Source organism: Ferdinandcohnia sp. SAFN-114 (assembly GCF_059415045.1).
Map to the genome: position 1 here is coordinate 1 of NZ_JBPFDQ010000006.1, position 57,671 is coordinate 57,671.

Here is a 57,671-nt window from a genome sequence, read left to right on the forward strand (position 1 = left end):
TGTCACAATACTTATCTCAAGTATTGCCATTTTGGAGGTGTTTTATATTGTCTCACTATTTTAGGTTAGTCCATCTCCTGTTTCTTCTGCCATGCTTTTTTCAGTTTCTGTATCCTTTTTAGGCTTTTCACCGTAATAGTGATTAACTTCTCTAGCAAGTTCACCCAATTCTTCTGTCAATCTTGCTAGTAATGCAAGAGGGCTGAAATATCCTTCTTTAAATTGGCTTATGTACTCATCTACTTCTTCTTGTAGCTGTTTCATTGTTTTATCTGCCATCTCTATCACCTCATGAAGTTTCTCTTCCTATGTTAGCTTAAAATATAGAGTTTTGACAAACTTTTCTTTTATATAACATGATTTGTCAGATATTTACCCATACTTTATAATAAAGTGGCAAATTATTACTATCTCGGGGGTAAATCATATTGAAGTTAACGATCAAAAGTATCTTTTTTATATTATTAGGCTCTGCCATCTTTTCGTTTGGAATTGTACATTTCAATATGCAAAATAATCTTGCAGAAGGTGGATTTACTGGAATCACTCTTTTGCTCTATTTTCTATTTGAATTCGATCCATCTTATACGAACCTAATCTTAAATATTCCACTATTTATAATCGGGTGGAAGCTACTAGGCCGTGTTGCATTTTACTATACAATGATCGGTACTATTAGTGTTTCAATATTTTTGTGGTTATTTCAACGCTATCAGTTTGATATTCCACTTGATGGGGATTTAATGCTTGCAGCTCTATTTGCGGGTGTTTTCATTGGGGTTGGACTAGGGATTATATTCCGCTATGGAGGAACCACTGGAGGGGTAGACATTATAGCCAGGCTAGTTCGCAAATACGTGGGTTGGCCAATGGGAAGGACAATGTTTTTATTTGATGCTGTTGTTATCACGATTTCGCTTATTTTTTATCTATCTCATCGAGAGGCAATGTATACGTTACTGGCTGTGTTTATTGGGGCAAGAGTGATAGATTTTATGCAGGAAGGTGCGTATGCTGCTAAAGGTGCGATGATTATTTCAGAGCAGAACGATAAAATTGCAGAAAAGATTCTAAATGAAATGGAACGTGGTGTAACGATATTGAAGGGGATGGGGTCGTATACGAAACAAGAGAAGCATATCTTATATTGTGTTGTGGGTAGTAGAGAGGTTGGTCGCTTAAAACAGGTAATCATCTCTGTTGATCCACATGCCTTTGTTTCAGTTAGTGATGTCCATGATGTACTCGGTGAAGGTTTTACGCTAGATGAGAATAAAAAGCCAATAGAGCGATGAATTTAAAAAACCAGTTATCAAATTGATAACTGGCTTTTTATTATTCTTCTGATCGAGTCATTCCTGTATACATTAGGATTAATCTCAATAGTTCTAATACCGCTACTGCAGCTGCTGCAACGTATGTTAATGCCGCTGCATTCAAAACCTTTTTAGTTTCACGCTCTTCATCGTTTCGGATAACTCCTGCTGATACAATTTCATTCATTGCTCTCGATGAAGCATTGAATTCAACTGGTAGAGTTACAAGCTGGAATAATACTGCTGCAGCCATAAAGATAATTCCGTATAGCATTAAGCTTGGTATAGTAAAAATCATACCTGCTATAATTAAAATCCATGAAAAGTTTGAGCCAATGTTCGCTACCGGTACTAGTGCATGGCGGAAGCGAAGGAAAGCGTAGTTTTGTTGATCTTGAATTGCGTGTCCAACCTCATGGGCTGCAACTGCCGCACCCGCAATTGAATTCCCATAGTAATTGTTTGTTGATAGTCGAACGACTTTGGATCTTGGGTCATAATGGTCTGATAGTACACCAGGTGTTTCTTCGATTCTCACATCATATAGTCCATTTTGATCGAGTATTCTTCTTGCTACGTCTGCACCTGTCATTCCAGATGACGATGGGATTTGTGAATACTTCTTATATGCGCTTTTTACTTTTATTTGCGCATAAATTGGAATGATAATGATTAAAGCAAAATAAACAAAAATCATTTTTTTTCCTCCATACTTATAGTATAGTTTAATTTTAATTTGAGTAGGACCCAAAGTCAATTGACTTGCTTACAAAATTTAATCTCCTAAAAAACAAACAGCGGGTTATCTCCCACTGTTATCGCTGATCATAATCTCTTTGTTTTTGTCGCTTTTGTTTATCACCTTTATATTTTTTCCAACCAACATAAATTAATGTGAGAATAATGGCACCACCTGTTGATATCATTACCCAGATAAGTGATGGATCGGCTTCGTCCTCTTTCATGCGTTCAAATAAATTCTTCAGATCCATTTCCATTTGTTCAAGTTGCTGGATTCTTGTAGACGACTTAAGTTCTTCATTTCGGTACGTATCTAAAAATGCGATATGAGAATCAATTTTTTGAACATCCTCTGGCGTAATATCAACCGTAATACTCGGATGGATCATATCATATTTTGATAGAAAAATTGTTAGTTGATGATTAAAGTTTTCAGTATCTCCTTCTTCAACAGTTTCCTTCATTTGCCCAAAGGTCGTCATAATGGAATCTTCCATTTCAGTCCACATCGGCTGATGCTCTGATCTCATTGCATCAATTACCAAGCGGAATTGTGTAACAAGATTAATCCTTTCCTCAAAACTGAGTGAAGTTGAATTTACAGCTTCAAATGCTGAATTATGGGTCATTGTAATAATTCGAAGGTCATCCATTGAAAATGATTGTTCACGCTGATTCATTCGTAAAAATTCATTTGAAAAATGTGTTAATAATTGCTTGGCATCCTTGTATCTTTCTTGCTTCACCATTTGCAGTGCCTGATCTGAGATTTGATCGAGCTTATCCCAATTTTCTTCGTTGGAGGTGGCGTTTATGGATATAGGATTAATCATAACTATAAAGCAAATAATACATATAATTCGAAAAATTTTCATACTTGTCCCTCCTCAAACATCTAGTAAAATGTATGATAGATTGGACAAGAGTAGACCACTAATTTTACTTTATTCATCAATAGTTACGAACTTCTGGTGAATAAAGTAAAAAGCCTCCGGCAAAATACACCAAGGTGTATTTGATTAGTTTAACTCTAATTGATAACGCTCTTTTTTTATACAAAGCATATAGGTAATTAAAATTGACACCATACTTAACCAAAATGTGAAGTAGCCGATTTGAGGGATATATTGATCCAACACACTATACCTTGGCATCATGAAGAAAACATAATCAATTACATCATTATGTAAGGTCCATATAGCTGCAATTACTAAATGAACCGGCTTTATTCGATAATACGGAGCATATAATAGCCCTTGAATTGCCATTCCTAGGTGAGAAAAAATAAGCATATACCCATATATATTTAGGCCGTCCACAAAATAAGTAAGAATATTCATGACTACTGCCCAGATTCCATATTTAAAAAGGGTAACAATTGCTAACGCTTCAATAAGCGGCCAATTCTTCCTCAGTAAAAACGCGATTAACACAAAACAAAAAAACAAACTTGCTGTAGGGCTATCTGGAACAAAAATTAAAAATTTTGGAGGTGTGATGTCTAGTTGACTCTCATACCAGATATACCCATAAATCGTACCGGGTATGTTTATAAGTAAAAGAATCCAAAGCACCCAGCGCTGCCCCATTAAATATGTAATCCACTTCATCTTTGTACCAACTTTCCTATTTACTTATCTCAAGATTCTCTTAAAAACAGTCTCTTTGTCAAGTTAAAAAAGGTTATTTTAGCATAAAAAAAAGCTGACTGTAAAAGTCAGCTTTTTTTATTATTTAGAAGTTACACCTGAAATAAATTCAGCTAGCTTCTGTAATTCTTCATCAGTTCCTTCAAAGATACCTGCAGGCATTGCACCTTGACCATTTTTCGCGATGTCTGCGATTTCTTCAGGAGATAATCCGTTATCAACTAACGCCTTACCTGCTGGTCCACCTTCAAGGTTACCACCGTGACATCCGATACAACCTTTGTCTTGGTATAGTAAGTACCCTTCAGATTCCTTATCTATCTCAGCCTCTGCTACAATTTTAGCAGATTCTGCTCTTGCCTCCCAGTCTACTTGAGAAGCTGATTCCCATGTTAAGTAAGCAGTTGCAGCAAATGCTAAAAGCATCATACCTGTAGCAATTGGGCGTTTAGATGGTCTACGTTCTGGACCACGATCTAAGAATGGAGCTAGTAAAAGTGCTCCAAACGCAAGTCCCGGAATAACGAGTGTACCAATAATGTTATAATCACCTGATGCATACGTGTACTTAATCAATTGATACATGAATAAGAAATACCAGTCTGGTAATGGAATATACCCTGCCGCAGTCGGGTCAGCGACTTTTTCCAATGGTGACGGGTGTGCTGCTGTTAAGCAAAGAAAAGCTACTAAGAAAACAGAACCAACTAACCATTCTTTTAATAGGAAGTTTGGCCAGAACGCTTCTGTTTTTCCTGGATACTCAGAGTAATCCTTAGGAATATGCTTTTTATTACTAACAGGAACACGTGAGTCCCCAACAAATTTCATTCCTTTTCCGCGATGCATAATCAGTCCCCCTCCTTTTTAGAGAATTTACATTACATTCAAAAGAGTTTGTCTTGTTTTCATAATACAATCGAGCAAGCTCGAAAAATTATTAGTTCATATCAATCCATTTTCATACTACACACTTTACACTTCAAGTATGAAGTTAAATTCAATCCTACAATGGACCAGAAATACCTTGACGACGAATCATGATAAAGTGAGCAGCTAATAAACCGAATAATGCTGCTGGTAAGAAGAATACATGAATAGCAAAGAAACGTGTCAAAGTCTGTGCCCCAACAATTTCAGGGTGTCCCGCAATTAGAGTCTTTAAGTAAGGCCCTATGAGTGGAACTGATTCAACAATTTGGATTGTAACTTTTGTTGCAAATAACGCTTTCATATCCCAAGGTAATAGGTAACCTGTTAAACCAAGTGCTAACATGACAAAGAAAATTAATACTCCCACGATCCAGTTAAGCTCACGAGGTTTTTTATAAGCACCTTGGAAAAATACACGAAGGGTATGTAGGAACATCATGACGATAACCAAACTAGCTCCCCAGTGATGCATTCCGCGAACGATCTGTCCAAATGCTACTTCGTTTTGTAAGTAATAAACAGAATTCCATGCATTAATGATATCTGGTACATAGTACATCGTTAAAAACATACCAGATAATACTTGGATGACGACGATAAAGAATGTTAGTCCTCCAAAGCAATAAACAAACGCACTAAAGTGATGCGCTGGGTTTACGTGCTCAGGAACTTCATGGTCTGCAATATCTGCCCATAGAGGAGTAATATCAAGTCGTTCGTCAACCCAATCAAAAATCTTATTTAACATTGATTACTTGCCTCCTCCAGGATTTGGTTTTGCTTTTCCTAAATATAGATAACCATCTTTTACTTCACTGTCAAATACATCTAATGGGCCCATTGGTGGTGTACCTGGCACGTTGATACCATCCTTTTCATATAAACCATAATGACAAGGACAGAAGAAACGGTCTGGGTTAGCTGGATCTTCACCCCAAGAAACCGCACACCCCAAGTGCTTACATACCGGTGACAATGCAATAATGTCGCCGTTATCTTTCTTATAAACCCATGCTGAATTTGGAACCTCTGATTCATACCATCCATCAACTTGATTAATTTTAAAATCAAATTTTTGAGGTTCAGTTGTAATCTTATCAACACTTACCACTTGTACCATGTCGTGTTCAGCTTCCGGCTGAAGTAATGGGTCAATTGCAAAGCGAACCATTGGCATTAACATCCCAGCTGCCATGAATCCACCTACACCTGTTAGAGTATAGTTTAGAAATTGACGTCTTGAAACCCGTTGTTTATTCTCGCTCATTTTTTTCCCCCCTCTATGCTAAGCTAAGTCCACTCCGGACATAATTGTACACATTTAAAACTAGGACATTCTCATGATATATCAATATTTGGTACAGGTCAATAATAGGATTTACCGAAACAATGGCAACTATGTGACTTTCTTAGGAAAAGTAAGGAATTTTTCAATATTATTGCTAAATAATGTTGAATTATTTTTGCCAGATGTTTGTAAATAATGTGACCAGTTGTTTCATTTGATCTTGAAGCATTGTTTGCTTATATTTTTCTTCAACATATTCAAGTGGTAAAGTAGGAAGCCAAATTAGGGATCCATTTAAATCGGATTCTACCTGTTTCCAGCTGCTATCAGACGTGATAAATATCGTATGCTTCATACCACTACTATTTAGATCGCTTGTCCATTGATTTAATCGAGCCTTTGCCATTTCAAGTTCTTCACCATTTGAATACGTGAACGCAGGAAATAAGATAATTCTTCCTTTAAATTGACGTTCCACTTCATTTGAAAGAATGGTAATAAACTCCCCCATTGAAACAGTGTTCTTTAAGTTTCCTTCAAGCGAGACAGGAATGAGTGGAATGACAGCTGTATCAACATATTCCTTTGCTTGAATATAGACATCCATATCCTTGGTTACCCATTTCATTATGTATGCTTCCTTTCTCAATTACGTTATGAAGTAATGGTAAACTCCTAAACTACCATACCATATTCTGGACAAATAAAAAAGACTGACACACTTTGTCAGCCCAAATGTTACACAACCCTCTATAATTGTTTTAGTTGTTCAGTTAGCCTTTTAAACTCTGTCTTATCCTGTTTGTCAAGTGCCTCATCAATCCTCTTTAACAGATGTTCTTTTTGAAACATATGAATGGATTCCTCAAGAAATTTTTTCGCCAGTTCTTTATCCTGTTCGTTCACTTGAAGATGTTTCGGCATATATGGATTCTCTTCAAGTACAGCCACATAATTCGGAGAATGGAAGGAGGATCTGAAATTTAATTGAATATAAATTTCTTCTTCCCTATTTAGTCGAATATCATGAAATGACTTTTCAGCATCCGTGGTCATGACATTTTCCTTATAAAAACGGAAGGGTACATCATCAACACAATGAGTCGACATAATGATTCCTCGAGGGCAGTATTGGGCTTGCTCGACAAAGTGGACATTTTTCATGAGTTGGTCATGGCTCATTAAATAATTTAAAATCCAAACACACTCTCTTCTCTTTAGCTGATAATTATTCAGAAACCAGCGAATGAAGTCTTTTTTCTCGTTGACAGATACAGGGGTAGTCATCGCATGCTTCCCTCCTCTGCTAGTATGGAGTAATTTTAATGTTATACTTCAACATTGACATCAAAATATCCTTCAAAAGGATGGTAAAAACAATAGAACTTTAAGCTTATTCCAGTTCGGATATTAATTCTTCAACCTCGTACTTCATTGGGTCAAGCTTAAGAAGTTCCTTAAATACTTCGATTGCCTCTTCCCGTTTTCCGTCCTCCAATAAAAAATATCCAAACTCTTCTAAAAACTCTGGAGTTTCTTTAAAAGAAGTATATGCATGACGGTAATGGTTTAATGCATCCGAATATTGTTCTAGTTTATTTTTTGCAAACCCGAGGTCCCACTCAAATTGTTCATCATATTCGCCATAACTCATGACATTATCGAGGCATTCCACAACATCCTCGAATCTTTCTTCGCGCAAGAGGAACTTTGAAAGTTGTAAAGTTGCTTCCACATATCCTGGATCAATTCCAACTGCAGCACGTAGGTACTTCTCTGTATTTTCTTTATCGCCAAGCAGCATAGATATTTTTCCTGCATAAAATGTAAGTTCTTTATTTAATGACTCCACTTCAAGGCCCTCTATGAGAATCTGAAAGCTTTCCGTGAAGCTCCCTTCTTCTTCATATGCTTTAGCAAGGTATAAATAAAGTGAACCATAGTCCGGGTCTAGCTCTTTTAGTCTAGAAAGAATCTGGATAGCCTTTTTATAGTATTTTGCCTGAAAAGCAGTAACGCCGAAACCAAATAAAGTATTACTGTCTTCTTGCTTTTTTATTGCTTCTTCATAATACGGAAGAGCTTCTTCAAACTTGCCTGTTGTACTATAGCTTTCCGCGATTCTTGCGTTAACATTTACACCAGCAATTTCGTCATTATTCTGTAAAACCTTCACATAATAAGGAATACTTTTGTTGTATTCGCCGTGAGTTAAATACAATTCAGCTAATGCAAAATCAATGATAGGCTCATCGTCTGATTTTTCCTTAGCTAACAATAGCTTTTGCTCACTCACTTCGTGTAAACCCTGCATTTGAAACAAGTCAGCCTGCAAAACAAGGGATTCCAAGTATACTGGATCATCTTCTGAAATTTGCTCGAGAATTTCAATTGATTCCTCTTCCATATCTAAATCAATCATGATTTCCGCTAAAAATACAAAGAGCTCACCTTCATCAGGATATCTTGCGATTAGTTCCTCAACGATTTCTTTGGCTTCTTCAACAAAACCCCATTTATAGTAACTTTGTGCAATAGTGTATTTATCATCATCATTTGAGTACTCTCTTAGCTTCTTTAAAGCTTTGAGGCCTTCTTCAACATTACCATCTTCAACTAACTGAATTGCATTCTCTAATTTATTCATGAAATCATTAACTCCTCTTACCTATCTCTCTTTCACCAATACATCTGTATCATACGAAGATGCAAAGAAGCCAGGTTTTTTTACTATACATTCATTACCATAGCCGGAACGAAAGTATACATTTGCATCTACTTTTGTAAAATTACCTTTATGCATGGTGAGTGTGGGTATAAGATTATGATAATCGAGAGTTGGCTTTTCATCAACTGAATAGCCTATTGAATCATGCTCATATAAATTATAATCAAGTTCTCCACCTACACGTATATCCCCTTTATCTGGGTAAATTCCAACTTTTTTTAACATATCAAAGGACAATGGTTCATTCTCAGTCGGACAATCCGGAATTGTTGGAATTCGATTTTCTTCAGTAATAACCCTCCAGATCTCTTCCTTTCGATTACTATTAAAAATCGTCTTCTCTTTCAAATTCCATTCAGGGATGATTGGAATTTGAAAGGAGTGGTACGATTCCCTAATCCATCCCCATGGTACCTTGTATAGATCGTCCGCTTTTTCAATAGTGACAATGATGACTGGAATTTTTTTTCGCCTGCAGGCTACAATGATAGATGGCGTTAAAGCTTCAAGGGGAATACGAATCCCTAAATAATAATCAATTGGACTATTCAACAGGAAATGCCTAGTATTCTTTAGAGAATTGGCCAGTTCGCGCTCGCTCTTTACGTCACTTATGACTAGTAATGTTGTACAACCTTTTCTTAAGTATTTTTCTGTCACTTCCATTTTAAAGGATTGAAATGAAAGCCCTTTCGAAAAGGAGTAGTTAATCATAACATGACCGGGTGTTAATAAGTATTGTGATAAATTTGTCTTCATGAAAGAGAGTCTTTTGAGGTTTTCATTCATATAATCAACGCGTTGATTTTTTATAAGAATTGAGCATGTTATAACCCTATTGTCTTTTAAAACATTCGCTTTTTCTAATATATATGGCATCAAACCTCCCCCTTCGCAAAACTTAGTCTTAAGACAAGCTATGCAAAAAGTGATGGATGTATGTTAATTTTAGTTCTTAATAAAACAGAAAACCCATGGAAATTTAGTTTTCCACGGGTTTTCATGCTTAACCTTCCTTTATTAATAAATCAAGATGTTCAAAAAAGCTTGGATACGAAACTTTAATGGAAGCATAATCTTCAAGAGTCACATCATCGCCCGCAATACATGCTGCAACAGCTAACATCATGCCAATTCTGTGGTCTCCATGACTATGAACTTGTCCACCCGTTAATTGTTTCTTCTCACCTGAAATAATCATTCCATCGTCTGTTGGTTCAATTGAAGCTCCAAGTTTGGAAAGTTCGCCGACAACTGTATCAATTCGGTTGGTTTCCTTTACCTTAAGCTCCTCGGCATCTTTAATAATTGTATTACCTTCAGCCTGTGTTGCCAAAAGCGCAATGACTGGTATCTCATCAATTAATCGTGGAATCAGGTCACCAGCTATTTCAATCCCTCTTAATTCAGATGTTTGAATTGTTAAATCAGCAATAGGTTCGTTATTTTCCACTCTCTCATTCTCGATTTCTAGACGCGCTCCCATTTTAATAAGCACATCTATTATTCCTGTCCTGGTTGGATTCATTCCAACATTTTTCAATGTAATTCGACTGTTAGGTACAATTGCCCCTGCAACCAGGAAAAATGCTGCAGACGAAATATCCCCAGGAACCTGAATAATTGTCCCTTTAAGCTTCTGTCCGCCTTTTACTTTAACAGTCAGACCTTCTTCTTCAACTTCGCAGCCATAGGCACGCAGCATACGTTCAGTATGGTCTCTTGATTTATGCGGCTCTGTAACAGATGTAGTCCCTTTTGCATTTAAACCCGCTAGAAGGATTGAGGATTTTACTTGTGCACTTGCAACAGGAGAAACATACTCAATTCCCTGTAATTCGCCACCTCGAATTGAGAGTGGAGTAAAATTCCCATCTTCTCTTCCATCAATTTTTGCTCCCATTTGCCTTAATGGTGCTGTTACCCGTTTCATTGGCCTTTTTGCAATTGACTCGTCCCCAATCACACATGTATGAATTGGTATACCGGAAAGAAGTCCGACCATTAGTCTTGTAGTTGTTCCAGAATTTCCTGTATCTAGTACTACATCTGGTTCACGTAACCCTTCAAAACCTACTCCTTCAATTTCTACATGGTCCTTATCCTGAGTAATTTTCACACCAAGTTTTTGAAAACAACTAATAGTACTTAAGCAGTCTTCCCCAAGTAAAAAATTATCCACAATTGTTTTCCCTTCTGCAATTGCCCCAAGCATAATAGAGCGATGGGAGATGGATTTATCACCGGGAATATTAATTGAACCATTAAGACCTTTAATATTTGTACGCAGTTTTATTGAATCCATATTACCACTCCTAATCAAATACCCCTCTGTATATTTTAAAAGCTATCCATTAAATGTTTCATAACTTGTCTTGCTTTCGATACATAACTTAGCTTTGGCACGATCCTCGTCACTTTGGAAGCTGATACGTAAAACACCGTAGATTTCTTCTCTTGTCTCAATAATTCTGATATTCGTGATACTAATTCTTTCTTGGGCAAGAAGACCTGTGATTTCCGAAACGACACCAGGATAATCCGGAATATCAACATATAAATCATAGAATGAAGGTATTGCACCTTTTGTACGAGTAGGAAGTCCATCGCGAAAGTTTTTGGCATCCATAAAATAATTATAAATATCATCGCCATTTCCACTTGCCACAAACTTTCGGATTTGTTCCATCTCATCAATCCAATTTTCAAACAAATCTAGTAATACATTTCGATTATGTAATAAAATATCACGCCACATGGACGGATTACTAGATGCGATTCTAGTAATATCTCGAAAACCCCCTGCTGCTAATGGTCGAACCAGTTCATTTTTCTGATCATATTTTAGAGCTTGATGTACAAGGCTGGCTGCAACAATATGTGGAAAATGACTGATTACACCCGCAACGCGGTCATGCTCCTCAGGACTCATAATAACAAAATTCGCTTTTGTTCCCTTTAATAATGCTTGAAGTTGCTCTACCCCAAGTTTACTAGAAGGCGATTCGTTGTGTGGTGTAAAAATATAAAAAGCATTCTCGAACAAATGTTCCTTCGCAGCAACCACACCACTTTTATGAGAACCAGCCATTGGATGGCCGCCGATAAAAGTTACACCAATTTCCCCAAATATGGAATCTGCTGTCTGAACAATTTCCTGTTTTGTACTCCCCACATCAGAAACGATCACTTCTTCTTTTAGCTCATATGAGCTGAGCTCATGAATAATGTCAATCGTCTGTTTTACTGGAACCGAAATAAAAATATAATCACATGTGTGTACAACATCCTCTAAATTAAATACAACTTCATCAATCACTTGTAACGTTTTTGCTAACAGTGATGATTCTGTATTGCTATCAAAACCATAAATTGTAGCATAAGGATGTTCCTTCTTTATTGCAAGAGCAATAGAACCCCCAATTAAACCAAGTCCAATTACTAATATATTTTTTCCCATCTCATCACCACCGATTATAGAAACACTAATGGGGGTTACATTGAACCCCCACAGTTTTACTTCTCTTGATTTGCTAGCATCTCTGAAAGTATCGCTATAAGTTCACTGTTTTGTTCCTCAGTGCCAACAGTAATTCGAAGGCTAGTTGGAAAGCCCAAAGCATTTCCTGAGCGAACAATGAAGCCTCGCTCCAATAAATAGCGAAACACATCATCACCAGGTTGCTTAAAATCAATCAAAATAAAATTACCAAACGATGGATAATAAGATAATTGATTTTCCTCACAGAAACTATAATACTGTTGCAAGCCTTGCTTATTTTTCTCAACATAGGAAGCGATGAAGTCTTGATCCTCTATTGCAGCGGCCGCTGCTATTTGAGCTACTCGGTTTGAATTGAACGGCTGACGGACAGGCTCAATTTTATTGATGAAATCACTATTTCCAATTGCATAGCCAACGCGTAGTCCACCAAGGCCATAAGCCTTTGAAAAAGTCCTTAAAACAAGTAGATTGGGATAATCATTTAGAAGCGCAACTGTATTTGGATAATCTATTTCATTTGCTGCAAATTCATAATAAGCTTCATCCATTACAATTAGGACATCCTTTGGAACTTCCTTCAAGAAATGATGAAGTTTTTCTGAGTTCACATACACTCCTGATGGGTTGTTTGGAGAGCAAACCCAGACAATTTCAGTATTCGCGTCGATTTGCTTGAGCATTCCATTAAGATCATGATGACCATCAATTAACTCAACCTCACGTACTTCTGCCCCTTCAATAATGGCATTATGCTTGTACTGCGAAAAGGACGGATTGGCCATAACTGTATTTTTGCCAGGTGCAAGCAATGCAGCTGAAATAATGTGAATGACATCGTCAGACCCATTTCCAAAAAGAAGTTGTGAACCATCAACACCTAAGTGCTTTGCAAGCTTTTCCCTTAGCTCCGTTGCATAGCCATCAGGGTAAATCGCAAATGAGTCCAAACTGTTTTTAACTGCTTCTTTTACTTTTGCTGAGCATCCATAAGGATTTTCATTTGAAGCTAATTTCACAATCTTTTCTAAACCGTATTCTCTTTTTACCTCTTCAATTGGTTTTCCTGGTTGATATGGTTTTAAATCTAATAACTGTTCCTTGATATTCATCTGAAGCTACACCTCTTATCATATTCAAATGCGCTCTTGGCGTATTTTGCGCCAGATTTTTAGGCCCACAGGAAGTGGGTCATGAAGACGTTGCCACAGGATGTGGCGTTCTTAGTCTTTGATCTAGGATCGAAAAATTTCCTTTGAAAAATCGTGGCATCCGCCGGAGGCTTTAACTTTATTCAGTCTTCTGCTGAATAAAGTTAATGGGATGCAATACATCATCTACAAAAATTTTAAAATGGGATAAGGCGGTAGCTCTTGTTTCTTCATTCACTAATTCTGGTAGATACTCTTCAATCTTTTGGATAAGGGCACTTCCCATGATCACCCCATCACAATGATCTTTAAGTGCTTCTACTTGAGAAGAATTAGAAATACCAAACCCAACTGCTACAGGAATATTGCTATAGCGTTTTACCTCTTGTAAAAATGAGTATACCTCATTATTAAGCGAATTTCGAACACCTGTTACACCAAGGGATGAAACACAATATAAAAATCCTTGTGCATTTGTAGCGATCTTTTCAATTCGACTTGAAGAAGTTGGCGCAACTAAAGAGATAAATTTTAACCCTTCACTTTCACATTTTCTTCTGAGGTCTTCACTTTCTTCAAAAGGAAGGTCGGGAACAAGTAGTCCGTCAATACCATTTTGTTGCGCTAAAGCAAAAAAGCTTTCTTCTCCTAATTGTAGCACAGGATTGTAATAGGTAAAGATAATTACTGGAATTTTTAGACCTTTTTTTCTCATAACCGAAACAAGTTTCATTGAGTTTTCTAATGTAACACCATTTTTAAGTGCACGCCCAGATGCTCTTTGAATAACAGGACCATCTGCTAATGGATCTGAATATGGTATCCCTAATTCTATGATTGAAGCACCAGACTCCTGTAATGTAAGTGCAATTTCAACTGTCACATCGGGATGAGGATCCCCTGCCACGATAAATGGGATAAATAATTTTTCAGCCTTGGGTAACCGGTTCGTAAAGGTTGTGTTCATTTTTAGCTCCCCTTTCTTCTAAATATGTCATTAGTGAGTGAACATCTTTGTCTCCTCGTCCGGATAAACAAACTAAGATCGATTCTTCTGGTGACATTTCTTTTGCCAACTGGATTGCTTTGGCCATTGCATGTGCGGATTCAATAGCTGGGATAATTCCTTCAACACGAGTAAGTAATTGCAATGCATCGAGAGCTTCTTGATCGGTTACACTTTCATATTTCACTCTTCCACTGCTTGCAAGATATGCATGTTCAGGGCCAACACCAGGGTAATCCAACCCAGCAGATATAGAATATGGTTCTGTAATTTGACCGTTCTCGTCTTGAAGAAGGTACGTTAGCGACCCGTGAATGATACCTTTTGTTCCTTTCGTAATTGTGGCTGCATGTAACATTGTATCGACACCTTTTCCAGCTGCTTCAGCACCGACCAAACGCACATCATCATTTAGAAACGGATAGAACATCCCGATCGCATTACTTCCGCCACCTACACAGGCAACGACTGTTGAAGGCAATTGATTTTCGCGTTTTAAAAACTGTTCTCTTGCTTCGTCACCGATAATTCGTTGGAAATCACGGACCATTTTTGGATAAGGATGTGGACCTACTACTGAGCCAATCATATAGTAGTGATCATCACAATTTTGTACCCAATAACGGATTGCTTCATTCGTTGCATCCTTTAATGTTTGATTCCCACTTGTGGCTGGAATGACCTCAGCACCTAAAAGTCTCATTCGAAACACATTTAGCTTTTGCCTTTCAATATCCTCTACACCCATAAAAACCTTACATTCTAATCCAAATTTAGCGGCTACTGTAGCAGCTGCTACACCATGTTGGCCAGCTCCTGTTTCAGCTATTATTTTTTTCTTCCCCATTCTTTTTGCTAATAGCGCTTGACCAATCGCATTGTTGATTTTGTGTGCGCCAGTATGATTTAAATCCTCACGCTTTAAATAGATTTTCGCCCCACCTAGTTCTTTCGTTAACTGATCAGCATATGTAAGTGCTGTAGGTCGACCTGAATATTCTTTTAAAATACGAATATATTCGTTACGAAATTCTTCATCTTGAAATGCCTCGTCTAATGCCCTTTCGATTTCTTCTAATGGCATCATTAATGTTTCAGGTACAAATTTTCCACCAAAGTCTCCGAATCTACCATTTTCATTTGGTACGTTCTTCAAATTTATCCACCCATTTCTCAATAGTTTGTATGATAGTTTGATCTTTCTTACCTGCATATTCAATCCCGCTCGAGATATCAAACCCGTCGATCTTATAGGTTAGTAGGCTTTCAATATTTTCAGGGCCTATTCCACCTGCGATGAAACAAGGAACCCTTTGTCGACTTGCTTCTTGTTGATAGATAGGAATTGACTGCCAATCAAATGAGATACCAGAGCCACCCCAAACATTTGCAATCTTTGTATCAACAACATAACCATCGGCTACATCAGCAAACTCCTCCATCGTTCTAAGAGCTTGTTCATCATGATGGATTACCTTCCATACATTAATCCCTGTCTTCTTTTTTAGTTGTTTAATAAAATCAACTGACTCTGAACCATGACATTGGATAACGGATAAAGGTACATTTTCCAATACAGTCTCTATCTCTTCCAAGTCTGCATTAACAAAGATCCCAACGGTTTGTTTATCCTGCAGATCAATTTCTTGTAACCATTGTTCCACTTCAATAGGATTTACTTTTCGCTTACTGGATGCGAAAATAAAGCCGATAAAATCGGCATTGCTTTTAGCAACCACTTGTAAGTCCTCAAATGATTTATTTCCACAATATTTAATAAGCGGACGTTGCATGAGGGACCTCTCCAAACATTTGCTTAATCCCAATTCCTGGGGACTCTGCTCGCATAAATGCTTCTCCGATAAGTGCTGCCTTTGCTCCATATTTCATAATGGACTTAATATCCTGTGGAGTGTGGATTCCACTTTCACTGACAATAAGACTATCTACTGGAGCATCTTTTGCGATTTCCTCTGTGTGTGTAATCGAAGTTTCAAATACTTTCAAATTCCGATTATTAATACCAAGGATTTTAGGTGTAAAAATGCTACAAACCTGCTCTAGCGTTTCCCTAGAATGGACTTCAACAAGACACTCTAAGCCTTTTTCATATGCCTCACAATAGTATTCATGTAATTGATTGGGCTCCAGTGCTTCGCCAATTAATAAAATAGCATCTGCACCGATTTTTTCACTTTGTTTTATCTGCTTTGCATCAACGATAAAATCCTTTCGAAGAACAGGAATATTTACATTTTTCTTAATATCCATTAAATATTCAATTGAACCCTGAAAAAATGGTTCATCTGTTAATACTGAAATAGCATCCGCTTTTGCTGCTTCATATTCTGTTCCAATCTTGACTGGATGAAAATCTTCTCGGATCACGCCCTTTGAAGGTGATGCTTTTTTCACCTCAGCAATGATACCAAGGGATCGATTAGGATTAGAGAGTGCTTCATATAGAGAAATTCGTTTAACAGCACTGTCAATCTCAGGATATTTAATGTTTTTAACTTCTATTTTTTTCTGTTCAAGAATTTTGTTTAGCAAAATACTCCACCTCACGATTTCTTAGCTGTTCAAATTGGTTCCTTGCTATTCCCATTACAAGAGCCTCTCTTGCCATTTCAACACCTTCACGAATACTGTTCGCTTTTCCTGAGATGTAAATAGCTGCACCAGCATTTAATAAAACAATATTCGTTGCACTTTGATTGGCTCTTCCATACAAAACATCCCGCAGAAGGTTTGCGCTCTCAACCACGGAAGATACTTGAATGTCCTTCATATTTCCACGGGGAAGGTCGACATCTTCAGGTGAGAGAACAAATCTTGTAATCTCTCCGTCTTTAAGTTCCACAATATCTGTTTCAGTTGTAATACTGCATTCATCAAGTCCATCACGTCCTGAAACAAATAAAATATGCTCAGAACCGAGTTTCTGAAGGGCATATGCCATTTTTTCAGCGTACTCTGTTGAGTACACACCTAGCACTTGCCTTTTACATCTGGCTGGGTTTGCCATCGGCCCTAATAGGTTAAAAATTGTTCGAAATCCAATTTCCTGTCTTGGAGTGACGGCATGCTTCATCGCAGCATGATAGATAGGTGCAAATAAAAAGCTCATATTTCGTTTATTTAATGCATCTTTCGCTTCTTCTTTGGTTGATTGAATCTCAACACCTAAATATTCTAAAACATCCGCACTACCACTTTTTGATGACACTGCTCGATTTCCGTGCTTTGCAACTTTTATTCCTATGGAAGATACAATAATTGCAGCTGCAGTTGAAATATTAAATGTAGAAGCACCATCCCCACCTGTCCCACAAGTGTCTATTACTTGATCACTTTCATAATCGAGCTGCATCATATGCTCCCTCATCGCTCTTGCAAAGCCAGTAATTTCATCGACTGTTTCGCCACGAAAACGAAGGATTGAAAGTAAACTCGCAATTTGGCTTGCAGTTGCATCACCAGACATAATCACGTCCATCACTCGATAGCTTTCTTCTTCTGTTAATACCTCGCCAGTAATACATTTATTTAAAAGTTGTTTAAACATGAATATCCTCCTTATCGAATGCTTCTTCTGCTAATTGGATTGTTTGAATTAAGGCACTTGCTTTATTTACAGTTTCCATCCATTCGTGTTCTGGAACTGAATCGGCAACGATTCCTGCTCCCGCCTGAACGTAAGCAATACCATCTTTTATAATCGCCGTCCGAATTGTAATACAGGAATCTATATTTCCATCAAAGCCTATATAAGCAATTGTGCCAGCATATAAGTTTCGAGCCATAGGTTCCAGCTCTGAGATAATTTGCATTGCTCGAATTTTAGGTGCTCCAGATACAGTACCTGCTGGGAAAGCTGCTTGTAACGCATCTAATGGATCAATTTTCTCATCTAATTCACCTGTGACCTTTGAGATAATGTGCATCACATGTGAAAATCGACCAATTTCCATTAATACAGGAGTTTTAACAGAACCAAATGTAGATACCCTGCCAATATCATTACGTGCTAAATCGACTAGCATATAATGCTCTGCCATCTCTTTTTCATCCTGAAGCAATTCCGATGCAAGTGCTTCATCTTCTTCTTTCGTCTTCCCTCTACGTCTTGTACCTGCAATTGGATGAATCTCAAGATGTTTATTATGAACTTTGATTAAACGCTCTGGTGAGCTTCCTACGATTTCAATATCATTAATCTTGATATAAAACAAATATGGTGAGGGGTTTACCATTCGTAAGATTCGGTATAGCTGAAATCCACTTACTGAGACCGGAATTTCAAAGCGTTGTGATAAAACCGCCTGAAAAATATCTCCATCCGTGATATAGTCCTTTATTTTAACAACAGCATCTAGAAAATCCTGTTTTTCGAAGTTCGTTTTTATATCTCTTACATTCGGTATTTCATGTAATTTTGGTAGTAATAACATTTCACTTTGTTCTTTGTTTTGAACAATACGGGACAAATACATGTTGATTTTTGAGCGAGCATGTTCGAAAACAGCTTTTTGAATCCGCTCATCTTCACCACCATTTAATCGAACAAAATGAACGACAATTAACTCGCGTGAATGATGGTCTAACGCTAAAATCGTTTCACAAAAGAAAAATTGATAGCGTTCCATGTTTAAATCATTGTTTGAGTGCTCATCTACCTTTTCAAAAGTAGAAATTGCATCATACCCAATATACCCAACTGCCCCTCCATAAAAGGGGATTTCGATATCCAGCGGCTTTAAGGCAAGGTAATCCTTAATCCAGTTGAATGCATCCTTCATCGTTGGTTTCTTCACTAAGCTTTGCTGGTTTTCATTTTTCACGTAATAGTGACCTTTATTTTCATCCATAAACAGGAATGGCTTTAAGCCAATAAATGAATACCTAGACCACTCGGATTCGTGATCCTTACTTTCAAGCAGAAAAGATGCTTCATTTTCTAGGTTTTGAAAAATTTGAATGGGTGTCAACGTATCCACTAAGAAACGTTTGACAATCGGAATTGTCCGATATTGTTTTGCATCGGACGCAAACGAGGAAAAATCATACGTATTCATTCAGCTCACTCCTCCATAAAATATGGAGAATGAGGATTTAGGAGGTATTTGAAGATTGGAATCGCTTTTTTATAAAAAAAACGATAAAAATAAACAACCCAAAGACACATTGGTATCTTTGGGTAGAAGTAACATAACTAAACTCTGCTAACCTCGGCTAAACTCTCTCATTCTCATCTACCCTAAACTCAACTCTAAACTTCTCAGAAAACTTACTAAACTCTAACTTTATCAAATATTGTAACTAAACTTATCATATACATCTTCAATTTGTCAATGTATAGTTTTATTTACCTTGTACGGTTGAAAGGTCTGGTCTTAAGACAATCGCTCCATTTTGGTATACATGATTGATTTCTTCTTGTTTTGCAGTTGTATTCACAGTCATTAATATGCGTATACACAATGGCAATGAACCCGGTACAGGGATTTCTCTCATACTCATTACTGGAACAAATGTCCATCCATCAATTTGTCTTGCCGCTGCAGCAGGAAAAGCTGCATCAATATCATCGGTGACTGAAAATACAATTTGTGCCACATCTGCAGCTTCAATGTGGTTTTCAATGATCATGTCACGCAGTAGCTGTTCAGTAGCTGTTAATATTTCTTGTCTATTATTTTCTTTTATAGTGGTGGCGCCACGTATTCCCCTTATCATTTACACTCCTCCTTTTTGCATAAGACATCTTATCTTAAATAAAATCCTTTAAGAAACGGAGTAGATGCTCATCTTCTATATCTTGAATAACAGTTTCCCCAATATTTTTTAACAAGACCATTTTTACTTTTCCTGAGGTAGCTTTTTTATCATGCTTCATTCGTTCAAGTAATTTATCAACTTCTAAATGTTCAGGAATGCTGGTTGGGAACCCAAATAAGCTAAACCATTCCTTTATTTTTTCAGATGATAGATTACTATTAAAGATTTTTTCGCTTACCTTTAATGCAAAAATCATCCCAATTGCAACGCCATCTCCATGGGTAATCTTTCCATAACCAGATTCAGCTTCAATAGCATGACCTAAGGTATGCCCAAAGTTTAAGATGGCACGCAGTCCTTTTTCTTGTTCGTCCTCCGAAACAACTTTTGCCTTTACGGCTACACCTTTTAATACAGCGTATTGAAGCTTTTCACCCTTTAAATCGTCTAAAGATGTAATGTTTTCAGTTAACCACTCATAAAACTCCGGATCCCAAATTAATCCATGCTTAATGACCTCTGCAAAGCCTGAACGAAGCTCGATTTTTGGCAATGTTTTCATTAAATCAATATCATATAATACCGCATTCGGTTGATGAAAAGCACCAATCATATTTTTTCCTAGTTCATGATTAATGGCAACCTTCCCTCCAACTGCACTGTCATGTGCAAGCAATGTAGTTGGAATTTGGATAAATGGGATGCCACGCATGAATGTTGCCGCGACAAAACCTGCTAAATCGCCAACGACACCTCCTCCTAATGCAAGAATTACCGATGAACGGTCTAACCCATTTTCCAACGCAAAAGTCTGACATTGATAATACATTTCAAATGATTTTGCACTTTCGCCAGCGGGAATAACAAACGATAACGGCTCGTCGAATTGGGCATGAAGGATATCTTTTACTTCCTCTAAATATAGTGAAGCAACCGATTCATCACTTATAACAAGTACCTTTGATACCGATTTACAGGTATCCTTTATAACTTGTGGCAAAAGATTGATAATATCAGTTCCAATGTACATTGGATAGGATTTCGATTTTGTTGCTATGGTTAACTGGTCCATTAGAATTCCCTCGAATACTCACGCATTTTCGCTACATTTTCTTGAATTAAATCGATTCTATCTTGTCCGAATTGTTCAACAATTGCGTTTGCAACTTCCCACGCCACAACTGCCTCAGCGACTACGGATGCGGCAGGTACTGCACAGCTATCAGACCGTTCAATACTTGCTTCAAATACTTCTTTTGTTTCAATATCAACGCTTTTTAATGGCTTATAAAGAGTTGGAATTGGCTTCATTACACCTCGTACTACAATAGGCATACCGTTTGTCATACCGCCTTCAAAGCCGCCCAAATTATTGGTTCTTCGCTTATATCCAGCTTCTTTATCCCAAATGATCTCATCATGAACCTGACTTCCAGGAATTCTAGCTGCCTCAAATCCAATACCAAACTCAACACCTTTAAAGGCATTGATACTTACCATTGCTGCCGCAATTTTCGAATCCAGTTTACGGTCATAATGAACATAGCTTCCTACGCCTGCAGGTACACCTTCAACGATGACTTCAACAATCCCACCGATGGAGTCACCATTTTTCTTTGCTTCATCAATGGCATTCATCATTTGAACGCCCGCTTCCTCATCCATACATCTAACTGAAGATTCTTCGGTCTTTGTTTTCAATTCTTCTAGGGTTGAATAGGTAATATTCTTCGCACGTACTCCCCCAATTTCTAATACATGGCCAGCAACCTGAATCCCTAGAGATGCCAAGAATTTTTTAGCTACTGCTCCAGCTGCAACTCGTACTGTCGTTTCACGAGCTGAAGATCTTTCAAGAACATTTCTCATATCGCGATGTCCGTATTTGATTGCTCCATTGAGGTCTGCATGTCCAGGGCGTGGACGTGTAATTTTACGCTTAATATCTTCTGCCTCATCATCAGTAATAGGTTCGATACCCATAATTTTCGTCCAGTGTTTCCAGTCATTGTTTTCAACGACTAATGCAATTGGAGAACCTAATGTTTTACCGTGCCTAATGCCACTTGCAATTTTCACTTGGTCCTTTTCAATTTGCATTCTTCTGCCTCGTCCGTGTCCTTTTTGACGTCTAGCAAGTTCAAAGTTTATATCTTCTGCAGTAAGTTCAAGACCAGCAGGTACACCTTCAAGTATGGTTGTAAGCTGTGGCCCATGTGATTCACCAGCTGTTAAGTATCTCATGTGTGTTTCCCCCTTATATGTAATCGTGAAAAAGAATTTCACTTTCGTAATTTAAAGCGATTATGTACCAATATATCATAATCTCTATAATTCCGGATAGATTTTTTCAAAAATTTCTATGATTTATATACATTATGATAAAGAAAAAGAATTCACCCAGAGGCAAATTCGATTACTATATCGTAGCAAACATTATTAGATTTGTCATTTTTCTGACGCTTTATTTTACATGCTTTATTTTTTTCGATAAAAAAATGTATCTTCGGTTTCTAAATGATATGAACCAGGATTAAAAATTTGTTCAGTACTTCCAACAAACAATATCCCGTCACTTTTCAATGCATTACTAAACTTCTTGTATACCATATCTTTAGCCTCTTCTGTAAAATAAATCAAGACATTACGACAGACGATTAGATCAAAATCAGCATCGAATGAGTCTGATAGCAAATTTTGCTTTCTAAAGGTCACCGACTTTTTAATCTCAGAATTAATATGATAGAAAGTATCCTTTTGCGTGAAAAAATGATTTTTCATATGATTTGGGAGCTCCTGAAGTGCACGCTCAGAGTACACACCAAGCTTTGCTCTTGCTAGTATATTTTCATCAATATCTGTAGCTAGAATCGATACTTTGTGTAAAGGTAAAAACTTCGAAAGTATCATTGCTAGGGTGTAAGGCTCCTCACCTGCAGAACACGCGGCACTCCATACTTTAAGATTTCGATTTTTTTCTATAAGTTTTGGGAGAATCTTTCTCTCTAGTATTTCCCATCTTTTTGCATTTCGATAAAATTCCGATACATTTATTGTCATACGATCCAAAAATTCGTGAAATAGTTCATTGTCCTTTTCAATACCCTTATAGTAATCAACAAAACTCGTAAATCCTCTTTTTTCATATAACGATGTAAGTCTTCTTAGCATTTGAGCTTCCTTATATAAACGCAAATCGATACCTGTTTTTCTTTTTATTTGGTGGGTAAAAGTGATGTAATCTGTGTTCATAGCGATCTCCTAAAAACTATACATAGTTTTGGTGTTGATAATGAAAGGTTCCTTAAGAAAAACCAGCCCTATTAGAGCTGGTTTTTGATGGATTAATAAATCCAGTTATTAATAAGCTTTTCGTATGCCGCTACTTCTTCTTCTTTGAAGAAAAGTGCGATTTCACGCTCAGCACTTGCCGGTGAATCAGAACCGTGAATTACATTCTTTCCAACAGTTAATCCAAAATCACCACGAATTGTTCCTGGAAGGGCATCCTTCGGATTTGTTGCACCCATCATTTGACGTGCAGTTGCAATTACATTCTCACCTTGCCAGACCATTGCAAATACAGGACCAGAAGTGATGAAATCTACAAGCTCTCCAAAGAATGGACGCTCTTTGTGCTCACCATAATGTTCTCCAGCAAGTTCTTCAGAAATTACCATTAGTTTTGCCCCTACTAATTGAAAGCCCTTTCTTTCGAAGCGTGATACAATCTCACCTATTAATTGACGTTGGACTCCATCAGGTTTAACCATTAAAAACGTTTTTTCCATAATTCTCTCCACCCCACCAAAATATGTATAATAGTCATTTTTTAGCGACCAATCAAAATAGTAACACTATTTCGATTGGTTTTGCAACTGTATTCATTAAATACACTTTTGCGTTTAAGCGCTCAGTTTTTTAATGACAACACGAGGTAAGTTACAAAGAGGCCAAGTAACTTTAAAATTTTCTTTTTCCGATATATTTTGCAATATTATATAGTGTATTTCTAGCACGACCAGAAGGTAATTCCTCTAATACCTTATACGCTTTATCTAAATAACGGTTACTTATAGCCTCAGATTGTTTGATTGCATTTGATTGTTTAATCAACGTGATTAATGGTTTAATTTCGTCAGATGTTGTATGTTCTGAAACTTGAGTAATAAGGTCTTTAAGTTTCGCATCATTCATCGCATAAAGAACTGGCAATGTAATATTCCCTTGCATCAAGTCACTACCAGCAGGTTTGCCTAGTTGTTGATCAGTGCCTGTAAAATCAAGAATATCATCTGTAATTTGAAAGGCCATTCCAACATAATAGCCAAATAAATAAAGTTTTTTATGAATATCAGAAGGAACACCCGCCGCAACTGCTCCTAGTTGGCAGCTACTTGCGATTAATAGGGCCGTTTTCCGTTTTATACGACGCAAATAACATCGTAAGTCTTGATCAAACCGGTATTTATCTTTAATTTGCTCAATCTCACCTAAACACACCTCGACGATTGTATGAGCAAGAAGTTTATGTAATAAAGGATTATCAAGTTTCGTGATGATCTCTAGAGAACTTCCTAGTATATAATCTCCTGCATACATTGCAATTTTATTGTCCCATTTGGCTTTAATGGTAGGCTTGCCACGACGTAGGTCCGCGTCATCAATCACATCATCATGGACAAGCGATGCTGTATGAATAAGCTCAAGTGTTACGGCTACGTTTTTAATCACATTAATATCATACTTACCGAATTTGCCACCTAATAGGACAAAAACAGGTCGTAATCGTTTTCCACCTGATTGCAATAAATGCAATCCAGCTTGCTGAAGAACAGGATGCTCCCCTTTGATGGAAGCCTCCAGTTCCTTTTCTATAATAGCTAAATCTGTATTCAAATACGAATACATCAAAGATAATTTCATGAGTTTCACCTTAGTTTACAAAAATATGACGCGAAAATATTATTTCTTATACCCTAAATGCATAGCAGCTACACCCAAAGTGTACGGTTTAACTTCAATGTCCTTTAAGCCTGCTTCTCGGAACATATTTGCTAGTTCTTTCATGCCTGGAAAATCACGTGCAGATTCTTGTAACCATGAATATTCCTGATAGCTTTTCGCAAAAAGTTTTCCGAAAACTGGCATAATAAAACGAAAATAGAAAAAGTATAATTGACGAAATCCAATCATTGTTGGTTGTGAAGTTTCTAAACAAACAACCTTGCCACCAGGTTTTACTACCCTTTGCATTTCTTTTAAAACGGTCATATAGTCTGGTACATTTCTTAAACCAAAGCCAATTGTTACATAGTCAAAGGAATTATCCTCAAACGGCAGTTCCATCGCGTTTCCATGTACCAATTTAACCTGATCTAATTGCAGATTAACAACCTTCTCTTGGCCAATTTTTAACATATTTTTACTGAAATCTAGACCAACTACTTTCCCATTAGGACCCACTGCTTCTGCAAGCGCAATCGTCCAATCTGCAGTTCCACAACATAGATCTAATGCGGATGAGCCTTTTTGGACATCCATTCTTTTCATTGTATCCTTACGCCAGGCTTTATGTTGTTGGAAGCTAATCACGGAATTCATTTGGTCATAATTTTTATATATTTTTTCAAACACATGGTGTACACGCTGTTCTTTAGATTGCTCCATAATTACCCTTCTTCCACAATCTTATTCATTGATATTGAAGCACCTTCAAATCGTAACTCATTAATTCGATTTAATAAGATACTGTTCATTTTTGGGTTCTTTGCTAAAATCTGATCCAGCTTATTTGTTACAACAGAAAGCTGCCTGTTAAAAACGATCATTACTTGTGTCTCATGATCATGTTTTTCATGCTGAAAAACGATTTTCTTTAGCGTCTTGAAGAGAATTGAATTCCCGTTTTCCAGATACTGTTCGCGTTCGCGCAGTAGTCTTTTTAATAATAAAAAATTCAAAATGAGTTCTTCCCATTTTATTATTTGAAAGCTTTTTATAATTTTTTGAAAAATGGCCGACTCCACAGTAGTTACACAATTAAAAAGCTTGTCTATATTTTCATTGTCCATTTGGTACAAATAAATTTTTGCTTCATTTACTTCTTTAATTCCTTCTGCAAGTACTCGAATGAAGTTTATATCGGAGACCTGAGCCAGAAGTTTATAATATAATCCGCTAAAATAATCTCCCGCCAATACAGCCAACTGTTGACTGCGCATGCGTTCATCTGAATAGGATAATCGATTGGGGACTGATTCATGGGTATCCAATGCCTGTTGAACAAGCATAGTTGTTACTATATAGTTTTCCAATTGCTCTTTTGGCAAAAGTAAATCCTCGCATATCGAATTCAATAATAAAATCTTATCTTCATCTATGCTAGGTGTTTCCATATATCTTTGAAGGTATGAATGTCTTGTTTTAACCTCAATACGCTCCTTAAGATTGGCAACTATTTCCTTGATGTCATGCAAATCAATCACCCTTGTTTCCCCAATTTAAATAATAGATTTTCTATTTTGAAGGTCTTTATATTAGTCTCTTTAAAACAACGTTAATTATAACATATATCCCATAGTTTTTCCCTTAGTTTTATGCAATCCAAAAGAAAAAGCAGGAATAACCTGCTTTATTTTTTGGAATCAGATTCAGTTTCTCCATGGCTAGTTTGAATAATTGCATGGCCACGAACCTTAATTGCTGAAGTATGTTCAGTAAATTGGGCAATCATTACTTCGCCTCTATCTAATTTCTCCGAATGATGGAAGCGTGTATCAGATCCTCTCGTTAAACCGATTACATTGACTCCATCTTCCACTGCTTTAATTACAATAAATTCTGAGTTTGAATTATTACTCATCCTTCTTCACTCCTATGAATGCTATGTAAAGGAAATTTTTTCAACTCATTCCACATTTAATGGAAAATGAGTGAAATCCACATTATTTTTACTATCTCGTAATTCATTACGTATGTCAATTCTTAATTAAAGATAATACCTCACTTCGCGCAGCTGGGTCTTTTTGTAATATTCCACGAACAGCAGAAGTTACTGTTTTTGCTCCTGGTTTTTTTACTCCCCGCATTGTCATACACATATGTTCTGCTTCAATTACTACCATTACCCCATGAGGATGTAAGGTTTCAACAATAGAGTCTGCAATTGTTGAGGTAATTCTCTCTTGCAATTGAGGTCTTTTAGCGACTGCTTCTACGGCTCGTGCAAGCTTACTTAAGCCAGTTACTTTACCACCTTTAGGAATGTAGGCAACATGTGCGTGACCATAAAACGGGACAAGATGGTGCTCACACATTGAGTAAAATGGGATGTCTTTGACAAGCACTAACTCTTCATGTTCCTCACCGAAAATGGTCTGAAAATATTCTTTCGGGTCATCTTGTAGACCAGAGAATACCTCCGCATACATTTTAGAAACTCTTTTTGGCGTATCGACTAGTCCTTCTCTCTCTGGATCTTCACCGATTGCTTCTAAAATCATGGTTACTGCCTGCTCTATTTTTTTATAGTCAATGGAAGTCATTTTAGCCAACCCCTCTTCATTTTACATTACATACTACTAGTCAATTGATTCTAGCATAATTATGTACAGAAAACAAAAATAAAAAGAGCCGTAAGAAACGACTCTTTTTTGTAATTCAATTTTATATCTTTCACATAGTTTCTATGTAAAATTATTTTACTGCATCCTTAAGCGCCTTTCCTGGTTTAAATGCAGGAACCTTGCTAGCAGCAATTTCGATTTCTTCACCAGTTTGAGGATTACGACCTTTACGTGCAGCACGCTCACGCACCTCAAAGTTACCAAATCCGATTAACTGAACTTTGTCTCCACCTTTAAGGGCTTCAAGAATTGAATCAAAAACTGCATCAACAGCTTTTGTAGCATCCTTCTTAGATAGTTCAGCACTTTCAGCCACCGCATTAACTAAATCTGTTTTGTTCATGACATTCACCTCCTCCCAAATATGCTATTCATTCAATATGAGTGATTATTCATTGTTCTGCGAGTCTTGTGTCATCAAGTGTCTTCAACGTTAGTCTGATACTAACATGCCTTATAATAAACGATTATTAGACATAATTCAATATATTTCAACAGAAATTTTACCTTTTTATGTATATTTCACCAATTCGGCTCTATTTTTTTGTAAAAAGCTTATCATATAAGTGTTTCGTAAGCAAATCCTCCTCTTTATTGCATAAAAAAAGACTCCCTTGTGAGGAGCCATTATCCTATAATATGATAGCAATTAATCCGCCCGAACCTTCGTTAATGATTCTTTCAAGAGTTTCTTTAAGCTTGTAGCGCGCATTTTCAGGCATTAATGATAATTTCGCTTGAATACCTTCGCGTACAATGGAGCTTAATGATCTTCCAAATATGTCTGAATTCCAGATAGAAAGTGGATCATCTTCAAAGTCTTGCATTAAATATCGGACCAATTCTTCACTTTGTTTTTCTGTACCTATAATCGGAGCAAATTCAGATTCTACATCAACCTTAATCATGTGAATAGAAGGCGCAACAGCCTTTAAGCGAACCCCAAATCGGGAACCTTGTCGAATAATTTCAGGCTCATCAAGACTCATGTCAGATAACGCTGGTGCTGCAATTCCATAACCCGTTTGTTTCACCATTTTTAGTGCATCTGCCACTTGATCATACTCTGCTTTTGCATGTGCAAAGTCCTGCATTAACTGTAAGAGATGATCTTTTCCGCGGATTTCAACACCCACCACTTCTTTAAGGATTTGATCATATAGATCATCTGGAGCATATAAATCAATTTCAGCTACACCCTGCCCCATTTCGATACCAGCCAAGCTTGCTTGGTCAATAAAGTCATATTCACTAAATTGCCCTACAACTCGATCAACATCTCGTAACCGCTTGATATCCTGAACAGTATCCTTCACAGCATCTTGATAGCTTTCCCTTAACCAATGATCTTCTCTTAAGACCATTACCCAGCTAGGTAGATTAACATTTACCTCTAATACCGGGAACTCATAAAGTGCTTCGCGTAGAACATTGAAAACATCTGCTTCACGCATACTTTCAACACTCATCGCTAAAACTGGAATATCGTACTTTTCATTTAACTCTTGACGAAGCGCATCTGTCTCTGGGTGATGAGGATGAACTGTGTTAATAACCATAATAAATGGTTTTCCTACCTCTTTAAGTTCCTCAATAACCCTCTCTTCTGCTTCAATATAATCTCTTCTAGGAATCTCCCCAATTGAGCCGTCTGTTGTTACTACTACCCCAATTGTAGAATGCTCCTGAATTACTTTTCTCGTGCCAATTTCAGCTGCTTCATGAAAAGGAATCGGCTCTTCATACCAAGGAGTGTTTATCATACGAGGCCCATTTTCATCCTCATAGCCCTTTGCACCCGGAACCGTGTATCCCACACAATCCACAAGGCGAATGTTAACATTAAGTCCTTCTTCAACATGTACAGAAACAGCTTGGTTTGGAACAAATTTTGGTTCTGTTGTCATAATTGTTCTTCCTGCAGCACTTTGTGGCAGCTCATCCTGTGCACGTGCCTTATCTGCCTCACTACCGATATTTGGTAAAACTACTAATTCCATGAACTTCTTTATGAAAGTGGATTTGCCAGTTCTAACTGCACCAACGACTCCTAAATATATATCGCCACCGGTGCGCTCAGCGATATCTTTAAAAATATCTACCTTTTCCAAGTGTGATCCCTCCCGATTTTACAATTCTTGGGATAATTATATCCGTTTACTACATATTCTAGGACATTATATTTGTATGACGTTGTCCTAATTAAATATGACTATTTCTAGAAAAAAATTCCCCCCATAATATGTAGCAGCAAAGTTGAGTTCAAAAAGATGAATGAAAACTACACTAGTAAGCTATTTTTCTTACACTTTTTGAACATAATTTACAAAATAAAAACCCTTCTCTTAGAGTTTATGTCTAAAAGAAGGGTTCATGACTTATTTATTTAAAAATATTGGTTCATTATTATCATCAATCGTAGTGGGGTGGGAATTTACAGGAACAAACATTGAATGTTCAACTAAAATATCCCGAATATCATCACCTGATTGGTAGGTATGCTCATGTTTTGTTAAATACTCATATAAATCCATACGATAGTCTACAATAATCTCATTTGTGTTTGTTATCAAGAGTGGTAAGTTTTTCCCTGAAAAAGGACTTACCACAAACGGTTCTTCTTTCAATCCTAGCTTGCTATAATCCAAAGTAAATATACCTGTTTGAAGTTGTTCTTTAAATGGTGCATACCCATTTGATGAACGATACATTTCTACTCGTAAATTTAGTTCACTAATTTCTTCTGAAATTCGTACATCTAGAAGTTTAACAGTTGGATTTGTTTCTACATTTACTAAAACATATAAATAAACTCCACCAGTTTCATATGCATTACCAGGAGGTTCAGCTATGTACTTGGGTGAAAGCCGAGTAAAATCAATCGGATATTTTTGATATAAAGGAGTCTCCATGTCTCTTGTTTTGATTGGTAAGAGCCCACCATTATCCTCTTTGAATTTGTCAACTGCTTTCTGAACATCCGCAACCTGGTCTTCATATGGAATTTGGTTTTCAGTAAGCTTTTCTTTTGGATACAAGCATCCCGTAAGTAATGATAAAGAAAAAACAATTACCATCAGTTGTAACGTAACTTTCATAATAATACCATCCTTAAGTTTGTATCTTTATTCACTAACAGGTCCGCTGAACACGACAAAGAAGATAATGATTCCTGCTAGAATCATAAAAATATATGCTATCGTGGCTACTAATCCTTTTAAGAAGCCCTTCAATTTAAAACGGCTAAGATAAATGGATATTACTGCGATAAACATAAATGCAATACCCGCAAATGATATCCACATTTTTAGTAATCCTGGTGTCACCTTTTTCACTCCCTTGTCCAACATCTAGGTGTATTCAAAAAGGAGGATGAAAAGGACCTCGCCGGCTAAAAACGCCACGTCCTATGGCGCGCCGCCGGCACTAGCACATCCTGTGCGTCGAAAGTTCAAGGCGGCGAAGCTTTGAGCACCGGAACGTATGTAATTTAATACGTGAGGGTCTTAAACAGCAAGCCAACAAAGAAATTCGAATGTCATTTTCACCGGACTTTTTGAACATCCTCTTAACATTCCGTCAAATATTATATCATAATACGCATCTATAAACTAAGACAATGTTGTTAATTGTGAACATGAAACCTTTTTTCGAAATAAAACAAAAAAACTGAAGTAAAGAGGGGCGTCTTTACCTCAGCAAAACTTGAACAACTAAATATTCCCTTTATCCAATCGCTCAACCCACACAGTATACTACGCTGCATTTTATGCGAAAAAGGCATGAAATGTATCGTCTAATGCCTATTTTTAGCAAGAAAAGTGCAAACGTTTTACTCAGTAGAAAATCCTTGCTATGCGAAATTATTGGAAAATCCCGCTAATATGGTATTCTCCTTGACATACTATGCACGCTAAAAGCGGTAGGTGTGCTAAATATTGCCACATTTAACCTTTTTCTTCTAAATAGTTGAAAAGATCAGCCATTTCGTTTGTCCTTCCTCTGGACATGAGTTTATCTACAGCCTCTTTAGGTGACTGATCATTGAAAAGAACATCATATAAAGCAAATGTAATCGGCATGGAAACATCCATTTTTTTGGCTAACTGGTAGGCAGCTTTCGTTGTCCTAACACCTTCGACCACCATTCCCATATTATCTAGAACTTCCTGAAGACTTTGACCTTTTCCAAGCAAATTTCCTGCACGCCAGTTCCGTGAGTGTACACTTGTACAAGTGACGATTAAATCTCCAATCCCAGTTAATCCAGCGAATGTTAGGGGATTTGCCCCCATTTTGCTGCCCAAACGTGAAATTTCGGCTAAACCGCGTGTAATTAACGCAGCTTTGGCATTATCACCATAACCAAGTCCGTCCGTAATACCTGCAGCCAATGCAATAATATTTTTTAACGCCCCACCAATTTCTACACCCACAATATCAGGGTTAGTGTAGACACGGAAATGCTGATTAATAAATAAGTCTTGCACATATTCAGCACTTTCCATATTTTTGGATGACACTGTAACAGTTGTTGGATGGCGAAGTACCACTTCCTCGGCATGACTTGGCCCAGAAAGTACAACAACATCTTTCAGTAAGTTTGAAGGCATTTCATCCTCAATCAATTCAGAAATCCGCTTTAATGTATCCGGTTCAATCCCTTTACTAACATGAATAATCGTTAAAGGGATTGAAATGAACTGAGTTATTTTCTGAAGTACTTCACGAATTGCTTTCGTCGGAACTGCAAGTACAACTGTTTTGACGTCCTCTAAGGATTTGTCTAAATCCGAATACCCAATAATGGTTTCTGGAAGCTCAATTGAGGGCACGTATTTTGAATTTGTATGTTTCGAATTGATTTCATCCGCTTGTTCCTTACGATGTGACCAAAGCCTCACTTCATGATCATTGTCTGCAAGAACGAGTGCTAGTGCAGTACCCCAACTGCCAGCTCCAACAACCGTTATTTTCTCCATTACTTCCTCCCCTTTCTATTTTCGAGCTCTCGCGATTATTTTAATTGGCGTACCTTCAAAGCCAAAAGCATCTCTGATTCGATTCTCTAAGAAACGTTCATAAGAAAAATGCATCAATTCAGGTTCATTTACAAATACAACAAAAGTCGGTGGCTTAACAGCAACCTGTGCGACATAATAGATTTTTAATCGTTTTCCCTTGTCCGTTGGTGTCGGATTCATTGCAACAGCATCCATGATGACATCATTTAACACATTCGTTTGGACACGCATTGTATGATTATCACTGGCCATATCAATCATCGGTAACAACGTATGGACTCTTCTTTTTGTTTTTGCAGATAAAAATACAATCGGTGCGTAATCAAGAAATAGGAAATGATCACGTACTTTTTGTTCAAATTCCTTCATGGTTTTATCATCTTTTTCGATGGCATCCCATTTATTAACAACAATCACCACTGCTCTACCCGCTTCATGAGCATAACCGGCTATTTTTTTATCTTGTTCAATAATACCTTCCTCAGCATTTAAGACGACAAGGACGACGTCAGAGCGTTCAATTGCTTTCAGCGCTCTTAATACACTGTACTTCTCAGTGCTTTCATAGACTTTTCCTTTTTTCCTCATACCAGCTGTATCGATGATGACATATTCCTTACCATCAACAGTGTATTTTGTATCTATAGCGTCCCTAGTGGTTCCCGCTATGTCACTTACAATTACTCTTTCCTCGCCTAACAAAGAATTAACAAGAGATGACTTCCCTACATTAGGTCGACCAATTAGAGAGAACTTAATGACGTCTTCATCATATTCTTCATCTGCACCCTTTGGAAAATGCCTTACAACTTCATCTAGTAAATCTCCAAGGCCAATTCCGTGGGAGCCTGAGATTGGTACAGGTTCACCAAATCCCAATGCATAAAAGTCATAAATATCTGCTCTCATTTCGGGATTGTCCACTTTATTAACAGCTAAAACAACTGGCGTTTTGGAGCGATATAATATTTTAGCAACCTCTTCGTCCGCACTTGTCACGCCTTCGCGACCGCTTGTCATAAAAATAATTACATCTGCTTCATCGATAGCGATTTCAGCTTGATGTCTAATTTGAGCAAGAAAAGGTTCATCACCAATATCAATACCACCGGTATCAATAATACTAAAATCTTGATTCAACCACTCACCTGAACTATAGATTCGATCCCTTGTCACTCCAGGTACATCTTCTACGATTGAAACTCTTTCTCCTACTATACGATTAAAAATTGTTGATTTCCCAACGTTAGGACGACCAACAATAGCTACTACTGGTTTTGCCACATGCGTTCTTCCCTTCTCAACTATCTATTACTACATATATCACATAAAATATGATTAATATCAACGTTATGTATAAAATAAACCCTTCTACGTTAGAAGGGTCATGCTTTTACATTCTATCAAAAATAAATGGTAACAACAATCAATTGTTTAGTGTTTTACGATTATGTACAAATTCTCACTGATTTCGTGAGCAATTCCATCTAAGATTGCTTCCAAATTTGCAGCTACTGTCTCCATTTCCTCTTTTGTAGGACATGAAAATACAGGTGTTCCCCCTGAAACGTTAACCTTAGATGTATCCATCTTAATCGCTGCTAAAACAAATTTTTCGATATTCATTTAAGTGGACGCCCCTTTTCGTTTGCGTTCCTCTCTGTTGGCATTCGGATTGCATTTTCTAATGTTGGTACACGACCTATTATTTCAATTGCTTTCTCAACATCTTTTTCCTGTGGCAAAACAAAAACTCCTACACGTCCATCATTCAAATCTCGCTTTGCCAAAGGGGTGAGAGCAGGGGTCCCCGAATCTCTGAATATCCCCAAAGCGGTAGATACATCATGTAAAATGGCTTGTCTTTGCCCTAAATTTGCAATGGTAGCTCTTGCATTAAACGTTTTAGGCTTTAAAATAAACCCCATCCCATATTCTAATATTTCTTCCTGTCTCGCAGGAAGTCCAATATTCATAATGTATATATTATCAACATACAAGCCTGCATCCTTAAAATACGGCTTAACAAACTCGATATCAACAATATCTTTAAGTCTACTACCAGCCATTAGCTTTTTGCAAATTAACAGACAAATGATACCCACAAGTATTCCAGCCCACATATTAATTGCTAAATAGGCAAAAGTAGATAAAAAGGAAGTAAAAATAACTAAGTAATTTCGACTTTCAAAGGCCACCGCGATTCCTTCAATATATGTCTTTCCTCTTGGAACAAGTTCATACGAATCAAGTTCAGTAAGCGTGTTTCGCTCCATATTTCGCACATCCCGAAATTGCGAAGCCGCAATCGTTAAAAAGGTGATTGCGGTAAAATCCTCTTCCATAATTGAAGGTACTGCAACGGTTCCTAATCCTGCAGCAATAAATCCTAAAGCAATATGAATGATTTTACCATGTAAATAAGTTGGATACTGACGATAATCTGTACGCAGCATGTAAAGGCGTACAGCAACTCCAAAAATGACCCCAAATAAAATTGGGTATGTATATTCATTCATGCTAGCCGTGTTTCTCCTTTGTGTTTTTTTGGACCAGAACATCCACATGATGAAGAAGATGTTCTAAGGATGACCAAACAAAAATAAAACAAAAACTAATTGCAATAACATCTAAAAAGACAAATGAACCAATTTCATAAGAAAAATTGACATTATTTATTATAATTCCATAAAGAATATCCCCCTGAATGGCACCAACTAAAAGCCCAACCAGTCGTAAACGGAAATCCTTTAATAACATTAATGTTACGTATATTAATGCAGCACCAAGCATCAAATTACGATTAAAAAAAAGCCAAACAGGATCATATAATTCGAACATTAAGAAACTACAATATGCTAATGAAATGGTAAGTATACAAATCAGCATATAAAATACTTGTCTTTTCGGTCGTTTTGAGATTTCCTTTATGCAAAAAAACAAAATTGGAATGATACTGTTATTTATTTTAATATCACCTACTTCAACGTAGTATGGTGATAATATGATAGTTACTAGAAACAAAATTGATAGGTAAAGCCTTTCATTGTTTTTCTTCATCAAAAAAGTACTACTCACCCATGCCATCCAAGTAATCCAATAAAATAAGACACCATCCATATCTCCACCTCCCATTATTTCCATTATGGCTAGAAATTATGAATTTTAACCTTATACGAATACCAAAATTCCTTTTATGAAACAATAAAATGGAATCAGTAATAGCCATTACCCCTATATACAATTCCCCAAAAAAGGATAGTTATGTAGGAAGAAAGAGGTGGAAATGAAGTGGGAAAAGATAGACAGGAAAGAAAGCATAAAGAGGCGCGATTAACGGAATCTGACCGTGATCAATCTCTTGATTATCCCGGAGCAACGAGATTGGATACTCCTGATGAAGCTAGGGAAATGAACCGTATGAATCCAAAATAAAAAGCTCTCACCCATATGGGTGAGAGCTTTTTTCGATAAAGATTACTTTAATTTATTTAATTGGTCACCAATTACTTCTCCAAGTTGAAAACCAGTTGTTTCTTCTTGTTGTTGGTATTTGCTGTAGTCTTCTTCAACGTTTTCTTCTAATTCTTTCATGCTTAATGAAATACGTTTCTCAGATTGATTTAGTTCAAGAATCTTCACTTTTACTTCTTGGCCTTCTTTTAATACTTCATGAGGAGTACCGATATGCTTAGAAGAAATTTGTGAAATATGAACTAGCCCTTCAACTCCAGGCAACACTTCAACAAACGCACCAAAGGATACAAGTCTTCTTACTGTTCCTTCAACTACGTCACCGATCGATAATTTTTCAGTGATGCTCTCCCATGGTCCAGGTAATGTTTCCTTCAACGATAACGAAATTCTTTCGTTATCACGATCAACAGATAATACCTTAACCTTGATTACTTGACCCTCTGAAACAACATCGGAAGGCTTTGATACATGCTCATGCGAAAGCTGAGAAATGTGTACAAGTCCATCAATACCACCGATATCAACAAATGCGCCGAAATCAGTCAATCGTTGAACAGTACCTTCAAGAACAGCCCCAACTTGTAAAGAGTCTAAAACCTGTTGTTTTTTGTTTTTTTGCTCTTCTTCAACTACAGCACGATGTGATAAAATTACTCTATTTTTCTCACGGTCAAGCTCAACAACTTTAACAGTTAATGATTTGTCCTTGTAATCAGAGAAATCCTCAACATAATAATTTTCAACTAAAGATGCTGGAATAAATCCTCTTACACCTAGGTCAACAACAAGTCCACCTTTTACAACATCTTTTACAATCGCTTCGAATACTTCACCTGAATTATACTTTTGCTCTAAATCATCCCACGCTTTAGAAGCAAGTACAGCTTTTTTGGATAAAATTAAAGCTTCTTCCTCTACTTTTGTAACTGAAAGCTCTAATTCTTCTCCTTCTGAAACAACATCACTAGCTTTTTCAACATGTAGGCTAGATAGCTCACTGATTGGGATAATTCCATCTAACTTACTGTTCTCAACTGACACAAAAACTTGTTTCTCTTCAACCTTTGTAATCTTGCCAGTGATAACATCACCGACTTGTAACTCTTTGTACTCAACTTGGTTCATGTCCTCTGCCATTCCAATTACCTCCTTAAAAGTCAAACACGAAAAACAATGTATGTATAAATAATATTATCAAATGCGCCTTGGCGTATTTGCGCCCGATTTTTTTCGAGCAAGCTCGAAAAATTTCCCTTGAAAAATCGTGGCATCCGCCGGAGGCTAACTTTATTAAGTAGAGGTATACCTCTACTTAATAAAGTTAAAAATATTCTTTTAATTAACTTCTAATAAATAGAGATATTTGTCAAGTATAAACTCTTAATCTATTGATATTTTTCCTGTAATTCTCTTATAGAATCCATAATTTTATTAGTTACTTCTTCAGGTGATGCTTTTTCAATTCTAAACTTTTCCATCTCAACTGGCTCACCGTATACCACTCTTAATTTCCCAAACAGTTTATAAGGTCCCAAAATTGCACACGGAACAACTACACAATCTGTTCGTAGTGCAAAAAAGCCGACTCCCGTTAAACCTTTTCCAAGCTTTCCATCCCTACTCCTTGTTCCTTCAGGGAAGATACCTAACACATTGCCTTCTTTTAGCACTTTTAATGCTGTTCTTAATGCTTCACGATCACTCATTCCACGCTTTACAGGGAAGGCATTTATTTTTGGTAAAATCGCACCTAATACAGGTACGTTAAACAGTTCCTCTTTTGCCATAAAATGTATATGTCTTGGAGATGTTACTCCAACTACAGGTGGGTCTAAATTGTCGATATGATTCGAACAAATCAAGACTCCACCTTCCTTTGGTATATTCTCCTTACCTATGACTTCAATACGGTAAAGAGGTTTGATGATTGCTCCAACTAATCCTCTTGCAAAGGGGTAAAGATTCATACCAATCAAATCCTTTCCTTCACAATATCCATAATCTTCACAACAACCTCTTCGATGCCTAACGATGTAGTATCAATTTCGATTGCATCTTCTGCCTTACGTAGTGGAGCAACCTCTCGTTCTGAATCTAATTTGTCCCTTTGGGCAATTTCCAACTTTAATTGCTCTAAATCCGACTGATATCCTTTTGAAAGGTTTTCTTGGTGTCGACGTTCTGCTCTTTCATCAACAGAAGCAAGAAGGAATATTTTCACTTCTGCATTTGGTAGTACATGAGTCCCAATGTCCCTTCCATCCATCACTACTCCACCGGACTTTGCAAAGCTTTGTTGACGTCTTACCATATCTTCCCTAACCTTACGATGCTTAGATACAATTGAAACTGAATTTGTTACATCATGATCACGAATTTTTTCGGTTACATCATTGTTATCAATAAAAACAAGCTGACCATTTTCGCTAGGTCTTAATTCTATATTTGCGTTTTGAAGAGCATCAAGAACCTGTTCTTCATTTTCTAGATCTAAGGATAATTGCAATGCTTTATAGGTTAATGCACGGTACATTGCACCTGTATCAACATATATGTAAGATAATTCTTTTGCAATAATTTTTGCAACAGTACTTTTTCCAGCAGCCGCTGGTCCGTCTATTGCTATTGAAATCTTCTTGTCCATAAACTAAGTATGCCTCCTGTTTGTAACGCTCTAAAAAGGTCTTTACCTCGATAAACAAATAAGCTTTTTCTCTAAGGCTTATTATATTTATTCATTAGAACAGTATTCCTACTTACGAAAAAATGCAGGGAATCCCTGCATTTATATTTTAATTGTTATTTAATAATGTTTCAATGGTTTTAGTCGTGTCTGATTTGTCGACACCTTCATATTCAATCATTCTCGTGATATACGGAGTCAACGGGCTATATAAAATAATAGCCTGTGCAACAAGCAGAAAGATAAATTGAATAATAGCAAGCTTGATTAAAATACGTTCAAAATTTTTCATTCCATACCAGCCCTAAACCAAGTTTTACTACTAGTATGCTAATGTAATTCTTTTTTTATTCTATAAAAGCTGCTATTCTTTTAATTCGCTAGAATGTATGCCTTTTTTCTTTAACAATAATTGTCTTTGAAAACAAAACTTAATTAACAGTTGTCGAGCAGACTCTGTAACGTCCACAAATGTTATTGATGCTTTTGTTCTTTCTCCATTTTTCCCCTCAACAATACGGATTACTTTACTCTTAAAGGATATATATTGATATTCGTCAGAAAGAGTCGGGAAGACAAAATATGTGATTATATCTACTCCAGGATTAAGGCTTTTCGAAGAAGGTAGAATGATCGAGGCACCACCAGCACTAATATCATGTGTAATTGTAACAAATGGCGGAAACTCCCCGTTCATGCTGTGGATTGCGACATCTACCGGTGTTTCTATACGTACATATTCTCGTCTTTGAATCTTAAACATATGATCGTCACCTGGGAAGGAAAGAACAATCATAGGGATATTTTGTTTAACTCTGCCAAGCACTGAAGTATCAAAAAAATAAGCCGAAGTACTGTCTGCGGCTACAAAAGCCTTTAACATTGTTCCATTTATTAAATAAACTGTTTTCCCTGTTTTCGTATTAACAGGATAGTCAATATAGATCTTTTGTTCTTTTGTTTCAACAACCCTGCATCTATATTTTTCACCATTTGGATTTGTGGTTGGTTCAAGGTTTATCATATCCCCAATTTTCAACACGGACGTTCACTCTTTCTAAAACATTCTGTATATTAATTAAACCACGAATAAACTGAAAAGTACAAGTACCTTGTTCTACCCCGACAAGCATATGAAAAGCCGGCGAGAAGGGATGCCTTTTATCCTTGTTTGACGGATTGGCTTATGACCTCGAGGTGCTAGGTGCTTGTGCTAGCCAGTAAAAAAAGGAAAGCAAATTTGCTTTCCTTTTTTGAACACTATGATTTGTTTATCCCTTTATAGACTGGCTCAGCATTCTTAAGCTTTTCTACCTTTTCCTCAAATCCATTTTCAGCATTAATAAAGATTCGGTACGTATCATTATTTATTGTTCCTAAGAACTCATAGCAAAGGACATCTTGGTCTAGATCATTTGTTATGATCGCTAGACGATCTTCCATGATTTCAAGATTCGGGTTAATATGTTTCTTTGCTTCTTCTTTTGAAATTTTGGGTTTACCAGCTGTTTTTATCTTGCCAGCCATTAAATAATCTCTTGCTGTAAAACCGATAATGTTTCCATCATCAAGTGCTACTTTCATTTTAATGGAATCTGAATATACTCTGACTCCATTAATAGATGATACGAAATTAAATACACCTATGTTATCATATTGAGCACTTTCAAATAGCTCTAAGTTTTCAAATTTATTGTCTTTTAAAAATTTCTGAGCCCGGTTATATGCATCATTAAGACTGATTGCACTTTTTGCAACTTCACGGTTACGAATGACCCAAATTGGAGTTCCACCCTTTTTCGTAATATCCATGAACGTATTTACTTTTGATTTTGGATCATTAATTTCTAGACTATAAAACCCGTTTTGTGACCCCTCACCATTTTCGGTAACTTTCATTTCAATGTTCCCTTTTAACCCAAGGAACTTTTTTGCGAGTTCTTTTGCTTGTTGTTCATTTATTTCTGGGCCTTCTAAATTAGGAAATTTATTACCATCTTTCTTCGTAGTTGTAAGCGTGACACCAAACTCACTCTCAGAATAAGCAGCTACATTTTTTTCAACAGTTTTAAGACCATCAATGATGGTGTTATCAGCCTGTTTGTCACCTGAAGCTAGCGCTAATTCAACGTCCATCCAGCGAAGGTTATTCTCCATTACTAGATGTTGAACAGTCCTTAGTTCCTTTTGGATATCCTCTGAATTTTTATAGAGCTGTTGAAGCGTATTGTATTCCTTATCAGACAAAGGCTCTTTTGATAGGTCACGTACTGCTGTACGGTAACTAAAATCCCCGATATTACTTAGAAACTCTTCCGTTTTATTAAAAGGCATAAGAGACAATGGTAACTGTCCTACATCTGAATGTGCCTCGGACGTAAGTCTCCACACATCTGCAAGTGTTGGAGATAATGAACTTTGAGAATTCATTGCAAGTGTTGTTCCAATTTTGTCATGTAAAAGGTCTATATGATAGGTTAAATTATGAAACGCTCGTTGGTAGTTATTTTCTGCTTGTATTAGAATGGCATTTTTCTCTTGGTGCTCTTTATAGCCCCAATAGCCTGTTCCAATAACCCCTATAGTAAGTACTGTAATTAATATTCCTCTTAGCAATTGTCTCACCTTCCATTCTAATTACAGAATATGTGCTTTCCAATTCTCTTAATTTGTGGTCTACCCCAAATCCACTTACTTGTCGCTGTAGCTGGATTAAAGTAATAGGTCGCACCACCTGTAGGATCCCAACCATTTATCGCATCAATTACTGCTTTTTTTGCCTGTTCATTCGGCGTCAACCAAATTTGTCCATCCGCTACCGCTGTAAACGCAAGTGGTTCAAAAATAACACCAGATACTGTATCAGGAAAGGTCGGGCTATCCAGACGATTTAAAATTACTGCTGCAATTGCTACTTGTCCAACATAGGGCTCTCCACGAGCTTCTCCATAAACAGCATTCGCAAGGAGCTGAATATCATTTTGCGAAAATCCACCCGGCATATTTACTGCTGTAGGTCCTTGGGATTGAACCTCTTCCTGTTGTTGCACCTTTGCTTGTTGTTTTGCTGGTTGTTTCGCCGGTTGTTTCGGTTGAGCTTTAGGCTGTTGAGGCTGTCCAGCTTGTCCCTGCTTACTTTGTGGTTGTTTCGGCTGAGCTTGAGGCTGCTGTTGTGCTGGCGCTTTTGCCTTTGGTTGCGGTGCTTTGCCCTGGCCCGCCTGTGGGTTCTTTTGCTCCACTATAAATTGTTTTTCTATATCAGTACGCCTTGTTTCTGCCGCTGTTTTTGCTTTTTGGATACTCGCTTCAGATGGGGCGGATTGGATGCTCCATGGAACGCCTCCATAGTGAGTAAACTGATTCCCTTTACGCAAATTATCATATACAAATTGCTTATTATATTTTGTAAAGCGGTTTATCATGGCTTTCGTTTTGTCACCAACGAGCCCATCCACCTCTTCTAGCCCGAAAGCCTTTTGGAAGTTACGAACTGCCCAATACGTACTCCATCCATATACTCCATCAATCGTTCCGTGGTAATAACCGTTATACTGAAGTCTTGATTGCAATTCAATTACATCGTCACCTGTTGCACCTCGTTGAATAATCTGTTCTGAAAAAGCATGAACATTATAGTTAGTCCCACCAATGAACACACTGACAAACATGATAAGGACGATGGGGAACATCAAATATCTTTTGAAGCTCATGATCAATTACCTCCCTAACCATTTTCTATATATACTTACAAGTATTTTCTGTAGAGATTGGTATTTTATTCAGATTTTATATTTGATTAAAAATGAACATAAAAAAACCTGTCTAAGCGACAGGTTGTCTATAACCAAATACGCCTTGGCATATTTGCGCCAGATCTTTTCGAGCAAGTTCGAGCAACTTCCATTGAAAAATCGTGGCATCCGCCAGAGGCTATAAATTTATTCAGCAAAAGGGCTGACTTTTTATAAATTTATGGTTTTGCTATTTTTACTTTTCGTAATCCGAACCACCATAAAAACAACATAAATGGGATCATCATATAAATCCATTTTTTTAATGATAAAAGTATGTAATCGTATATCCCATGTAAGAGAAATGGAAATAAGAAGGATATCAAAATCCATTTTCTTTTTTCACTAGGAGTAAATTTAGCTTTTCCAAGATAAAACCCCATAATCACACCAAACAGAGCGTGACTTGATACTGGTAAAAGGGCTCGACCTACAGCTAAATGAACCCCATTCGCTAATAGGTAAAGAATATTTTCTAAAGTTGCAAATCCTAACGACAGCGCCGCACCATAGACTATTCCGTCATATTGTTCATCAAATTCAATATGCTGGTAAACGGTATAAAAAAGGATAAACCATTTAAAAAACTCTTCTAATAAAGCTACTTTTAAGAACGCCTGTGAAAAGCTGTGATTAAATACCTCTTCAACCCCTAAGACATATTGGATAAACATGATAGGAAATACCAATAAAGCGCCAAAAATGAAGATTCGAAAAACCATTAAAATGGGTTCTGCTTCATACTTATCTTTTAAATAAAAATAACTTAATAACGCAAGTCCAGGTGCTAGTCCTGCGGTTATGACCGCCACCATATAATTCCTCTTCTCCCTAATAATCAATTAATGTTTGAGTAACAGATACTTTTATCGTAACATGTAAATTGGTAAATGAAAATATGAACTATCCTGTTTATGGATAATTTTCCTATATAGAATTGAGGGAGTAACATTGAAAAAAATACTGATTATACACACAGGCGGAACAATCGCAATGACGGAGGACAAAAACACCGGTGCTGTACAGCAAAATCAACAAAACCCATTGCTACTTCAGACTGATGCATTGTCATCCATTGCTGATGTTAAGGTAGAGGATTTATTTCAATTGCCTTCTCCACATATTACTGAAAAGATTATGTTGAAACTAAAAGAAAAAATTGAAAAAAGTATCAAGGAAGATAGGATTGAGGGTGTGGTTATTACACATGGAACTGACACACTAGAGGAAACGGCTTATTTCCTTGATTTGACCGTTCAATCCGATATACCAATTGTTGTTACCGGAGCCATGAGATCAAGCAATGAAATTGGAGCAGATGGTCCTTACAATTTGATCTCAGCCGTACGGGTAGCAGCTTCCGATAGTGCAGTTGGGAAAGGAGTTCTAGTTGTCCTAAATGATGAAATACATTCAGCAAAGAACGTAACAAAAACTCATACAAGTAATATTGCTACATTCCAAAGCCCACAGTATGGTCCATTAGGAATTGTGAGTAAACGAGAGATAACATTTCACCATGTACCAACTGTTCGAGAAACATATGATATAGAAAATATCACAAAAAATGTTATCTTACTAAAAGCATACACGGGGATGGACGGGTCAATCATTCAAGCCATTCGCTCGTTACATCCAGATGGCTTAGTTATAGAAGCTCTCGGACAAGGTAATCTTCCTCCAACAATGGTACCAGAGTTAAAGAAGCTTATGGATAGCGGAATCCCTATTGTCTTAGTTTCCCGCTGTTTTAATGGGTATGTACAGGAGGTATACAACTATGAAGGCGGCGGACGCCAATTAAAAGATTTTGGTGTAATTTTCTCAAATGGTTTAAATGGCCAAAAGGCAAGACTCAAGCTTCTAGTCACTTTAGAAATCACAAATGATCATGATGAACTCCAAGAAATGTTTTACAAATAAGAAAAGGGCGCGAGTATGGTCGCCGGTGTCCGAAGTTCAGGTAGCTTCAGACTAGCGGTGGCTAAATTAACGCGATTGTGGCCGAAGTTTAGGCTTCTTCAGACAAACGATGGGTAAATCAGCGCAGGGGTGGCCGAAGTTTAGGCTTCTTCAGACTAACGGTGGCTTATTCAGCGAGATTGTGTCCGAAGTTCAGGTAGCTTCAGACTTGCGGTGGGTAAATCAGCGCGGGGGTGGCCGAAGTTTAGGCAGCTTCAGACTAGCCGTGGCTAAATTAACGCGATTGTGTCCGAAGTTTAGGCTTCTTCAGACAAACGTTGGGTAAATCAGCCAGGGTGGCCGAGATTTTAGCATCTTCAGAATTGCGCTGGCTTATTCAGCGAGATTGTGTCCGAAGTTCAGGTAGCTTCAGACTAGCGGTGGCTAAATTAACGCGATTGTGTCCGAAGTTTAGGCAACTTCAGACTTGCGCTTGCTAATTATCCACGGGGGTGGCCGAAGTTTAAGCAGCTTCAGACTAGCCGTGGCTAAATTAACGCGATTGCGTCCGAAGTTTAGGCTTCTTCAGACTAACGGTGGCTTATTCAGCGAGATTGTGTCCGAAGTTCAGGTAGCTTCAGACTTGCGGTGGCTAAATTAACGCGATTGTGTCCGAAGTTTAGGCAGCTTCAGACTAGCCGTGGCTAAATTAACGCGATTGTGTCCGAAGTTTAAGCATCTTCAGAATTGCGGTGGCTTATTCAGCGAGATTGTGTCCGAAGTTCAGGTAGCTTCAGACTTGCGGTGGGTAAATCAGCGCAAGGTTGTCCGAAGTTTAAGCATCTTCAGACTAACGGTGGCTTATTCAGCGAGATTGTGTCCGAAGTTCAGGTAGCTTCAGACTAGCGGGGGGTAAATCAGCGCGGGGGTGTCCGAAGTTTAGGCTTCTTCAGACTTGCGCTGGCTTATTCAGCGAGATTGTGTCCGAAGTTTAGGCTTCTTCAGACTAACGTTGGGTAAATCAGCGCAAGGTTGTCCGAAGTTTAAGCATCTTCAGACTTGCGCTGGCTTATTCACAACAGGTGTGGCCGAAGTTTAGGTAGCTTCAGACTTGCGCTGGCTAAATTAACGCGATTGTTTCCGAAGTTTAGGCTTCTTCAGACAAACGTTGGGTAAATCAGCGCAGGGGTGTCCGAAGTTTACGCATCTTCAGACTTGAGTTGGCTAATTCAACGCAGGGGTGTCCGAAGTTCAGGTAGCTTCAGACTTGCGGTGGCTAAATTAACGCGATTGTTTCCGAAGTTTAGGCTTCTTCAGACTAGCTCTGGCTAATTATCCACGGGGGTGCCCGAAGTTTAGTCATCTTCAGACTTGCCGTGGCTAAATTAACGCGATTATGTCCGAAGTTTAGGCATCTTCAGACTAGCATTGGCTAAACTATCACGAATATGTCCGAAGTTTAGGTTTCTTCAGACACACATTACCTAAATCGCCAAGGATTTGGCTGAAGTTTAGGTTTCTTCAGACTAGCGCTGGCTAATTCACCACGGGGGTGTCTGAAGTTCAGTAAATTCCTTTATATAGTAGGTTTACGTATTCAACAACACGCTGTTGGATCTCCAACAGCGTGTTAAAGTATATTTGAGGCAATTTTCAAGCATTTTAAGTGGCACATTTTGTTAAAACGGAACCAGATAACATCATACCTTTTTTCGCACACATGCTCACAGTATTACCTGCATCCCCACACCAAAATTACGAACTTCACCCAAAGATAATTTAAAAGCGTGAACTCGTATATGAATTCACGCTAAAAATGTATTGTATTTTATTGTTTTGTCCTAATTCGTAACCTTGTCGCCCCTAATTTCTTTCTACTATTGTTTTTGCAATTAAGTCTCCATGGAAACGTCCATTTTCGATGAATATTTCATTGGCATTATTACCTGCTGCAATGACACCGGAAATGAAAATTCCCTCCACATTTGTTTCCATCGAATCTGGGTTAAACAAAGGTCTGCCAGTTTCTTTATCAATTTCAACGTTCATTTTTTGCAGAAAACTGTGATCCGGATGGTAACCAGTCATTGCAAATACATAATCATTCTTAACTGTTTTTTTCTCATTCAAAACCTCATAAATAACGGCATCTGGGGTAATTTCAACGACATCTGAATTAAACTCCATGGTAATAATTCCATTTCGTACTAAGGCTTCAAATTCTGGTAAGATCCAAGGTTTAATGCTTGGAGAATATTCGGAACCACGATATAAGACTGTTACTCTTGCATCCGCATTTGCAAGTTCTAATGCTGCGTCCACGCTCGAGTTTTTTCCACCGATAACAACGACATCCTTATCAAAATATGGGTGCGGTTCTTTAAAATAATGAAACACCTTAGCTAGATCCTCACCTGGAACATTCATATAGTTTGGATTGTCATAATATCCAGTCGCTATAATGACGTATTTTGTTTGATATTTACCCTTTGAACTAGTGATCAGGAACTCTCCATTTTCTTGCTTCTGGACTTCTGCCACTTTTTCAAACGCATTGACTCTTATTTTCTTTCGTTTCGCTACTTCACGATAATAGGCCAAGGCCTGGTTTCTTTTTGGCTTTCGACCTTCAATAATAAATGGTACATCTCCAATTTCTAATTTCTCACTTGAACTAAAAAAAGTTTGATGTGTTGGATAATGGTATATTGCATTTACAATATTCCCCTTTTCAATCACTAATGGATCGATTCCAATATTTTGCAAGGCAATTGCTGCTGCCAGTCCACAAGGACCCCCACCAACTATGACGACTTCTTCCAATTGCATGTTTGTCACTCCTACTAGTCAAAAAAAAATCTCCTACCAGAATGATAGGAGTTTTTCCTTGTCTTTGCAAATAAAATGAATCAAATTCTGTGCAATTCCTGTGCAGTCTTTTAAGCCCGTCTCAAAATAGTTGTTAAATCCAGCCTCTGAAGCGAGAAGCTTCCGCCATTTTTCTTACCCCTACCATGTAGGCTGCAAGTCTCATGTCAACACGTCTATTCTGAGCAGTTGTATAAATGTTTTCAAAGGATTTGACCATTACTTTTTCAAGTTTTTCTTCCACTTCTTCTTCTGACCAGTAATAGCCTTGGTTATTTTGAACCCATTCAAAATAAGAAACGGTAACACCACCAGCACTTGCTAAAACATCAGGTACTAGCAGAATTCCTCTTTCAGTTAAAATTTGTGTTGCTTCAAGTGTAGTAGGTCCGTTTGCAGCTTCTACTACTATGCTCGCCTTTATATTATGGGCATTCTCTTCAGTAATCTGGTTTTCGATTGCAGCCGGAACAAGAATATCACAATCAAGCTCCAACAATTCCTTGTTGGTGATTGTATCATTAAATAACTTTGTAACAGTTCCGAAACTGTCTCGACGGTCTAATAGATAATCAATATCTAAACCATTTGGATCATATAAACCACCATATGCATCTGAAATACCAATTACCTTAGCACCGGCATCATGCATAAATTTTGATAAAAAGCTTCCTGCATTTCCGAAACCTTGTACAACAACGCGGGCACCTTCCAAATCAATGCCACGCTTTTTCGCCGCTTCACGAATACAAATTGTAACTCCTTTTGCAGTTGCAGACTCACGACCATGTGATCCACCTAACACAAGCGGTTTACCTGTAATAAATCCTGGTGAGTTAAATTCGTCTATGCGACTATACTCGTCCATCATCCAGGCCATGATTTGTGAATTGGTAAATACATCCGGCGCTGGAATATCCTTTGTAGGACCTACGATTTGACTGATTGCACGAACATATCCACGACTTAATCGTTCAAGCTCGCGGAATGACATATCTCTAGGATCACAAATGATTCCACCTTTTCCTCCACCATATGGTAAGTCAACGATACCACATTTCAAACTCATCCAAATCGAAAGCGCTTTAACTTCCTTTTCTGTAACATTAGGATGAAATCGAATCCCACCTTTTGTAGGGCCTACTGCATCGTTATGCTGTGCACGATAGCCTGTGAAAATCTTAACAGATCCATCATCCATTCTTACAGGAATTTTTACGGTCATCATCCGAATCGGCTCTTTTAATAGTTCATAAACTTCCTCAGGGTACCCTAATTTTTCTAATGCCTTATGTATAACTGTTTGTGTAGATTTGAGGACATCCATCTTTTCTTCATTATTCTGCCCTGAAATGTCCTTTTTGTTTTCGGCTACCATTTGTAAACCTCCCAAGATTTTTCCAATTCCATTAGAGGATGTTCAAAAAGCGCGGTGAACATGGCGAATCAAATTTCTCTTATTGTCCACCTTTCCAGTCACTAGTATACACCTTCCATATGTTTATGCAAGATGAAAAATGAAGAATCTTCATTTTTCTTTCAAAATTGTAAATGAGTTTACAATTTGAGATTTTATAGCTAACCATAAAAGAAAAACCCCTAATCTAGGTTAGAGGTCTTCCCTATTTTTTTATAAAATACTTGTAAATTTCTTTCATTGCATTTTCTTTAAAAAGTATTTTCCCATATTCATGTACCCGATATTTTGTAATAGTTGCAGGATTGCCAAACTCAGCTAAAATAGCAATGACGTTCTCAGTTTGGAGTGTCAAATTATCTTCAAGCAGTAAATAAAAATAGCCTTTAAATGAATATAATCTTCCACCATCTATTGATAAACTTTTTAATCTGGTTGAAAGTTGGATTACATCTTCAAATGAGTGAAACTCATAAAATATGTCTTTACTTTCATCAAGCGTAACCTGCATTTCAATATAATCTTCATCCATAAATTCTTCGTCTTCAAGGTCACCTACTGAATTAGTAACGATGATCACCATACCTTGAGCTTGTAAAGAATACACTTCTACAGCAATAGGACCATCGGCTTCAAAGCCTAATTCGATACTTGCTTCTTCGATCATATCTCGGAATAATTGGTGGACCTTAAGCGAATCCGACAAAAGATCATCTTTAGTGAGGCCACGATCAACCAGATCATCGAATGTTAGAAAAATCTTGATTTTATTATAAGTTAAGCGTTCGAGACGCATTAAAAAACCCTCCCTCACCATCACACCTACAGCAACCGTTTCTTTATTTTATGAAAGAATATAAATTATGTTCTAGGAATTAGCGTTGTTAGGACTTTTTTTGCAACGTCTATTCACTTTGTGATGATTGTAGGATAAGTAAATGTGTTTCAGGTGGTGCACCGAGCCTGAGTGGAACACCGGATGTTCCATATCCATTACTTACGAAAATGGTCGTTTCATTTTTGTGTTCTACCCCGCCTTTAGGATAAAGTCCAAATTTCCAAAACCGGATTTGTCCACCATGGGTGTGTCCAGATAATAGAAGACTTATCCCTTGTTCAGGTTGAAGTTCACTTTTAATTTCCGGATTATGGCTAACCAAAATTTTAAAATCCACGTCATCCCCTGCGTCTAGAAGAGCAAGGTCCAAACGACTTCTGCCTTCCCTCAAATCATCTATTCCTAAAAGAGCGAGCTTTTCTCCCTCACCCGTTTCAAAAAACATAGCTGTGTTATCAAGAATTTTAATTCCCATACTTAAAAGAAGAGAATCGAGTTCATGGTAATCAACTTCATAGTCGTTATTTCCCCATACAAAGTAAGTCGGCCCAACCATTTTTATTAATTGAAGGTTTTTCTCCACTCTTTCAAACGGTACTCCCTTTTCAGTTAAATCTCCTCCAATTATAACAATGTCTGCTTTCCCTTTTACCTCATTGATTATATTTTCTGAAACCTCTCTTCTGTGAATATCTGAAATGAAGAATATGGTAATCTTTCCAAAGCTTTTTGGAAAGTTCGTAAATGTAAGTGTATTCGTTATAACACGGTCCTTTCTTGCTTCACGCCACATATAGAAAAGGAGTATTATTCCAATTAAAAGTATACCGTAAAAAAATAGTATGGTCACGATTTTGCCCTACCTATCTAACAGCTTTTTACTTTAATTCATTCGGAGTTTGAACTTTGTCTGTATAAAGGTAAATCTACAGTAATGATACCATAAATAATGGAAAAGGCTATCAATAAAAAGGTTTGCCAAGGCCCAAATATAAATAAAATGAAATAGCCTCCTACTAAAGTTACAGGGTAGATTAATTGCATAAATGAAAAACGATTACCTTTAACCATGTGGTAAAAGTTTTCAATGACACCCTTAATTAACACTGAATGAGCTAAAAACCCAATAAAAAAACAAATCATTAAGATGACAAACAGGAACGGGTTTATGATAAAACTTGTCAACAATTGTGGTATTTCAATGATGGAAGTTCCTGATGTTAAAAAGATGATCATAAACCCGCAAAAAAATCCAATCACTTCATATAAAAATTTATACATACCCCCATCTCCTTCATATTAAGATTATGAAGAGAGCATGGAATAGATACAAATTTTCCTATTCCATGTTTAAAATAATTTCCTAGTCATTTTTTTATTTCTCCAGCCATAAAGTAAACTGATATCGTTTTGTATATCGACATCAAGGAGGTTGTTTCATGTTTACTACTAGGAAGGTCTATTACCCCTATATAAGCCCTTTTGACCCTTGCAAACCAATCATATGTAAAACCTACGTTACCCCTCCAAATCTATATATACCATTTCAACCAGCAAACCTACCACAATTCTCACCCAGGGAAGCATTATTTGCGGGTACGCTTTGGAAAGCCTTTTACGATCCGTATTTTGGGCCATATGAACCGAAAAGGGAGGCTGAGAGTAAATGAATCCTAAACAGATGCCCCCAGAGTATTATGCGTTATTAGAGGATTTACAGGCATTGGATTTTGTCTTAGTAGAACTCACCTTGTATCTAGATACCCATCCAAATGATTTTGAAGCGATCCAACAATTTAATACTGTTTCTCAGCAACGAAGAAAGATTGCAAAGGTTTATGAAGAAAGGTTTGGGCCATTAACTCAGTTTGGACGTTATAGCTATTCCAAATATCCCTGGAACTGGGACGACGAACCTTGGCCATGGCAGGTTTAACAAAATAATCTTTTGTTTAACAAGGGGAGGATTAACGTATGTGGATATATGAAAAAAAGCTACAGTATCCTGTCAAAGTAAGTACGTGTAACCCAGCTTTAGCTAAATTATTGATTGAACAATATGGCGGTGCTGACGGTGAGCTAGCCGCTGCATTACGTTATTTAAATCAACGTTACACCATACCAGGTAAAGTGATTGGATTGTTGAATGATATTGGAACTGAAGAATTTGCTCATTTAGAAATGATTGCGACAATGGTGTATAAACTTACAAAAGACGCAACCCCAGATCAGTTAAAAGCAGCTGGTCTTGCACCACACTACGTGAACCATGATTCCGCACTATTTTACAATAATGCTGCAGGCGTACCATTTACAGCATCATATATCCAAGCAAAAGGAGACCCAATTGCTGATTTATATGAAGATATTGCAGCTGAAGAAAAAGCAAGAGCCACCTATCAATGGATTATTAATATGAGTGATGATCCGGATTTAAATGATAGTCTTCGATTCCTTCGAGAACGTGAAATCATACATGCTCAACGATTTAGAGAAGCGGTTGAAATTCTTAAAGATGAAAGAGACAAAAAGAAATTTTTCTAAATGAGTAAATAGCTGAATGCTAAATTCAGCTATTTACTTTCATGATATAAATTCACATCATATTCTTTTTTCATCATTTCAAAAACCCTCTGGCGCTCACGCCATTGTACCGGTTCTTTCCACAAGTCCTTACTCTTATCAACAATTTCACATCGAATTGCATGATATTTATCTTCAGCTTCATCTTTCTTTTTATCAACATAGCGAATTCCACCATAAAGTCCACCGATGATAAATACAAACATAAAATATATGGAACCGTCGAGAAATATACTAATCATCAATTCGGTTGAATGGCTATAAGGAAGGACTATGGTTTTATACACATATACTAAAAAAACCGACGATAAAAAAAGTGCAATAAGCTTCATATAATAGGCTCTTGCCTTTAATTTTTCAAATTTTCTCTTTTTCTCAACCGAATGTTGAAGCATTTGCTTTGTTACATCATCCGTATATTCATTTAATTCCTTAATTTTTTCTTCTATTTTCAATCCCCCCAAACCATATACTTCTAGAATGACCTATTATAAAATATGTGCTTGTACATCTGGATATGTCTGCACAAAAAAAATAACGCGAAAACCTCGCGTTATTCATTCGTTTATTTTAATTGGAATTTCTAAGACTTGACCTTCAATAACGGTTTCACCATTTAAATTATTCCATCTTTTTATTAACTCTTCACCAGAGCGACTATTATAATATTTCATCGATATCCGGAATAATGTTTCATCGGCTTTTACCGTATGATATTTCACATTATAACGGTCCTTAGGCTGTTCTTGAACCGGTTGCTTTACCTCGTCTGTATTTGATTTATTTGCTTCAACCTTTTGAACCGCTTCTTCTTTAGTTTCCTCTTGGTTGTTGACTTCTGATTGTTTTGCTTCGTTTGGTTCAACCGTTTTTTGTTCTTGTTCAGCTGGTTCTTGTTCTGTCTCTATTTCTTCAGTTGGTGTTTCTTCCTCATCATTTTCAGGATTACGAAAGGCATCTTCTTTATCTTCATAGCTGATACTTTCAAAATTTGCACTCTTTTTTAGCGGACTTGCCTCCAGTTTTTCAGGATTCGTATTAAATTTATAGCTGAGAATTGCAATAGGAAGTAAAATAAATAATAGAGCTAATAAACGAATAATCGGATATTTAATCTTAAATTTTGTTTTCTTTTTCTTTTTATTATGAATTTCACTTCGAGATGGTAAAGTCGAAGTTCTTCTTCGTTTATTAACTGACGTTTCTTCTCCTTCAGGATGCTTCATGACGATACCCCCTCTTTTTGATCACGCAAATAATCTTTTCTAAGCTTTACTGCTAAAATAAAATCAATCCAAAAATGAGCATAAACGGTAATCCAAAGATTTGCATAGACCTCATAGATATATCCTAATAGAAAGCTTAAAAGAACTACAGATGTCAATAGAACCCACTTATGTAAATAACGGACATGTAATAAAGCAAATATCATACTAGCTATAACCAGTCCAAAATGGGTTTGAATGACACCTCTAAATAAAATCTCTTCCGCAAAGGAAATCAATAGGCATAAAATAAAAATATGTGGAATACTTCTTGTTTGAAAGATTCTCTCATTAATACCGCCATCATCGTACATTGCCTCCGGAAGCCATTTTACAAGCAAAAAATCTATAATTACAACAGATACTGCAAATCCAGAACCAACAAGGAGAATATTCCAATCCTTCCAATTCCAAAGTTCCATAAATGATGACCAATGATCAAATAGGAAAAACCCAAGCACTAGAGACAAAATTAAAAGAATTGCTTGTGTTAGATAAAGGTGAAAAACTATTTCTTTATCTGGTAAGTTTTTGATAATATCAGCTTGGCGCCTACTCATAATTTTCACCCATTTCTATGGAAGATACGATGCAATTCTTGTCTCCAAGATGGTAGCTCCCACCCACTTACTTCTTTACCGCTTCGTTTGTACAGTTCTAAGTCAATTCCGCATAAATCACAGCAAGATGATGGTCTCATTTTTAGGCTTTCATCGAAGTAAGATAAAATAGCTTCCCTTCGACATCCCTGAGTCTCTAACCATCTCTCCATCAGTTTAAGTTTGCTGTACTTGTATGAATATCGTTTATTTGCAGCTTCCTCTATAATTTCAACTTTCTGCTGAGTGTTGAGTTCGTACTCCATACCATCATCTATTTCCAGGTAAAATTGAATAAATCGCCATTGAACTTCAGACACACCGAATGTTGAATAAAAATACTCTTCAACCGATTTTGTATTTGTAAATTTCCCTTTTGATTGTATCTCATTATTAATGTATTCGATTATTTGATGAGTTTGTTCTTTCGTTGGAAACTCATATTTAAGTAAGACTTCAGGTATTTCTCTGTCAAGTTCACTATGAAGTAGTATTGCAATACTTGATTTTCCGTCCCTGCCAGCACGCCCCATTTCCTGTAAATATGCCTCTACTTGTGAAGGGTAATGGAAGTGAATGACAAATCGGATATCAGACTTATTCACACCCATCCCAAATGCATTTGTGCAACAAATAATGGATAGTTGATTATTTAAAAATTGCTCCTGGATCAACATTCTTTTTTCCTGTTCCATTCCACCATGATAATAAGCAACTCGGTCAAAGCCTTCATCTTTTAAAAATTGGGCAATATTTTCGGCCCATAGTCGACTTGAAAAATAAATAATTCCTGGCCCTTGCAAATCTTTTAGATAATTCAAGAGCAAATCTTTCTTTTCCTCCATCGAATTAACCTTTTTCACCATTATTGCAATATTTGGTCGATCGATCGAGTGGATGTGCATTTTCGGGTCATTCAATTTTAATGTCCTGCTAATATCCCCTAGAACCTCTTTTGTAGCTGTAGCGGTTAACGCTAAACAAGGTGGGGAACCGATTTCACGGCGAATCTCGCCCAATCGGGAATAGTCTGGACGAAAATCATGTCCCCATTGCGAGATACAATGTGCTTCATCCACCACAAACATAGAAAAACGAATTTCTTTTAATCGATTTAATATAAATTTTGACTGGAGAATTTCTGGGGAGGCAAAAATATATTTATAGTTGTGCAAACTCGAAATAACCTTACGTTTTCTTTCGATCGATAAAAAACTGTTAAGGGCAATTACCCTTTTTTCACCCATTTTTTTTATTTGAAGAACCTGATCTTCCATAAGTGCAACAAGTGGTGAAATGATAAGTACACTACCATCGAGAATTTGAGCAGGAAGCTGATAACACAGTGATTTCCCTCCACCAGTTGGTAAGAGGGCCATGACATCATGTTCAGCTAAAATATCTTCTATAATTTCCTTTTGCCCTTCTCGGAACGTAGAATGATTAAATTTTTCTTTTAAAACTAAATTAAGATCCATGTTTACCACCAAATCTTGCAAGGACTAGCCTAATTTCAAAATACGAGATGTCAATTGACAATTTTTCCTTTAAAGGTCGTAATTGCTTTACATTTAATGTCTTATATACAGATAAAATCTGCTGCTGATGCTCGTGAGTAACGAAACGGTCAATTGAAAAATCAGGTTTTTGATGTGTAACTTCTACAATATGATCTTCAATTGTATTCCGTTTTAGATTTCGAATGATTCCAATTTCATCGATTGTTTTACCCTGTAATAGCAATTGATACGTTTTCTTTGTTGAAACTGTTAGCAATACTTCCTCTTGATGATTAGCCTCGATCATAGAACCTAGAAGAGGGAAACTGTGCCTATTCATTTCAAGATGATGAATGATTGTATGTAAGGTATGTAAAAAGAGAACCTGGCACCATATTTCATCCTCACCAAGTAAAGAACTAATCTGATCGATAGTATAGCCAATTCTCGCTGAACTGGTCAGCCTCATGACAAAAATAGTTGATTCAAGCTCTGTGACCATTTCAAGGACCGACAAAACCTCATTGTAAATGGCTTCTGATAATGTAAATCGAGTATGTCCATACTTAATTAAGAATCCTTTTACCCAGTCAACAATTGAATCCTCTTGTTGGATAGGAGTATACTGTTTTTTCCCATTTACTAAATTCGACAATACCTGCGTTAACAATGAAAGCCTACGCCATAGTAAGATGGATTGTTCATTGTGCTTCCAACCATTTAAATGGGGAGGAATCGGTTTGTTTTCAAATTCCTTTTTTAATACACGTTCACCTAGAGATGTAATGGTAAATTTATTACTTGAAGCTGTTATTTCTTCAATTAGAGCATGTTCACGAAGGATTTGTATTTCCTTCTCAACCTGTTCCCTTCCGATCGGCCTTAGAATACCGAATAAAGGAGTGAGACCAAATAAATTCGCATCCCCAATCGTTTGGGAGGATTTTTTACCGTTCAACAAGTGATGAATCCCATAAACAGTGCGTTCACCATCTAGTTTATGCAAACTATACAAGATTAAGATTGAACGATAAGTAATGTTCACGGTTTCTCCCCCCCTTTAAACGACGAAATAGATGGAAAATTGTCGAACGAATGTTACTATTATTTTATCAAATAATAACGAAAAGTGGGATGTTTTCGTGTGGAATTATGAACATGCTTGTCAAACGAGAAAAACCCCTTTAGAATAAGCAATCTCACTATATATTTTTATTGAAAAGTTTTGTGAACAGCTATACAATGAGTATGAGGAAGCTGTTTCCATGCTATTAGGAAGTAGGATGGGGAACTACTATAAATATACATTTTATACATGTAACGATTTTTTGGGAGGTAAAGTACACATGGCAAAGTATACCATTGTTGACAAAGAAACTTGTATCGCATGTGGTGCATGTGGTGCAGCTGCACCTGACATCTACGATTACGATGATGACGGAATCGCATTTGTAACACTTGATGATAACCAAGGAATTGTAGAAATTCCAGAAATATTAGAGGAAGACATGATCGATGCTTTTGAAGGTTGCCCAACGGATTCCATTAAGGTAGCCGACGAGCCATTCGACGGTGATCCACTAAAATTTGAATAGTCCTTATATTAAAAGAAGAACCCTTTCGTTTTAGGGTTCTTTTTTTATAATGGCAAAAAGCAGGCAATGCCTGCTTTTTGTCGTTCGTTTATCCGAGTGGAACTTCAATGCGTTCCCCTTTTTCAAATGTCATTAAGGTTTTGTAGCCTACACTTTTAGCTAGTTCAATTGCTTGATCAAAATCTGCTCCTACATCCTGTGGTCGATGTGCGTCTGATGACAAGACGATAGGAATGTTTTTGTTAAAGCACATTTGCAGTAGTCGAGGATCTGGATAAAGCTTTCCAATAGGCTTTCGTAATCCAGCTGTACTAATTTCAACGCATGTTTTTGAGTTCGCTAATGCGGTAGTTGCACGATCAAATTGATGCAGGAGAAACTCCTCATCTTCAGGAATATATTTAAAA

General features: G+C 37.1%; 64 protein-coding genes and 1 pseudogene (1 of these 65 running past the window's edge). 7 read left to right on the forward strand and 58 right to left on the reverse strand.

Annotated elements, in window-relative coordinates:
• Positions 1-72 precede the first annotated feature (72 nt).
• Positions 73-279: pseudogene (locus ACR65M_RS02980) on the reverse strand (MazG nucleotide pyrophosphohydrolase domain-containing protein); the annotation flags it as partial.
• Between the two features lie 149 nt (positions 280-428).
• Between ACR65M_RS02980 and ACR65M_RS02985 the strand changes: the two are divergent.
• Positions 429-1,295, forward strand: a complete 867-nt coding sequence (locus ACR65M_RS02985) for a YitT family protein (protein ID WP_440272508.1) — start codon at positions 429-431, stop codon at positions 1,293-1,295.
• 40 nt (positions 1,296-1,335) lie between these two features.
• Here ACR65M_RS02985 and ACR65M_RS02990 read toward each other — a convergent pair whose 3' ends face one another.
• The 38 genes from ACR65M_RS02990 to ACR65M_RS03175 form a co-directional block, all read right to left on the reverse strand.
• The gene (locus tag ACR65M_RS02990) at positions 1,336-2,013 is read right to left on the reverse strand and encodes a zinc metallopeptidase (RefSeq protein ID WP_121448966.1); all 678 of its coding nucleotides are present in this window, start codon (positions 2,011-2,013) and stop codon (positions 1,336-1,338) included.
• A gap of 118 nt (positions 2,014-2,131) precedes the next feature.
• The gene (gene ypjB / locus ACR65M_RS02995) at positions 2,132-2,932 is read right to left on the reverse strand and encodes a sporulation protein YpjB (RefSeq protein ID WP_440272509.1); all 801 of its coding nucleotides are present in this window, start codon (positions 2,930-2,932) and stop codon (positions 2,132-2,134) included.
• 144 nt (positions 2,933-3,076) lie between these two features.
• On the reverse strand, positions 3,077-3,667 hold the full coding sequence (gene lhaT / locus ACR65M_RS03000) for a lipoprotein heptaprenylglyceryl N-acetyltransferase LhaT (protein ID WP_341331056.1): 591 nt from the start codon (positions 3,665-3,667) through the stop codon (positions 3,077-3,079).
• A gap of 120 nt (positions 3,668-3,787) precedes the next feature.
• Complete coding sequence (locus ACR65M_RS03005; protein ID WP_440272510.1) at positions 3,788-4,555, reverse strand: c-type cytochrome; 768 nt, start codon at positions 4,553-4,555, stop codon at positions 3,788-3,790.
• A 157-nt stretch (positions 4,556-4,712) separates the two neighbouring features.
• On the reverse strand, positions 4,713-5,387 hold the full coding sequence (gene qcrB / locus ACR65M_RS03010; RefSeq protein WP_099351676.1) for a menaquinol-cytochrome c reductase cytochrome b subunit: 675 nt from the start codon (positions 5,385-5,387) through the stop codon (positions 4,713-4,715).
• Between the two features lie 3 nt (positions 5,388-5,390).
• Positions 5,391-5,906, reverse strand: a complete 516-nt coding sequence (locus ACR65M_RS03015; protein WP_121448970.1) for a Rieske 2Fe-2S domain-containing protein — start codon at positions 5,904-5,906, stop codon at positions 5,391-5,393.
• Positions 5,907-6,096: 190 nt separating this feature from the next.
• Positions 6,097-6,555 carry a YpiF family protein gene (locus tag ACR65M_RS03020; protein ID WP_440272511.1) on the reverse strand — a complete coding sequence of 153 codons (459 nt, stop codon included), beginning with the start codon at positions 6,553-6,555 and terminating at the stop codon, positions 6,097-6,099.
• A gap of 122 nt (positions 6,556-6,677) precedes the next feature.
• Positions 6,678-7,214 (reverse strand): ReoY family proteolytic degradation factor, encoded by a 537-nt coding sequence (locus tag ACR65M_RS03025; RefSeq protein ID WP_121448972.1) that lies wholly within the window; start codon positions 7,212-7,214, stop codon positions 6,678-6,680.
• Between the two features lie 106 nt (positions 7,215-7,320).
• Entirely contained in the window at positions 7,321-8,574 is a 1,254-nt protein-coding gene (locus tag ACR65M_RS03030) for a tetratricopeptide repeat protein (RefSeq protein WP_440272512.1), read from the reverse strand.
• 21 nt (positions 8,575-8,595) lie between these two features.
• On the reverse strand, positions 8,596-9,534 hold the full coding sequence (locus ACR65M_RS03035) for a hypothetical protein (protein WP_440272513.1): 939 nt from the start codon (positions 9,532-9,534) through the stop codon (positions 8,596-8,598).
• Between the two features lie 127 nt (positions 9,535-9,661).
• Positions 9,662-10,960: a 3-phosphoshikimate 1-carboxyvinyltransferase gene (gene aroA, locus ACR65M_RS03040; protein WP_440272514.1), complete on the reverse strand. Its 1,299-nt coding sequence runs from the start codon at positions 10,958-10,960 to the stop codon at positions 9,662-9,664.
• A 42-nt stretch (positions 10,961-11,002) separates the two neighbouring features.
• Positions 11,003-12,115, reverse strand: coding sequence for a prephenate dehydrogenase (locus tag ACR65M_RS03045; RefSeq protein ID WP_341331050.1), 1,113 nt, complete (start codon positions 12,113-12,115; stop codon positions 11,003-11,005).
• Between the two features lie 56 nt (positions 12,116-12,171).
• Positions 12,172-13,269 carry a histidinol-phosphate transaminase gene (hisC, locus tag ACR65M_RS03050; RefSeq protein ID WP_440272515.1) on the reverse strand — a complete coding sequence of 366 codons (1,098 nt, stop codon included), beginning with the start codon at positions 13,267-13,269 and terminating at the stop codon, positions 12,172-12,174.
• A 178-nt stretch (positions 13,270-13,447) separates the two neighbouring features.
• The gene (gene trpA, locus ACR65M_RS03055) at positions 13,448-14,275 is read right to left on the reverse strand and encodes a tryptophan synthase subunit alpha (protein ID WP_440272516.1); all 828 of its coding nucleotides are present in this window, start codon (positions 14,273-14,275) and stop codon (positions 13,448-13,450) included.
• On the reverse strand, positions 14,238-15,470 hold the full coding sequence (gene trpB / locus ACR65M_RS03060; protein ID WP_440272517.1) for a tryptophan synthase subunit beta: 1,233 nt from the start codon (positions 15,468-15,470) through the stop codon (positions 14,238-14,240). The genes trpA and trpB overlap by 38 nt, the downstream gene beginning before the upstream one ends.
• Complete coding sequence (locus tag ACR65M_RS03065; RefSeq protein WP_341331046.1) at positions 15,451-16,107, reverse strand: phosphoribosylanthranilate isomerase; 657 nt, start codon at positions 16,105-16,107, stop codon at positions 15,451-15,453. The genes trpB and ACR65M_RS03065 overlap by 20 nt, the downstream gene beginning before the upstream one ends.
• Positions 16,088-16,867 (reverse strand): indole-3-glycerol phosphate synthase TrpC, encoded by a 780-nt coding sequence (gene trpC / locus ACR65M_RS03070; protein WP_440272518.1) that lies wholly within the window; start codon positions 16,865-16,867, stop codon positions 16,088-16,090. Before trpC ends, ACR65M_RS03065 begins: the two co-directional genes overlap by 20 nt.
• Positions 16,848-17,882, reverse strand: a complete 1,035-nt coding sequence (gene trpD / locus ACR65M_RS03075) for an anthranilate phosphoribosyltransferase (protein WP_341331044.1) — start codon at positions 17,880-17,882, stop codon at positions 16,848-16,850. Before trpD ends, trpC begins: the two co-directional genes overlap by 20 nt.
• Positions 17,875-19,392, reverse strand: a complete 1,518-nt coding sequence (gene trpE / locus ACR65M_RS03080) for an anthranilate synthase component I (RefSeq protein ID WP_440272519.1) — start codon at positions 19,390-19,392, stop codon at positions 17,875-17,877. Before trpE ends, trpD begins: the two co-directional genes overlap by 8 nt.
• A 286-nt stretch (positions 19,393-19,678) precedes the next feature.
• Positions 19,679-20,053, reverse strand: coding sequence for a chorismate mutase (aroH, locus tag ACR65M_RS03085; protein ID WP_440272520.1), 375 nt, complete (start codon positions 20,051-20,053; stop codon positions 19,679-19,681).
• Between the two features lie 34 nt (positions 20,054-20,087).
• A complete protein-coding gene (aroB, locus tag ACR65M_RS03090; RefSeq protein ID WP_440272521.1) occupies positions 20,088-21,167 on the reverse strand; it encodes a 3-dehydroquinate synthase in 1,080 nt (359 codons plus the stop codon).
• Positions 21,167-22,339, reverse strand: a complete 1,173-nt coding sequence (gene aroC / locus ACR65M_RS03095; RefSeq protein WP_341331041.1) for a chorismate synthase — start codon at positions 22,337-22,339, stop codon at positions 21,167-21,169. Before aroC ends, aroB begins: the two co-directional genes overlap by 1 nt.
• A gap of 234 nt (positions 22,340-22,573) precedes the next feature.
• Complete coding sequence (locus tag ACR65M_RS03100) at positions 22,574-23,347, reverse strand: CheR family methyltransferase (RefSeq protein WP_341331040.1); 774 nt, start codon at positions 23,345-23,347, stop codon at positions 22,574-22,576.
• A 92-nt stretch (positions 23,348-23,439) separates the two neighbouring features.
• Positions 23,440-23,886, reverse strand: coding sequence for a nucleoside-diphosphate kinase (gene ndk / locus ACR65M_RS03105; protein WP_099351695.1), 447 nt, complete (start codon positions 23,884-23,886; stop codon positions 23,440-23,442).
• 172 nt (positions 23,887-24,058) lie between these two features.
• The gene (gene hepT / locus ACR65M_RS03110; protein WP_341331039.1) at positions 24,059-25,021 is read right to left on the reverse strand and encodes a heptaprenyl diphosphate synthase component II; all 963 of its coding nucleotides are present in this window, start codon (positions 25,019-25,021) and stop codon (positions 24,059-24,061) included.
• 39 nt (positions 25,022-25,060) lie between these two features.
• On the reverse strand, positions 25,061-25,765 hold the full coding sequence (locus ACR65M_RS03115) for a demethylmenaquinone methyltransferase (RefSeq protein ID WP_341331038.1): 705 nt from the start codon (positions 25,763-25,765) through the stop codon (positions 25,061-25,063).
• A 2-nt stretch (positions 25,766-25,767) separates the two neighbouring features.
• Complete coding sequence (locus ACR65M_RS03120) at positions 25,768-26,583, reverse strand: heptaprenyl diphosphate synthase component 1 (RefSeq protein WP_341331037.1); 816 nt, start codon at positions 26,581-26,583, stop codon at positions 25,768-25,770.
• A gap of 146 nt (positions 26,584-26,729) precedes the next feature.
• A complete protein-coding gene (gene mtrB, locus ACR65M_RS03125; protein WP_121448990.1) occupies positions 26,730-26,960 on the reverse strand; it encodes a trp RNA-binding attenuation protein MtrB in 231 nt (76 codons plus the stop codon).
• 115 nt (positions 26,961-27,075) lie between these two features.
• Complete coding sequence (gene folE, locus ACR65M_RS03130; RefSeq protein ID WP_341331036.1) at positions 27,076-27,642, reverse strand: GTP cyclohydrolase I FolE; 567 nt, start codon at positions 27,640-27,642, stop codon at positions 27,076-27,078.
• Between the two features lie 151 nt (positions 27,643-27,793).
• The gene (gene hbs / locus ACR65M_RS03135; protein ID WP_077618610.1) at positions 27,794-28,066 is read right to left on the reverse strand and encodes a non-specific DNA-binding protein Hbs; all 273 of its coding nucleotides are present in this window, start codon (positions 28,064-28,066) and stop codon (positions 27,794-27,796) included.
• A gap of 289 nt (positions 28,067-28,355) precedes the next feature.
• Complete coding sequence (gene spoIVA / locus ACR65M_RS03140) at positions 28,356-29,834, reverse strand: stage IV sporulation protein A (protein WP_121448992.1); 1,479 nt, start codon at positions 29,832-29,834, stop codon at positions 28,356-28,358.
• 267 nt (positions 29,835-30,101) lie between these two features.
• On the reverse strand, positions 30,102-30,821 hold the full coding sequence (locus ACR65M_RS03145) for a YphF family lipoprotein (RefSeq protein WP_341331035.1): 720 nt from the start codon (positions 30,819-30,821) through the stop codon (positions 30,102-30,104).
• Positions 30,822-30,848: 27 nt separating this feature from the next.
• The gene (locus tag ACR65M_RS03150) at positions 30,849-31,049 is read right to left on the reverse strand and encodes a DUF2768 domain-containing protein (RefSeq protein ID WP_099351703.1); all 201 of its coding nucleotides are present in this window, start codon (positions 31,047-31,049) and stop codon (positions 30,849-30,851) included.
• A gap of 621 nt (positions 31,050-31,670) precedes the next feature.
• Positions 31,671-32,705, reverse strand: a complete 1,035-nt coding sequence (locus tag ACR65M_RS03155; protein ID WP_440272522.1) for an NAD(P)H-dependent glycerol-3-phosphate dehydrogenase — start codon at positions 32,703-32,705, stop codon at positions 31,671-31,673.
• Between the two features lie 15 nt (positions 32,706-32,720).
• Entirely contained in the window at positions 32,721-34,031 is a 1,311-nt protein-coding gene (der, locus tag ACR65M_RS03160) for a ribosome biogenesis GTPase Der (RefSeq protein WP_341331033.1), read from the reverse strand.
• A 150-nt stretch (positions 34,032-34,181) separates the two neighbouring features.
• Complete coding sequence (locus tag ACR65M_RS03165) at positions 34,182-34,373, reverse strand: capping complex subunit for YIEGIA (RefSeq protein WP_099362708.1); 192 nt, start codon at positions 34,371-34,373, stop codon at positions 34,182-34,184.
• The gene (locus tag ACR65M_RS03170) at positions 34,370-35,266 is read right to left on the reverse strand and encodes a YIEGIA family protein (RefSeq protein ID WP_440272523.1); all 897 of its coding nucleotides are present in this window, start codon (positions 35,264-35,266) and stop codon (positions 34,370-34,372) included. The genes ACR65M_RS03165 and ACR65M_RS03170 overlap by 4 nt, the downstream gene beginning before the upstream one ends.
• A 1-nt stretch (position 35,267) precedes the next feature.
• Positions 35,268-35,867: a YphA family membrane protein gene (locus ACR65M_RS03175; RefSeq protein ID WP_341331031.1), complete on the reverse strand. Its 600-nt coding sequence runs from the start codon at positions 35,865-35,867 to the stop codon at positions 35,268-35,270.
• Between the two features lie 171 nt (positions 35,868-36,038).
• On the opposite strand from ACR65M_RS03175, the gene ACR65M_RS03180 reads away from it, so the two are divergent.
• Positions 36,039-36,182, forward strand: a complete 144-nt coding sequence (locus ACR65M_RS03180) for a YpzI family protein (protein WP_341331030.1) — start codon at positions 36,039-36,041, stop codon at positions 36,180-36,182.
• Between the two features lie 42 nt (positions 36,183-36,224).
• Here ACR65M_RS03180 and rpsA read toward each other — a convergent pair whose 3' ends face one another.
• From rpsA to prsW, 8 genes are all read right to left on the reverse strand, one after another.
• Positions 36,225-37,361, reverse strand: a complete 1,137-nt coding sequence (rpsA, locus tag ACR65M_RS03185; protein ID WP_341331029.1) for a 30S ribosomal protein S1 — start codon at positions 37,359-37,361, stop codon at positions 36,225-36,227.
• Between the two features lie 248 nt (positions 37,362-37,609).
• Positions 37,610-38,191, reverse strand: a complete 582-nt coding sequence (locus tag ACR65M_RS03190) for a lysophospholipid acyltransferase family protein (protein WP_341331028.1) — start codon at positions 38,189-38,191, stop codon at positions 37,610-37,612.
• 5 nt (positions 38,192-38,196) lie between these two features.
• Entirely contained in the window at positions 38,197-38,868 is a 672-nt protein-coding gene (gene cmk, locus ACR65M_RS03195) for a (d)CMP kinase (RefSeq protein ID WP_341331027.1), read from the reverse strand.
• Between the two features lie 148 nt (positions 38,869-39,016).
• Complete coding sequence (locus tag ACR65M_RS03200; RefSeq protein WP_099362699.1) at positions 39,017-39,199, reverse strand: YpfB family protein; 183 nt, start codon at positions 39,197-39,199, stop codon at positions 39,017-39,019.
• Between the two features lie 72 nt (positions 39,200-39,271).
• The gene (locus ACR65M_RS03205) at positions 39,272-39,931 is read right to left on the reverse strand and encodes a flagellar brake protein (RefSeq protein WP_440272524.1); all 660 of its coding nucleotides are present in this window, start codon (positions 39,929-39,931) and stop codon (positions 39,272-39,274) included.
• 236 nt (positions 39,932-40,167) lie between these two features.
• The gene (gene ypeB / locus ACR65M_RS03210) at positions 40,168-41,523 is read right to left on the reverse strand and encodes a germination protein YpeB (RefSeq protein ID WP_341331025.1); all 1,356 of its coding nucleotides are present in this window, start codon (positions 41,521-41,523) and stop codon (positions 40,168-40,170) included.
• Positions 41,524-41,540: 17 nt separating this feature from the next.
• On the reverse strand, positions 41,541-42,575 hold the full coding sequence (sleB, locus tag ACR65M_RS03215; RefSeq protein ID WP_341333525.1) for a spore cortex-lytic enzyme: 1,035 nt from the start codon (positions 42,573-42,575) through the stop codon (positions 41,541-41,543).
• Between the two features lie 302 nt (positions 42,576-42,877).
• Positions 42,878-43,513, reverse strand: coding sequence for a glutamic-type intramembrane protease PrsW (gene prsW, locus ACR65M_RS03220; RefSeq protein WP_341331024.1), 636 nt, complete (start codon positions 43,511-43,513; stop codon positions 42,878-42,880).
• A 136-nt stretch (positions 43,514-43,649) separates the two neighbouring features.
• On the opposite strand from prsW, the gene ACR65M_RS03225 reads away from it, so the two are divergent.
• Positions 43,650-44,621, forward strand: a complete 972-nt coding sequence (locus ACR65M_RS03225) for an asparaginase (protein WP_341331023.1) — start codon at positions 43,650-43,652, stop codon at positions 44,619-44,621.
• A gap of 1,842 nt (positions 44,622-46,463) precedes the next feature.
• Here the strand turns inward: ACR65M_RS03225 and ACR65M_RS03230 are convergent.
• The 5 genes from ACR65M_RS03230 to ACR65M_RS03250 all read right to left on the reverse strand — a co-directional run bounded on the left by ACR65M_RS03230 (position 46,464) and on the right by ACR65M_RS03250 (position 51,004).
• Positions 46,464-47,429 carry a YpdA family putative bacillithiol disulfide reductase gene (locus ACR65M_RS03230; protein WP_440272525.1) on the reverse strand — a complete coding sequence of 322 codons (966 nt, stop codon included), beginning with the start codon at positions 47,427-47,429 and terminating at the stop codon, positions 46,464-46,466.
• 133 nt (positions 47,430-47,562) lie between these two features.
• Positions 47,563-48,846, reverse strand: coding sequence for a Glu/Leu/Phe/Val family dehydrogenase (locus tag ACR65M_RS03235; RefSeq protein ID WP_341331021.1), 1,284 nt, complete (start codon positions 48,844-48,846; stop codon positions 47,563-47,565).
• A 244-nt stretch (positions 48,847-49,090) separates the two neighbouring features.
• Positions 49,091-49,681 carry a genetic competence negative regulator gene (locus ACR65M_RS03240; RefSeq protein ID WP_341331020.1) on the reverse strand — a complete coding sequence of 197 codons (591 nt, stop codon included), beginning with the start codon at positions 49,679-49,681 and terminating at the stop codon, positions 49,091-49,093.
• Between the two features lie 109 nt (positions 49,682-49,790).
• Positions 49,791-50,567, reverse strand: coding sequence for a metallophosphoesterase (locus ACR65M_RS03245; RefSeq protein WP_341333524.1), 777 nt, complete (start codon positions 50,565-50,567; stop codon positions 49,791-49,793).
• A 44-nt stretch (positions 50,568-50,611) separates the two neighbouring features.
• Entirely contained in the window at positions 50,612-51,004 is a 393-nt protein-coding gene (locus ACR65M_RS03250; protein WP_341331019.1) for a hypothetical protein, read from the reverse strand.
• Positions 51,005-51,162: 158 nt separating this feature from the next.
• Between ACR65M_RS03250 and ACR65M_RS03255 the strand changes: the two genes are divergently transcribed.
• Genes ACR65M_RS03255 through ACR65M_RS03265 form a run of 3 tightly spaced genes read left to right on the forward strand, consistent with a single transcriptional unit; the run spans position 51,163 to position 52,267 of the window.
• Positions 51,163-51,393 carry a spore coat associated protein CotJA gene (locus tag ACR65M_RS03255; protein ID WP_341331018.1) on the forward strand — a complete coding sequence of 77 codons (231 nt, stop codon included), beginning with the start codon at positions 51,163-51,165 and terminating at the stop codon, positions 51,391-51,393.
• A complete protein-coding gene (locus ACR65M_RS03260) occupies positions 51,390-51,659 on the forward strand; it encodes a spore coat protein CotJB (protein WP_341331017.1) in 270 nt (89 codons plus the stop codon). Before ACR65M_RS03255 ends, ACR65M_RS03260 begins: the two co-directional genes overlap by 4 nt.
• A 38-nt stretch (positions 51,660-51,697) precedes the next feature.
• Complete coding sequence (locus ACR65M_RS03265) at positions 51,698-52,267, forward strand: manganese catalase family protein (RefSeq protein WP_341331016.1); 570 nt, start codon at positions 51,698-51,700, stop codon at positions 52,265-52,267.
• A gap of 29 nt (positions 52,268-52,296) precedes the next feature.
• Here the strand turns inward: ACR65M_RS03265 and ACR65M_RS03270 are convergent, their stop codons facing one another.
• The 5 genes from ACR65M_RS03270 to ACR65M_RS03290 all read right to left on the reverse strand — a co-directional run bounded on the left by ACR65M_RS03270 (position 52,297) and on the right by ACR65M_RS03290 (position 56,714).
• On the reverse strand, positions 52,297-52,761 hold the full coding sequence (locus ACR65M_RS03270; RefSeq protein WP_341331015.1) for a YpbF family protein: 465 nt from the start codon (positions 52,759-52,761) through the stop codon (positions 52,297-52,299).
• A 102-nt stretch (positions 52,762-52,863) separates the two neighbouring features.
• A complete protein-coding gene (locus tag ACR65M_RS03275) occupies positions 52,864-53,532 on the reverse strand; it encodes a LysM peptidoglycan-binding domain-containing protein (protein WP_341331014.1) in 669 nt (222 codons plus the stop codon).
• A complete protein-coding gene (locus tag ACR65M_RS03280) occupies positions 53,529-54,131 on the reverse strand; it encodes a CPBP family intramembrane glutamic endopeptidase (RefSeq protein ID WP_341331013.1) in 603 nt (200 codons plus the stop codon). The genes ACR65M_RS03275 and ACR65M_RS03280 overlap by 4 nt, the downstream gene beginning before the upstream one ends.
• A gap of 5 nt (positions 54,132-54,136) precedes the next feature.
• Positions 54,137-55,648, reverse strand: a complete 1,512-nt coding sequence (locus tag ACR65M_RS03285) for a RecQ family ATP-dependent DNA helicase (protein ID WP_341331012.1) — start codon at positions 55,646-55,648, stop codon at positions 54,137-54,139.
• Positions 55,638-56,714 carry a YpbB family protein gene (locus ACR65M_RS03290; RefSeq protein WP_341331011.1) on the reverse strand — a complete coding sequence of 359 codons (1,077 nt, stop codon included), beginning with the start codon at positions 56,712-56,714 and terminating at the stop codon, positions 55,638-55,640. Before ACR65M_RS03290 ends, ACR65M_RS03285 begins: the two co-directional genes overlap by 11 nt.
• 301 nt (positions 56,715-57,015) lie before the next feature.
• Here ACR65M_RS03290 and ACR65M_RS03295 point away from each other — a divergent pair, with 301 nt between their 5' ends.
• Positions 57,016-57,264 (forward strand): 4Fe-4S domain-containing protein, encoded by a 249-nt coding sequence (locus ACR65M_RS03295; protein WP_077618638.1) that lies wholly within the window; start codon positions 57,016-57,018, stop codon positions 57,262-57,264.
• An 88-nt stretch (positions 57,265-57,352) separates the two neighbouring features.
• Here the strand turns inward: ACR65M_RS03295 and ACR65M_RS03300 are convergent, their stop codons facing one another.
• On the reverse strand, positions 57,353-57,671 hold the 3' end of the coding sequence (locus tag ACR65M_RS03300) for a histidinol-phosphatase (RefSeq protein WP_440272526.1). 494 nt of this gene lie beyond the right edge of the window; 319 of the gene's 813 nt are visible here — the last part of the coding sequence; its start codon lies beyond the right edge, outside the window — the gene reads right to left on this strand; the stop codon is at positions 57,353-57,355.

What these genes read in the sequence shown, in the direction of transcription:
- hisC (WP_440272515.1), bottom strand. Translation starts at nt 13,269, where the DNA reads ATGAATATCAAGGAACAGTTATTAGATTTAAAACCATATCAACCAGGA.
- ACR65M_RS03100 (WP_341331040.1), bottom strand. Translation starts at nt 23,347, where the DNA reads ATGAACACAGATTACATCACTTTTACCCACCAAATAAAAAGAAAAACA.
- aroB (WP_440272521.1), bottom strand. Translation starts at nt 21,167, where the DNA reads ATGGACCAGTTAACCATAGCAACAAAATCGAAATCCTATCCAATGTAC.
- qcrB (WP_099351676.1), bottom strand. Translation starts at nt 5,387, where the DNA reads ATGTTAAATAAGATTTTTGATTGGGTTGACGAACGACTTGATATTACT.
- ACR65M_RS03265 (WP_341331016.1), top strand. Translation starts at nt 51,698, where the DNA reads ATGTGGATATATGAAAAAAAGCTACAGTATCCTGTCAAAGTAAGTACG.
- ACR65M_RS03020 (WP_440272511.1), bottom strand. Translation starts at nt 6,555, where the DNA reads ATGAAATGGGTAACCAAGGATATGGATGTCTATATTCAAGCAAAGGAA.
- folE (WP_341331036.1), bottom strand. Translation starts at nt 27,642, where the DNA reads ATGACTTCCATTGACTATAAAAAAATAGAGCAGGCAGTAACCATGATT.
- ACR65M_RS03030 (WP_440272512.1), bottom strand. Translation starts at nt 8,574, where the DNA reads ATGAATAAATTAGAGAATGCAATTCAGTTAGTTGAAGATGGTAATGTT.
- ACR65M_RS03025 (WP_121448972.1), bottom strand. Translation starts at nt 7,214, where the DNA reads ATGACTACCCCTGTATCTGTCAACGAGAAAAAAGACTTCATTCGCTGG.
- trpE (WP_440272519.1), bottom strand. Translation starts at nt 19,392, where the DNA reads ATGAATACGTATGATTTTTCCTCGTTTGCGTCCGATGCAAAACAATAT.
- ACR65M_RS03255 (WP_341331018.1), top strand. Translation starts at nt 51,163, where the DNA reads ATGTTTACTACTAGGAAGGTCTATTACCCCTATATAAGCCCTTTTGAC.
- ACR65M_RS03240 (WP_341331020.1), bottom strand. Translation starts at nt 49,681, where the DNA reads ATGCGTCTCGAACGCTTAACTTATAATAAAATCAAGATTTTTCTAACA.
- rpsA (WP_341331029.1), bottom strand. Translation starts at nt 37,361, where the DNA reads ATGGCAGAGGACATGAACCAAGTTGAGTACAAAGAGTTACAAGTCGGT.
- ACR65M_RS03295 (WP_077618638.1), top strand. Translation starts at nt 57,016, where the DNA reads ATGGCAAAGTATACCATTGTTGACAAAGAAACTTGTATCGCATGTGGT.
- ACR65M_RS03015 (WP_121448970.1), bottom strand. Translation starts at nt 5,906, where the DNA reads ATGAGCGAGAATAAACAACGGGTTTCAAGACGTCAATTTCTAAACTAT.
- ACR65M_RS03145 (WP_341331035.1), bottom strand. Translation starts at nt 30,821, where the DNA reads ATGAAAGTTACGTTACAACTGATGGTAATTGTTTTTTCTTTATCATTA.
- ndk (WP_099351695.1), bottom strand. Translation starts at nt 23,886, where the DNA reads ATGGAAAAAACGTTTTTAATGGTTAAACCTGATGGAGTCCAACGTCAA.
- lhaT (WP_341331056.1), bottom strand. Translation starts at nt 3,667, where the DNA reads ATGAAGTGGATTACATATTTAATGGGGCAGCGCTGGGTGCTTTGGATT.
- trpA (WP_440272516.1), bottom strand. Translation starts at nt 14,275, where the DNA reads ATGAACACAACCTTTACGAACCGGTTACCCAAGGCTGAAAAATTATTT.
- prsW (WP_341331024.1), bottom strand. Translation starts at nt 43,513, where the DNA reads ATGGTGGCGGTCATAACCGCAGGACTAGCACCTGGACTTGCGTTATTA.
- ACR65M_RS03230 (WP_440272525.1), bottom strand. Translation starts at nt 47,429, where the DNA reads ATGCAATTGGAAGAAGTCGTCATAGTTGGTGGGGGTCCTTGTGGACTG.
- ACR65M_RS03205 (WP_440272524.1), bottom strand. Translation starts at nt 39,931, where the DNA reads ATGATAAACCTTGAACCAACCACAAATCCAAATGGTGAAAAATATAGA.
- ACR65M_RS03035 (WP_440272513.1), bottom strand. Translation starts at nt 9,534, where the DNA reads ATGCCATATATATTAGAAAAAGCGAATGTTTTAAAAGACAATAGGGTT.
- aroC (WP_341331041.1), bottom strand. Translation starts at nt 22,339, where the DNA reads ATGAGATACTTAACAGCTGGTGAATCACATGGGCCACAGCTTACAACC.
- ACR65M_RS03190 (WP_341331028.1), bottom strand. Translation starts at nt 38,191, where the DNA reads ATGAATCTTTACCCCTTTGCAAGAGGATTAGTTGGAGCAATCATCAAA.
- hepT (WP_341331039.1), bottom strand. Translation starts at nt 25,021, where the DNA reads ATGAAATTATCTTTGATGTATTCGTATTTGAATACAGATTTAGCTATT.
- cmk (WP_341331027.1), bottom strand. Translation starts at nt 38,868, where the DNA reads ATGGACAAGAAGATTTCAATAGCAATAGACGGACCAGCGGCTGCTGGA.
- ACR65M_RS03275 (WP_341331014.1), bottom strand. Translation starts at nt 53,532, where the DNA reads ATGAAGCATCCTGAAGGAGAAGAAACGTCAGTTAATAAACGAAGAAGA.
- ACR65M_RS03260 (WP_341331017.1), top strand. Translation starts at nt 51,390, where the DNA reads ATGAATCCTAAACAGATGCCCCCAGAGTATTATGCGTTATTAGAGGAT.
- aroH (WP_440272520.1), bottom strand. Translation starts at nt 20,053, where the DNA reads ATGATAAGGGGAATACGTGGCGCCACCACTATAAAAGAAAATAATAGA.
- ACR65M_RS03065 (WP_341331046.1), bottom strand. Translation starts at nt 16,107, where the DNA reads ATGCAACGTCCGCTTATTAAATATTGTGGAAATAAATCATTTGAGGAC.
- trpD (WP_341331044.1), bottom strand. Translation starts at nt 17,882, where the DNA reads ATGTTTAAACAACTTTTAAATAAATGTATTACTGGCGAGGTATTAACA.
- ACR65M_RS03170 (WP_440272523.1), bottom strand. Translation starts at nt 35,266, where the DNA reads ATGAATGAATATACATACCCAATTTTATTTGGGGTCATTTTTGGAGTT.
- ACR65M_RS02990 (WP_121448966.1), bottom strand. Translation starts at nt 2,013, where the DNA reads ATGATTTTTGTTTATTTTGCTTTAATCATTATCATTCCAATTTATGCG.
- ACR65M_RS03175 (WP_341331031.1), bottom strand. Translation starts at nt 35,867, where the DNA reads ATGGATGGTGTCTTATTTTATTGGATTACTTGGATGGCATGGGTGAGT.
- hbs (WP_077618610.1), bottom strand. Translation starts at nt 28,066, where the DNA reads ATGAACAAAACAGATTTAGTTAATGCGGTGGCTGAAAGTGCTGAACTA.
- ACR65M_RS03250 (WP_341331019.1), bottom strand. Translation starts at nt 51,004, where the DNA reads ATGTATAAATTTTTATATGAAGTGATTGGATTTTTTTGCGGGTTTATG.
- ACR65M_RS03285 (WP_341331012.1), bottom strand. Translation starts at nt 55,648, where the DNA reads ATGGATCTTAATTTAGTTTTAAAAGAAAAATTTAATCATTCTACGTTC.
- sleB (WP_341333525.1), bottom strand. Translation starts at nt 42,575, where the DNA reads ATGTTTGTCAGTGTGTTCATTGGTGGGACTAACTATAATGTTCATGCT.
- ACR65M_RS03235 (WP_341331021.1), bottom strand. Translation starts at nt 48,846, where the DNA reads ATGGTAGCCGAAAACAAAAAGGACATTTCAGGGCAGAATAATGAAGAA.
- ypjB (WP_440272509.1), bottom strand. Translation starts at nt 2,932, where the DNA reads ATGAAAATTTTTCGAATTATATGTATTATTTGCTTTATAGTTATGATT.
- ACR65M_RS03165 (WP_099362708.1), bottom strand. Translation starts at nt 34,373, where the DNA reads ATGAATATCGAAAAATTTGTTTTAGCAGCGATTAAGATGGATACATCT.
- ACR65M_RS03115 (WP_341331038.1), bottom strand. Translation starts at nt 25,765, where the DNA reads ATGGAGCAATCTAAAGAACAGCGTGTACACCATGTGTTTGAAAAAATA.
- ACR65M_RS03005 (WP_440272510.1), bottom strand. Translation starts at nt 4,555, where the DNA reads ATGCATCGCGGAAAAGGAATGAAATTTGTTGGGGACTCACGTGTTCCT.
- ACR65M_RS03200 (WP_099362699.1), bottom strand. Translation starts at nt 39,199, where the DNA reads ATGAAAAATTTTGAACGTATTTTAATCAAGCTTGCTATTATTCAATTT.
- aroA (WP_440272514.1), bottom strand. Translation starts at nt 10,960, where the DNA reads ATGGATTCAATAAAACTGCGTACAAATATTAAAGGTCTTAATGGTTCA.
- mtrB (WP_121448990.1), bottom strand. Translation starts at nt 26,960, where the DNA reads ATGAGTAATAATTCAAACTCAGAATTTATTGTAATTAAAGCAGTGGAA.
- ACR65M_RS03280 (WP_341331013.1), bottom strand. Translation starts at nt 54,131, where the DNA reads ATGAGTAGGCGCCAAGCTGATATTATCAAAAACTTACCAGATAAAGAA.
- ACR65M_RS03045 (WP_341331050.1), bottom strand. Translation starts at nt 12,115, where the DNA reads ATGGGAAAAAATATATTAGTAATTGGACTTGGTTTAATTGGGGGTTCT.
- ACR65M_RS03155 (WP_440272522.1), bottom strand. Translation starts at nt 32,705, where the DNA reads ATGGAGAAAATAACGGTTGTTGGAGCTGGCAGTTGGGGTACTGCACTA.